Genomic DNA, 57671 nt, shown 5'->3' on the forward strand with positions numbered 1-57671 from the left:
TGCATGTATTAGGCATGCCGCCAGCGTTCGTCCTGAGCCAGGATCAAACTCTCCAATAAAGTATTGAAAAGAGCGATTAGCTCATTTTGAATCTGACGAGATTATAAATCTCATTGTTGATCTTGCAAGCAAGATCAGTACTCACTCGTTGTTCAGTTTTCAAAGATCAAACTTTTTTTTCATCACCGTCGCTCATTCGCTTCAGCAACTCTTATATCTTATCATGTCCGAGCCAACTTTGCAAGCTCTTTTTTTCAAGCTTCTTTCGAAGCATTTTTCAAGTTGCTTGCCGCACCGTGTAAACTGTGTTTTCTTGGCCGGAATTAGAATATACCACGAATCACTTCTACTTGTAAACTCTTTTTTTTCATTATGAAATTATCTGATTTGCTCTTAACTGTTTCCCCTATTAAAAGGCTTAACTCCTGGCTGCTGATTTAGCAGGAGTTAAGCTCAGAATGATTCCAAACGCCGTATAAAGAGACTAACGTATTTATAAACTCCAGCTTCAGGATCATAGCAGAAGCTCACTTCATTATAAGAACTTCATTTATCGTTCTGCTATCATAATGGCTTTAATATTTTCATCGTCATCATCATAATTTGCAGTAAAACCCAATAAATAACTACCATATTCATAGATGATCATCTGGCCTTTATCAGAATCAGGGTGTTTGTATCGCTTTACTTTTCCCAGAACCTGTTCAACATCCTTAAACGTTCTCATCGTGAAGGCTTAAATCCTTGTACAACCTTGAGTGCCCATCATCCACATATGATTCACCAGCTATTTTCTTCATGGCTTCTGCTGTGGCTGGAACATCTTTACTCAGATTGAACATCGTTGCGTAGGTATCCACATTATTTTTATCAAATGCACCTTCACCTCAATGAAGCCGACAGCATAAGGCCCCACTTCATACGGATCAAACACTACCCTAATTCCATTGTTCGTAATATAGAAGCTTGTTTTAGTAGTTAGTGAAAACTGATATCTCGATTCCTCATACGCATCTTTATTTAATTTCAGCCCTGCTCCGATTCCATCATACAAGTTGTACTTTTGCTGAGATGTTTAGATCTGAACATATTGCTGACCAAAGCAAAACCACCCGCAGAACGAGTGGTCCCTATATAGTCTGAAAAACATTTCTATGCAATTTAACAATTCAGTTTCTATTAAACGAGCCCTTACTTACGTTCTACCTTATATCCCTTATCCTCAAGCAGTTTTACGATCCCGTGATCACCCAAATAGTGCGCTGCTCCAACCACGATAAAGTATTCTTCACCTTTACCATTTTTCAGATAACCATCAATTTTGTCAGCCATGCCGATATTACGGTCAATCAACATCGCTTTATTGTACTCCTCGTCATCCGAGAAGCTGTTTGTCAGCTCCAGTAATTGCTCATCATTACCTGTTTTCCACATCTCAGCCATCTGATTCACCGTGTTATCGAGTACATCGAAGTTGTCGATTGTAGAGCGCAGTGTTTTTTCCTGCAGCTCTTTCGAAAATTTATCAAACATCCCCAGTTGAGATTGGTAAGACTCGAGTTCAATAACCGGGATTTTTCGCTCTATCGCTTTTTGAATAAAATACAAATCCACACCGGACGATGCTTCCAGTCCAGCTGTTGATGTTTTCAGACTTGCCAGTGTGCTTTCCACTACCCAAGGCTTGAATGCATCGAACGCGTCAGGCTCTAACCCCTTTTTCTTCAAAATATCCCCGAGCTTGCTGTACGTCTCACTCGAAACATGATCCTTCAAGGTCGTACCATCCTGATATGATCCCAGACTTAACACCAGCTTCTGCTGCTCCTCGTCCGCTGCTTTGCTGATGTCTACCTCAACACCGAGATAGTCAGCCTCCGCAAAGGCTTCTTCAAATTCTGGGCGCAGCGGGTAAAAGCTCTTGTCTGCCACATGCATCGAACCTACCAGATAAACGGTGTTGCCGTTATGCTGCACTTCCCACATAAAGCCGCGCCCACCATTTTGAGCGGTTTCGACCGAGCCATCGCTTTTGGATACCAGCAGCACCGTGCGTGCAGCTTTATCCCAACGAACCTCATATCCTGCAGCATCCCCAACGATGCGAATAGGCGCATAAGTAACGCCGTTGATGCGTACAAGTTTGCTTTTCAGGGTAATCGTCTTGCCATTGACAATTGCCGTAATGCTATCATTGCTCGTTCCCGCCAATTTCACGTCCATAGCATCCAGCGTTGTACGCAGCGGAACCAGAGTTGTTCCTTTCTGCACAATTGGTGCTCCAGTCGTATATTCAACCGCCTGATTATTTACTTTGACAGCCGTTTCCTGCGGAGCAGCCATTGCCGGTACTGCTGATGCAAGCAAGCCTGCCGAGATGGTAAGGGATAAGAGCACACGTTTCCATTGCTTCATATAATATGTATTCTCCTTTGTCGTATAAAAAATTAAGCACTAGACTTGTATCAAACCAGTATATGCTCTTCTAGTATACGGTCAAAGGTGGGTATCGTTCCATATTTTATAAACTGAAACAATAAAAGAGCCCTGGCTCGCGCCGGGTCTTCTATATCAATTAGACTATGTGATCGGTCATTGGTCACGATTGTTTTTTGGTCTGATATGCATGCATGGCCGTCTGAAATTGATTCAGCGCTTCCTGATATTCGAGTCGATCCTTATCGTTAGAGGCAAGCTGCTTACGCATCTTCAGATCATCCTGCAATCGCTGTACCAGATCTTTAATCTGATCATTCGGATTCGAATTAGCCGGCTTGGGCAAAGCTTCCGTTCCAGTCTGCACGGTCAGTTCTCCTTTACTATCCACTTGACCAATCGATACCTGATTCAATGTGACGTTAAGCTTGCGCAGTTCTTTTTTTACCCAATCCTCACTTAATCCAGCACCCTGAAGAGATTCGGGCAAAATATTTCCATCCATAATAATCGTTCGCGGCTCCTTTTCAGACGAAAGACGATAACCCAGCAAATCAGCGGTAAGCGGCTGATATTCCTTTTTTAACATGACACTGATATCCCCGCTCTGCTCCATTATTGCAAATTCCACATCGGCAACCCGGAACACATCTTTTTTGCGAAGCTGCTCCAGAAATTCATCAATGGTCAGCCTTTCCTTCTTTAGATTCTCTTGAATAACGGCTCCATTTTCAATAAGAATCGTTGATCTTCCGTCCACAATATCCCGGATTTTTTTACTTTTCATCGTCAAATATTCCGCTCCTGCAGAGACAGAAACCCATACGAACACGGCAAGAAAGCCCAGGTACCAGCTTGTGTCTGTATCCAGTGATATGTATCCAACCAGGTTCCCCAAAGTGATGCCCGTAATATATTCAAACAAAGATAGTTCTGATATCTGCCGTTTGCCTAAAATTTTGGTGATGAGAAACAAGATCGTTACGGCAGAAAGTGTTCGTAAAATAACCTCTAACCATTCTGGCATGTCGCACATTCCTTTCCCGTGAAGTCATGTGTTCGGATGATCAACTTCACCATTGAAGGTTATACTAACCTTGCCCGGCGAATTGTATGCATAAATGATTAGAAGCATCGTCCTTTTTTTAGAAGCTGCGTTCCATCTCTCTTCTCCACAATGTCATGCCAAAACAGAATTCGATTCATTTGATTTTACCTTATAAAGGGTATAGTCTATTTTAGGAGATACTTGCCGTCAGTGATACTGCTCATGTAACTATTATGTATAGCGGTACGTCTCTGTTCAGTCTTTTTTATCTTACAAATGATACGGGGTGACTAACCATGAACAAGCAAGAACAGGTCATGCTGAATTTCAGAGATTTATTTAACAAGTTGGTCTGGATTAATAAATCGAAAATGGAAAGCAGTCTTCAAGGGTATAAGCCCTCTGAAGTCCATTGCATTGAATTTATAGAGAAGAATGTGGATTCCAATGTAACCAAGCTGGCAGAATCCCTCTATATGACCAAGGGCGCTATAAGTAAATTAACGAAGAAACTCATTGAAAAAGGTCTGATCGAAGATTATCAGAAAGCGAACAATAAGAAAGAAGTCTTTTTTAAACTCACCAAGCAAGGCAGAGTCATATTTGACATTCATGAGAAACTTCATAAAGAGTTTCAGGCGAGAGATGAGTCTGTATTCAATCATGTAACGGAAGAGCAATTCGATCGCATGCTGAACTTCATTGAACTGTACAGTAAACATTTGGACACTGAAATAAAGAAACAAGGTTTGGATATAAGTAAATAACGAAGTAAATAACAAATAATTTAATAATAAAACCAAGAGCAACCTTCTCTGAAGAGAAATGGATGCTTTTTTTACACCCTTTTTATTGTTGACAAGGAAACTAAATGCGGATAGAATTTTGGTTGACAAGGAAACTAAAACGAATAAAGGAGTCTAAATATGACCGCAGATAAAGTAAAAGAACAACGAATACCGAAACATATTCTTATAACCGCTTGGGCCATTGCTCTTGGCGCAATAGCTCCTATGCTGGATTCTACAATGGTGAACATTGCCGTAAATCAACTCACTACAGATTTTCATACCACATTGGGCACTATTCAATGGGCCATTACAGGATATATTTTAGCCCTTGCGATAACGGTTCCTGTATCTGGCTGGCTTATGAATCAATTTAATGGGAAGAAGGTATTCATTGGAGCTGTCATTGCTTTTGGTGTAATCTCTGTGCTAACAGGTGTTAGCTGGGATATATCCAGTTTTATCTTCTTCCGTTTGCTTCAGGGATGTAGTGCCGGAGTCATTACCACACTTATGTTTACCCTCTTGGTTAAAACAACGGGGCAAGACTATTTAGGCAGAGTCATGGCGATCGTAAGTACTCCTATGATCTTTGGCCCCATCTTGGGACCCATTATCGGAGGATTTATCGTTCAGATTGCATCTTGGCAATGGATCTTTTTCATTAACGTACTCATTGTATTGATCTCTGCACCATTAATGATGAGAAAGATTCCAGACTTTGAGCCCTTTAACAAAGAAAGCAAGCTCGATCTATTTGGAATTATGGTTTTATCTATGATGAGCGCGACTTTCATTTATGGAATAACCAAAGCAGCAGATCATGCCACTTTCAACAATGACGAAACTATCTTGTGGATGGGAATTGGCCTTGTTTTGGCCCTCATCTACTTCGCTTATAATCGTATTCAAAGGAATGAAACCGTTCTGCCCATGAATTTGTTTGCACACAGAAACTTTGCCGCATCAAGCGCGGGGCTATTTTTGGCAAATATCGCTATTATGGGTCCAATGTTAATACTCCCCTTGTTCTTTCAAACCTTTCTAGACTTCACATTAATTCAAACAGCAATTGCACTAATCCCTCAAGGCGTTGGTATGCTGATCACTCGGCCTTTCATTGGAAAAATGATCGACAGAGTTGGCGCAAAATATGTGCTGATCGTCAGTCTTTTTCTTTCCCTTATCGGATCTATTCCATTTATCTTCATTACAGATCGTACCAGTATGATTTGGATTTCGATAATCTTATTCATTCGTGGCGCCAGTGTTGGGGGCATTAGTCTTCCTTTAATGAGCGAAGCATACACTGGACTCGACAGCAAGCAGCTTCCAGAGGCGGGTGTTGGGATAAACATCATTGAAAACCTGGGTTCAAGCTTTGGTTCAGCGATTATTGCAACGACTGTCGCAACGGTCATACAAGGCTTGCATCCAACCATTGCAAATCAATTGCAGGGGTACCATATCGGTTTTCTTGTAGCCACGATGATTCTGGCACTGATCTTGATCCCTGGCCTGGGTCTTACCAATAAAAACAAGGCAAAAGATATACTTACGCTTGAATGAAATCAAAGACTTGTAGATCTAAGCATAGTGATATGCTTGAAGTGATGGGCTACACCACTTGGGGATGTATCGACCTCGTCAGCGCATCGACAGCACAGCTGAAAAAACGCTACGGATTCATCTACGTAGACCGTCATGATGATGGCTCCGGTACGCTCGAGCGTTACAAGAAAAAATCGTTCGACTGGTACAAAGAAGTCATCGCTACGAACGGCAAAAGCCTGAAAGGTTAACTCCGTAACTAACACTACAAATAAAAAGCGCAAGCAGAGAAGATTTTATCTCCTCCTGCCTGCGCTTTTTCATCGTTGCAACGGCAACAGCTTAAACTCCATCTTTTCTGTGTTAGAAACGAATTAATGCGATAATTTCAATCCTAAATACCTTATGCCAGAATTCGAAATATTCTCTTTATTATTGATTTTTTACATTTATGATAATTAACTCAATTCTGAAATAACCGGATATATTGCGCCTCTTAAGTGGAAATCATAGTTCTGATCTACAATTCCTACGACTACGTCTTCATGTTCATAGAGATCCACCATGAATCCAGCCATTTCTTTAGCCGTGTGATATTTAGTCATATTTGCTTTGTAATCAAATCCTTCAGCATCGATTGATTTTTGAACAAATTCTGTTTCCGTAATTGCTGGTGCCAAAATCTTCGCTTTAAGTTTTGCCCCCTTCAGTTCCAGTTCTTTGGCAAGACCTTCTGTAAAGGCACTAACATAGTATTTCGATGCGGAATAAGCCACGCTGCCCACTGCAATTGCATATCCGAGTGCGGAAGAGACGTTAATCAATTGAGTGCCTTCAACATCTGCATAATCTCGAACATACAATGTAGATAAAATGGTCAAAGATTCGATATTAACACGCAGCATGGTTTCTACTTTGTCCAAATTCTGTTCAGCTATGACGGAGCCTTCTCCAAGCCCAGCATTATTGATCCACGTTTCAATTTCATATTGTTTCAAATTGTTATACAGCGCATAAGCTTCAGAGGATACGGACAGGTCACTTTGTTGAACAATAACATTTACTTTAGTATCAATGCCTTGGATTGTAGCTTTAAGTTCTTCCAGCTTATCCAATCTTCTGGCCACCAAAATTAAATTTTTCCCCCGTGCTGCAAATGCTAATGCTGTTTCATATCCAATGCCTGAACTTGCTCCTGTAATTACGGTGTATTTCATGTTATTCTCTCCCTCTTATAGTACAGAATTAGTATAGATAACCACCTTTTATTAGAACGTTCATTCTAATAAAGATAAAAAAATAATTTCTTAATCGGAGTATAACATTTTGAGAACGATCAGTAAAGAATTTTCGCTTGATTCTTTCGTTAACTTAGATTTTCTTTGGACTTGAACAGATGGGCATTCAATACCAGTTCATAGTGCGGTGAATGTGACCTACGAAGGAATTAGCCCACCCCAAACAACATTATATATATCTAATAGTAAATTAATCTAAAATTGAAAGTGACATGTCTATAATACTCATTAATTTCCGCTGATCTGACGTCGTCTTAACGAGTGTGCGTAGTCCTAGCCAAGTGTTCATTAGAAAGTGAGCAGTAGCTACCGGGTTCAAGTCTCTCTTAATTTCACCTGTTTGTTGTCCTGTTTGTATAAGTGTTGACAAAAATTCCTCTGTTCGAGTATAACTCTCATTTACTAAAGAAGAGACTTCAGGATCTAAAGCACCCAGTTCCACACCTGAATTTACCATGAAACAACCTATGGGTTCGCCTTCTTTTCTTATCGTAGATTCAAACATCTCGCGTAGCACCAGTTTAATCGATTTTTGATTTTGGGTCAGAAACTTTATTTTGCTGGTCTGTTTCGCTTCATATCGCTCTAGAGCTTTCAAATATAAGGCATGCTTATCCCCAAACGTATCATATATGCTTCTTCGATGAATGCCCATATAATCCACTAAGTCTTGCATGGAGGTTTTCTCATACCCTTGGGTCCAAAAAAGGTGCATTGCTCTATCTAATACTTCATTTATTTCAAATTCTTTGGATCTTGCCATCATTATCACCTCGAATAATCATTATACATTCAATTGATTATTCAGCAAATGGGTTTATAAAGTTCCTTGAACCAAATCAAAAGATGCCTAATTGCGAAATAATAAGAGTGATTCAAGATTCACAATAGCAAAAGACCGCTCTCTACACTTGAGAAGCGGTCTTTTACTGTTATGATTCAATCTCCGCCCGCAAGTAAGCCATCTCTTCTTCCATACTGGAAAACTTGATTCTAGGGTGTACCCTTTTGGATGTAGCAGGTTCTAGACTCCCCTGATAGTGGTGCTGTTTGTTCGTTGTTGTTGTTGCACTTCCCAATTAAATCTTGTACGCCTTCATCGCTTTGAACAGCTCTTTGAAGGTTGGACGTTTACCGTACATTAGTACGCCCGTACGATAGATCTTGGCTGCCAGCCAGCCGAAGACCAGGATGGATACGGCCAGAATGGCAAGGGAGATCAGAATCTCCCAGGTTGGCGCAACTCCTGCCCCGATCCGTACCAGAATCGCCGTTGGCGAGGTGAACGGAATGAAGCTTGCGATTTTCAACAATAAAATATTGGGTGTAGAGATGCTGAAAATCGCAATATAGAAGGACACCAGCGAGAGCATCGTGATTGGCAGCACAGCCTGACCAAGCTCTTCCGTGCGGCTTACCATCGAACCAATAGCTGCAAACATAACGGCATACAGGAAGTAACCCAGAATGTAGAAAATAAGCCCGTATACGATCACCGCTATATTAATGTCGTTAACACTCATATTAAGATCACCAAGCACTGCTCGGTTATGCGGCAGCATGATGTTACCGGCCACTACAGCTCCGAAGATACCGATCTGCAGCAGGCCTACCATGAAGATACCGATAATTTTGCCGAACATCTGACTGAGCGGAGATACACTTGTAATCAGAATTTCCATGATGCGCGAGCTTTTCTCGGCTGTAATCTCGGAAGCAATCATATTACCTGTCATCATTGTGGATGTGAACAGCAGGATGATCAAGAGATAGACTACGATGTAGTTAATCGGACTCATCGATTTTTCCGAACCCGCACCCGCTTCTCCTTCATCTGTGCTTAAACTCTGAGCAGTCAGCTTTACAGGTGTGGTGATCAGCGCCTTTTGTTCGGCGGTCAGCACATCCTTAACGACGACATCCAGCTTCACACTCTGCAAGGCCGCTTCAAGCGACGTAATAATCTGCGGTGAAATATCGTCTGAGGAATAGAGCACAGGCTGCGGGAACTCCTGTCCTTGTACCGTTTCAAGCTTCAAATAACCGTCGATTACACCTTTATTTACGTCTTCTTTCAGCGCCGCTTCATCCTTATCTCCACCCATAATCAGACGATAAGCCTGATTACCCTGTGCAGAAGAGAATTTCTCCAGCTTCTGTGCCACGTCCTGCTGCTCTGTTGTCAGAACTCCAATGTTTACGGGATTACTGCTCGAAGCTCCGCCACCAATGGAGCCGCCATTAAATAAGGTAATGAAATATGGAACATTGAGTCCAATCGTAATTAAAAGTGCAAGTACAATCGTCGTGACCATAAACGACTTCGTTTTTACTTTGTTTTTGAACGTAAAACCTGTAATTGTGCCCATTTTATTCATTCGACTCACCTACCTCACGAATAAAGATTTGGTTAAGCGTTGGTTCCTTGATCTCAAAATGCTCTACGGTCGTCTGACTCATCGCCGTTTTCAGAATCTCCTGAGCCGCCTCAGCTTGGCTGACATGGATCAGATATCCGCGTTCGTTGTGCTCCACGTGTTTTACACCTGCCAGCTGCTCCAAACCATCCACCTGTCCAATCGTGCTGAGATACACCTGTTCACGCGGATAACGGCTTTTAATTTCCTTGATCTCACCCTGCACCACTGTGTTAGAGCGATGCAATATCGTGATCTGACGACACAATTCCTCAACATGCTCCATACGATGCGTGGAGAACAGGATCGCCGTACCTTCATCACGCAGTTCCTTAACCGTAGATTTAAGCAGCTCCACGTTAACCGGATCAAGTCCGCTAAACGCCTCATCCAGAATCAGAATCTGAGGTCTGTGCACCACTGCTGCAATAAAACCCATCTTCTGCTGATTCCCTTTGGATAACTCTTCAATCTTTTTATCGTAATATTCCGGCACTTCAAACCGCTTTAACCAGTATTTCAAGCTCTCATCAGCATCTTTGGCTTTCATGCCACGCAGGCGTGCCAGATAATTGATCTGTTCACTTACCTTTACTTTCGGATACAACCCGCGTTCTTCGGGCAAGTAGCCCATAATCTGCTGCAGCTCCGTGTTATAAGGCTTGCCGTTGTATAAAATGTTACCGCCATCCGGGTGAATCAGCCCCAGCACCATGCGCATTGTAGTTGTTTTACCTGCGCCGTTGGCTCCGAGCAGCCCATAAATCTCACCCTCTTTGACATTCAGTGTTACTCCATTAACGGCTGTCTTGTCTGCGTATTGTTTGACGACTTGCTTCAATTCCAATCGGTTCATTCAGAATCGTCTCCCTTCGGTTATCTCCACTGTACGGGTGCATACCCGGCGATCCAATATTCCAGCACTTCTCCCAGCTCCAGATTGCGAATCTGAAGCACCCGGTGATTGGACAACTCCAGCCTTTCCTGAGCCTCGCTCACCCGGGTTGTAATGACACGGATCAATCCATTCTCTTCCCGAAAAGATTCCACCGCCCCGGGAATACTCTCAGGCCGCAAATCCCCTTCATACCAGATTTCCTTCCATTGCCCGAGCACAAGGTCCTTCTCTGCCATACCCAGAACCTGACCGCGATGCATCAATACGATATAGTCCGCAAGCCGTTTCACTTCATCTGCAATATGAGTGGCAATGAGAATGGTCGTATCTCCACCTTTCATATAATCACGGAACTGTTCAACCATGACCTTCCATGCAAAAGGATCAAGACCGGATGAAGGTTCATCCAGCAGCAGAAGCTTCGGACGAGCCGCAAGCGCTGCGGCAATCTCGAATTTCCGCCGTTCTCCCTTGGACATCTTGTTGAGCTTCACATCACTTGGCACATCCATGTCTTCTATCAGCTGTTGAAACAGCTTTATATCCCACCTCGGGTACCAATGTGACCGAAAATCAGCAGCCTCCTGCGGTGTCATCCGGTTCTCTTCCAGACCACTGTTATCGGCCACAAAGCCGATCTGCTGCCTCAGCTCAATCGGAAGCGATCCCGAATGCTCCTGTCCAAACCATATGATCTCTCCGCTGTCCGGCAGTACAATTTGCTGCAGCATATTCAGAAGTGTGCTTTTGCCAGAGCCGTTATGCCCCAGAATAGCCACCACATAGCCCTCCGGGATGGTCAGATCAATCGGTCCGATAACCCTGCGCTTACGCATTTTAGATACCCCGTTTAACTGAATAGCTATCGGTTCTGCCATATGACTACCTCCCCCCTTTTATTTGGAATAGATTGCTCTCAGCGCTTCCCGAAACAAACTTTCCATCTCTTCTTCGGTACAACCAACAGCCTTGCCTGACTGTACCGCAGCCTGCATCGCTTCCTCCGCAGCCTTCAGCCTGTAAATTTCCCGATCTCCTGCCTCAACCTGGGCCACAAATGTACCTGTCCCCTGCTTCGTACGAAGCAGACCTTCATTCTCCAGATCCTGATAGACCCGTCTAACCGTAATCACACTGCAATTCAGTGCCCCGGCAAACTCACGAATGGACGGCAAATGTGTCCCCTCCCCCAATTGACCCGTTATAATTAACGACCTTAACTGATTCTCAATCTGGTGATACAAAGGTTCAGCGCTATTTTCATTGATTTGAATGGGTATTTTCACAACTTGCACCTCGCCTCCGGTACACTTCATTCACTTGCCTGAACGTGCCGGCTTCATCCATATTCTTCTCGTAATCAATTCATCCCAACTGTCTCTAATTCAAATCCCTTACGGCCAGCTTCCTCAGTGTTAATCGACTGAATCCCCACAACACTGCTAATCCAGCAACCATTGCAATCCACATCATCGGAGATAACAAGCCCCAGGCTTTACTATAGTGAATGACATACCAGAATCCATAGTTGCCCGACATACGAATCACCAAGGATATAACAATCGTCATTGGCAGAAACAAAAAGCTGAGAAGCAAATATTTTTTCCCGCTAAACAAAAACTCCCCGTAAATATACAAACCCGTAATCAACAGCCCATATCCTGTGCAGCTCAGCGCAAAGGCCAAATACTGATCCCATGTGAAGTTCTCCGTATGCAGTCTGACAGCATATAGTGATCCGTAGAAAAAGAATCCATTGTACGCAAACGCAATCAGAGATTGCTGCAGTCTTGACCACATCACCGTCTCATTCGGGATCGGAAGTCTGCGATAATAGGCCAGCATCTGTGTGTAAGAGTCCTCCTGTATGTATCGGAAGGAACGTCTGCTAAAGAGAAATCCTTGGAACGGCAGCATAATCAAAAAAAACGCATCCACCACCGGATTAACAAGATTGCTTTCCTGTTGCCCAATCAACAGCACACCGCTCATACTGCCCGTATAGATCATAAATATGGCGGTCCATAACCACTGCAGCTTATCCTTCTTGAACTCATTGCGGGTCAGCCACCACGCTTGCTTCCATGCATCCATATTCATGCCTGCCTTTCAACTGTCTTACATTATGTTCATTGCTCTACTGTGCTTTTGATTGTTTCACTGTGTCTACTGTATATATCAATATACACAGTATACAGACCCATCTCTAATTCCGTCAACTCCTTTTTTCCTGAATCAGGAAAGCAGGATAGGAAAAACATGCATTCTGCGATAAAATAAACAAAGCTTAGAAGAGAGGAATGATCCCCTATGGGGTGGCTAATTGAGCCCATACTTGTTTTCATTTTTATTTTGGCGATGATCTGGCTTATCATTCGAAGTGATTCTGATCGGCATCATACGGCGAAACACAACACCAAACAGGACGCCAGACAAAACAGACGCGAGTCCGATTCCGCTGCATCCTCTTCTTCGATGATGACCTCTGACTTTTCCACGGATGCTCATCCCAGGCATTCTCATGATCATCGACATCATCATCACCATGATCACCACTATCACGATACGAATTCTTCATCGGGGTCTCATCACCATTCCAGCAGTGATCATGGAAGCAGCGACAGCGGCGGGGACAGCGGTGGCGGAGGAGATAGTGGCGGAGGTGGCGGGGATTGACGTACCTGCTGCAATGCAACCAAAAAAAGAGCCATACCCGGTACTGTGAATGAATCACAGCGGGTACGGCTCTTTTAAATCCGGTCATCTTATCGCAGAAGAGGCATGAGCTTTATACAAGAGTGTAGCCTGCGGGCAGGCTGCGGTTTCGACGAATGGCCCGAATCTCGGCCAGCGTAAGACGCTCGTTGGTGGAGATCAACGATTCGACATCATTACCGCGGATCAAGTCATCCAAATCTCTCAGGTTGGTGTTTCCACGGAAGACCCGGAAGCCTCCCTGAAAGTTCGGCCGTGTAAACAGCACAAGCGTAGCGTTGGCACTTGTTGAAAAGAAGCGCAGACTCTCAACCCCGTCCAAAATGTTATCCAGGTTGCGAAGACCTGTATTACCGCGATAAATGCGGCTTCTTCCTCTGTAGTTTTCTTCCGAATACACGGTAAGACGAGGATACGTTTGGCTGATGCTCACTGCTTTTTTCATTGTTGTTTCCCTCCTCTCAAACTCATTCTATGAATGAATAAGAGAGAAGGTATGGACCAATAATCTGCAAGAATCGTCTATTTCATATATTTACAGAAAGAAGAGCGTTATAACAGCCCTGTCCCCCTTACACCCCGAGAATCGCTTCCCATACCGGACGTGTATGTCCACCTGGATATAGAATATATAACAACACATATACAACAACCCCTGTCAGAGCTGAACCGAACCAGATCAAGGAAGTAAATCGTCCCCAGCGACGATGTGTTTTGAATTTCTTTTTGAAGCCGAGCACCAGAGTTGAGATACCAAATACAGCAGCCACTGTAGCCAGAATAATATGAAAGATCAGAAAAATCCGGTAAAAAATCTCCATATCGGGATCTCCACCCCAGGCTGTATTGCCTACAAATATCGTGCGGGACATGTATATTACAAAAAAGATCAGAGCCGCAATCGCTCCCGCTACCATAGCAGACTGGTGTGCCTCACGTTTGCCCCGTATGATTAAAGCCCAGCCAATTGCCACAAGTACCGCACTAATCACAATGAAAGAAGTACTGATCGTAGGCAGCCAGAAATACATATCCATCGTGTGTTCCCCCTTTTGTCATCACATTGTGCTCACGATATATTCACGATTTGGCAGCCGGATTGAGCGAGCCCCGCTCTTCACCGCCAGAAGGTGTAAGATCATCGTCCTCTTCCTGTCTCTCCTTCCGGTACCACTGTGCAAATACATAGGCCAGCATGGAGACAAATATCCCCTCCTGGATAAACTTCATCAGAATACCGCCCACCTGCTGATCCTCCTTCGCGGAAGACAGAAAGTTAAAGAATGCCGGCCCACCGAACGAACGAAGAAGCGCCGAGGAGTCGCCAGATACGCAGTACCTCATCGCTTCGGCCCATGCAGCCGGATTGCTATATGTCTGATACAACGGTTCGGAAGCAAAAATAATCAAACCGCATGCAGGTGTCAGGAGCACCATATTCAAAAAGATAAATCCAACCTTCGACAAGCCCGATGCTTGTCTGCCTTCCGGCAAAGGATTCAGCAGCGTCCACCACATCAGCATGGATGTAATAAACAGCACGATATAGTACAGCCGGTGAACGGTAAAATTCAACATAACATAATCATGTACAATCGGCAGATGGTACAGGGAAAACAATCCGTTGAACAGCACCGCCGCTACAATCGGATGTGCCAGAAAAGAAAGTCCACGCTTCGGCAGCCAGCGCACGATGCTGCGCCACACCCAGACAGGCAATCCCTTCATCATCAGCGGTGGAGCAATCAGATAAGACAAGGCCATACTGATCATATGAAAGCTGAACATGACATGCCCCAGCAGATTGAAGGGCCCGGCCTGTGCCAGATACAGGACAGTCAGACCTGTGAGAAACAGCACCTTCTGCCCGACTGTTGCTGGCGCTGCACCCTGTACTCTCTCACTGAACGGTCCGACCAGCACCAGATAAGCTGCCGCGATGATCAGAAACAGAGCAAGAACAAGCGGACTCCATAAATCATCAAAACTGAAATATTGCAACCCGAGCATACGGGAAACCTCCCCGTGAACCTGTTTTGGTGAATATTAATAACCATCACTGCGCTGTGTTCGTATAAAAGGGGAAAAGACGGCGGCAATTCGCCGCCGCCATCTCTCTTACCACCAAACCCAGAACAGGGCCATAATAATACATGTAAAAGCTACGAAAAATCCAAAGGCCATAAACAGAATCGGCATCAAGTGACCTTTGTCTTTCAGGTGCATCCAGTAGCCCAGCTGCACAAATACCTGCAAGATCGCCATCACAACCATAAGAATGATCGTAAAGGTTGTGTTAACCCCTCCGGCTGCTGCCGCTGCAAAGGCAATCAACGTGAGTATAATCGAGAAAATAAACACGACGACATGCTTCTGCGGCCCTTCCGCCCGGTGGCGGTGCTTCACCGGCTGTTGATCTGTTTGATCCTGAGCGGACATGTGTTATCCCACCTTTCCGAGCAGGTACACGACCGTAAAGATGAACACCCACACAACGTCGATGAAATGCCAATACATAGCAGATACATAGACCTTTGGTGCGGTTACGACCGTTAATCCTTTTTTGAACAGCTGCCCGATAATGATTCCGATCCACACAATACCGAATGCAACGTGAGCTCCGTGGAACCCGACCAGCGTATAGAATGCTGAACTGAAGGCACTCGTGGTCATGCCAAACTCTTTATGTTTCACATACTCGTAGAACTCGTAAATTTCCAGTCCAAGGAATCCAAGGCCCAGAACAACGGTAATGCCCAGCCACAAAGCAAGAGCGTTGCGTTTCCCTTTGTGCATCGCCTGAATGGCAAATACACTCGTCAAACTGCTGACCAAGAGAATAAAGGTCGCTGCCGCTACAAGCGGCAAATGGAACAACTCATTGGCTGTTGGTCCTTCGTTGGTCTGTCCGCGGAGAGCCAGGAAGGTGGCGAATAGTGTACCGAACAGTACCGTCTCGCCGCCAAGGAACAGCCAGAAGCCGATCAGCTTGTTGCGTCCCTCCAGCGTTGCCTTCTCCGGTTCATGCGGCAGCTTGCCGTTTACCGGCTCGGCGTGTGAGGTTGTCATGTTCTCGCCCCCTTCTCGTCCTGATCCTCCGGTTCAATGTGCCAGCCATGATCGTCATATAAGGAGCGCAGAGCCATCGCACCAAATGTAATCAGAAGACCGATAATCACGACAATATAATTGTTAAAGATTATATTCATGAATTCCAACTGAAACTTATCCTTGCTGAACATCAGTCCAAGACCAGCGATGAAAATACCTACGGACATCACAAATGGCAACGGTGTTGCAGATGGCATATGGATAGAGCCTACCGGTTCAGCCGGAGTCATCTCCTTGTTGCCTGCCATCTTCTCTTTCCAATATGCATCAATACCGCGTACAAGCGGTGTTTGTTTGAAGTTGTACTCTGGCGGCGGTGATGGAATGGTCCATTCCAACGTACGCCCGTCTTCCCAAGGATCGTTCGGTGCATCCACCGGTTTTCTCGTTGTAATCACGATGTTTACCAGGAAAATAATAACCCCGACACCCATCAGGAATGCACCGATGGAGCTGACCAGATTGAGCAGGTCAAAATCCTGATTCGGCAAATATGTAACGATCCGGCGCTGCATCCCCATCAGACCGAGGAAATGCTGTACAAAGAAGGTTAACTGGAACCCGATCATAAATGTCCAGAACGTCCACTTCCCAAGGGATTCACTCAGAATGCGACCAAACATTTTTGGCCACCAGTAATGAAGTCCGGCGAATAATCCAAGCACCAGTCCACCTACGATTACATAGTGGAAGTGAGCAACGACAAAGTATGTGTCATGGAACTGAAAGTCTGCAGGAGCAGATGCGAGCATGACACCGGTAACCCCACCCATAACGAAGGTTGGAACAAATCCGACAGCAAAAAGGTTTGCCGCCGTGAAGCGAATCTGTCCGCCCCACATCGTGAAGAGCCAGTTGAAGATTTTGATACCTGTCGGTACCGCAATCAGCATGGTCGAAATGGAGAACAGCGCGTTTGCGACAGTACCGAGACCTGTAGTGAACATATGGTGCGCCCATACCATGAAGCCCAGGAAGGCAATCAGTATCGTAGCAAATACCATCGAGCTGTATCCAAACAGCCGCTTGCGTGCGAAGGTTGGAATAACCTCCGAGATAATACCAAAGGCCGGCAGGATCAGAATGTACACTTCAGGGTGTCCGAAAATCCAGAAGATATGCTGCCATAACACGGGGTTACCGCCATTCGCAACATCAAAGAAATTCGCTCCCAGAACCCGGTCAAACGTAAGAAGCACAAGGCCTACCGTAATGGCCGGAAAAGCAAACAGGATAATGGCTGAAGTAATAAATGTTGTCCAGGTAAACATCGGCATCCGCATATAAGACATGCCTGGCGCACGCATCGTAATAATGGTCGCCAGGAAGTTAATACCGCCGATGAGTGTACCCAAACCGGCAATCTGAAGACCTATCGTATAGAAGTCGACACCATGCGTTCCGCTATACTGCGTACTGGAAAGCGGTGTATACGCGGTCCACCCTGCATCCGGCGCACCACCCATAACCCAGCTCAGATTGAGCAGCAGGCCGCCGAACAAAAAGGTCCAGAAGCCCAAAGCATTAACAAAAGGGAACGCTACGTCACGTGCCCCGATCTGCAAAGGAACAACCGCATTCATAATAGCAAAAATAATCGGCATGACACCAAGGAAAATCATCGTGGTTCCGTGCATCGTAATCAATTCGTTGAACACTTGCGCCGACACAAAATCATTCATCGGCTTCATCAGTTGAATCCGGATCAAAATGGCTTCAATCCCGCCGATGCCGAAGAAAAGTCCGCCCGCAATTAAGTAAAGAACGGCAATTTTTTTGTGATCGACGGTGGTAATCCAGTCCATCAAGCCCCTGTACCGCTTGACGCTATGCGCATGAGCCAAGGTTGTGTACCCCCTTCTTCATCCTTGCTGTGCTATTCGTAATCCAATTTGTAGTTCGCCAGATACTCGGCAATACCGTCGATCTCTTCATCCGTCAGTCCCAGACTCTTCGGACTTGGCATCGTATTGCCCGGCTTCACGGCTTGTGGATCATGAAGCCATTCTTTCATGTTATCCAGTACAGGCTTGCCTTCTTCCTGACCTTCACGCTGATTCAGCAAAATGCCTGCAACGGATTCCTTGCCGCCGATGCCTGTAAGGTTCGGAGCAACAGGTCCGCCTTGATCGCCTACTGCGTGGCAAGAAAGGCAATTGGTTTTGAACTTCTCGGCAAGCTGTGCGTCCTCGGGAAGGACAGCAGGAGCCTTCATCTCGTTAACCCAGCGGTCAAAGGACTCCTGGCTAACGGCCTTAACCTTGAACTCCATGAACGCGTGTGATCTGCCGCATAACTCGGCACATTTACCACGGTAAACGCCTTCATTCGGTGCAGAGAAGCTGAACTTGTTTAATGTTCCATCCGGGTTTGTGTCCATTTTGCCCGCAAGTGACGGCACCCAGAAGGAATGAAGCACGTCAGCGGTTTTCAATTCGAATGCAATTTTTTTTCCGGTCGGGATGATGAGGTCTTGAGCGGTGGTAATGTCGTACTGAGGATAAGTAAATTCCCACCAATACTGATGTGAGGTAACTTGGACCTTAACTGCGTTCTTGTCGTTAGACAGATCTTCACCGTGGGCAAAAATCGTCTGTACCGTTGGCACAGCCAAAATAATTACGAGTAAAAGCGGAATGGCTGTCCATATTACTTCCAGCTTGAAGTTTCCTTCAACCTGCTCAGGCACTTCGTTCTGCCCGGCTCGTCTGCGAAACCTGATCAGGACATAGGCAGCAATAGCAAATACAATGATGAGCACCACGATCATAATCGCAATAGATAGCTTCATCAGATCTAATTGGTCTTGTGCCACAGGACCCTGAGGTTTCATTACCGACAAGTCTTCCCGCCCGCATGCGGATAGCAGCAAAGAGAACACCGCCAGCAAGGGGAGGATTCGCTTTGCAACCTGCCACTGTTTCATCATTGATCTACCCCACTTTTTTACGTTTTCGTAGATTACGGTTGTCGTTCGGTACAATGATAGCGCGTGTACGTTACAGTACGATAAACATAATCCTCTTCATCATACAGAATGCTTACAAAAATAACGCTTCCAGTACTCCCGTCATTTCCTGCCCAGGGCATGTCTGCGCATTCTTCCAATTCATTCTATATGCTTCAATCACTTATTAAATATAAGTTGAGGGTATGATTTTGTCAATCTTTGGACACATGTTCACAAATTGTTCACTTTATGTATAAAACCGCTCTGCAACTTGCTTTGCAAACGATTTCACTTAAAAGTATTACTCTCTTCTTCTGAAAAATTTTGCCAAATTTCGGTGATAAACTAAAGTTTCTTAGCGATTTTTATCACAATTAAAACATGCGGTATTATGCAAAAAGAAGCTGCCCCATGTGCAGGAAATCATTACCACGTTTGCTGGAAATGAACGAATCTGCCCCATGCCTGTTCACGCTCATTTTGGCATGGAGCAATATTACTGTTTTTCCTGATAAAAGACTCAAAAGATAAGCCCCCACTCCCCTTACGATCCATCTGTCAGAATTAATGGCCCCTCCCCCGTGATGGCTATCGTATGCTCATACTGCACACCCCAGCTTCCGTCCAGCGTTCGAACAGTCCAGCCGTCCTCATCCCATATGACAGCACCGGAGCTGCCTTTGGTAAAGATCGGCTCAATGGTGATGACCATGCCTTCTGTAAGCATCATTCCTGTTTTACGTTTTCCGTAAGGCAGCACATTCGGCGGCTCGTGGATATACTGACCGATTCCGTGACCGATGAGCGACTTCACAATCCCGTAGCGGTACAACCTTGCGGTTCGTTCAATTGCATTGCCGATGTCTCCAAGCGTATTGCCCGGAACGGCCTGAGCTATTGCTTTATACAGTGCTTTCTCCGTGCGTCTCATTAATTTGCGAATGGATCTGGCAGGTTCATCAATTGCATATGTCCAGGCCGAGTCAGCAAGCCAGCCGTCCTTGTTCACTACCATATCTATCGTCACAACATCCCCGCTGGCGAGCGAACGCTTTCCCGGAAAACCATGACAAACGACTTCATTCACTGAAGCACAGGTAGCATATGGATACCCTTTGTACCCTTTTTGCTCAGGTGCGGCGCCATGATCAGCCAGAAAGTCCTCTACCCGTTCATCAATCTCTGCTGTTGTTATGCCCGGGACCATCCACTGTTCGATGTGCTGATGACAGCTGTGTAATGTGCGTCCCGCTTCCCGCATGTAGCCAATCTCTTCTTTTGTTTTTAAAATAGGGTCCACATGCCTTCATCCTTCCTGCTGTAAGTGTACTTCCATATATATGCAAGAAGTTCAGAACAAAGCCCCTAAAGTGACAAGGAACAAAATAAGCCTGGTTAATGAATATTTGACCAAAGCCGGGAACGCAAAAAAAACCGTCTGCCGGAGCCATGAGGCCCGAGAGACGGTTCTATTCATATCGGAACAGTATAATCAGAGTTGGTGTTGTTTCAGGACACGGAAGAATCCATCTTGACAAGCTCATGCTCAACCACAGAAGTCAATTCTTCCTCATATCCACCCGTAATCCGGTATTTTCTCACATACTCCTTCACGAATTTTTTTGGATCTTTAGGACGGAAAATCCGAGTCATTTCCCTCAAACTTTCTTTGACCTCATTGTGACCTTTCGTTGCCATTGTAATTCCCTCCCAAAACGTTGAAAGTGAATGCTCCGTTTAGAGAACGCCGAATAAGTCTTAAATGCCATTCATGAAGTTGTGTGCGCGGCTTAAAGCAAGCTTTAGGTCGGGAACCTCGCCGAATAGCAAGTACCTGACACTATAAATACCCGATATGATTCTGTTTGAATCATAATCTTATTGTATCATATTCGGAACCTCGTTACGACTTGACGATTTTTCCTAATATATATAACGGTTTTACTGCCCAAAAAGTTTAATTCCGAATCATCTTTCTGAAAATGTTTATTCTATACGGATTAATCTATCCAGCATAACCCACGACTATTCGGGGGATATTATCTTGGATCACCAAATCAGTAAAAGATCTGGAAATTAAAGGAGGACCTGTTATGGAGCGCAAAGAACAGGATATGCTGCCCCTTTCGCATGAAATAGTCGAGGTTGACGGTGTTTATGTCAATGAAGCAGGACAGGAAGAGCACCTGCATCGGGGTCAGCATTTCCCTGCCGATCCGGTACTCGGCAAGACGGAATGGAAGCTGACCGAATATTCTTTTGATAACCATCACGAAGGAAAAACCGATGAGCGCCTTGTTCCCAAGGAAGATGACGAGGACAAAAAGGGGAAAATCACAAGTCCCCGGAGACAGATTCAAACGTAGCAATTCCGCTGGAAGCAATCCACGTTCGCCGGTTCAGTTCTGTCCACCTCCTACATAGCCTATATAAAAAGGACAAAGGAGGCTGGGCCGAATGTCACCCATGAAATCGTCCAGCGGTCTGGATGAAAATATAGCTGGCATGCTGTGTTATCTTTTCACCTTCGTAGGCGGCATCATCTTTCTCGCTGTGGAGAAGCGCAGCCGGTTTGTGTTATTCCATGCCCTGCAATCCGTAACGGTTTTTGGCCTGATTATGGTTGGGCATGTGCTCTCTGCCTTTCTTCCCCTGTTCGGTCCACTGGTCGCATCTCTGTTGTCTCTGCTTGGCGTCATTGTATGGCTCCTGACGGTTATTGCCAGCCTGCAGGGAAAATGGCTCAAGCTGCCTTGGGTCGGGGACTTTGCCGAGAAGCAGCTGCGGCATCTGTAGTCATTTCAAGTTACGCCCTAACCAAAAACACCGAAACAACAGGCTAATCAGAAGCCTGTGTTTCGGTGTTTTCTGTGTATATATATTATGTTAACCAGCCTCAAAAACCTGATTTAACCTCATTCATATTTTAGCGCATAAATTATAAAGGTAATGAATCATTCATGCCCTTGGTCAAAATAGGTTACGTCGTGAATCATTCACACTATACAGTTTACATAATGATTGCACTGACCAAACGTCACCCCGCAATCCCAAACAGCGATTGCACCTGGATTTCAGATAGCTTGCTGGCAGCCGTTTTTAAGGCTTAGATGTTAAGCCACAGCTCTCCCTTGCATTCTCATAAATCTCCGTTTTATGCTGACTTGCCTGAAGCCTCAACCATGCCATCTGTATGTGATTCAGCCAGTTCCGCAGCGGTGTCTTTGCTGCCAAGACCATTAAACAACAGATTCATAAAGATGGCTGTAAAGCTGCCTGCAATAATACCATTGCCCAGCATAATCTGAGCCCAGGCTGGTGCACCAGCGAACAGCTGAGGTACTACGGTGACACCTAGCCCCATACCAACTGAACAAGCAATAATGAACAGGTTCTCATGCCGGCTCAGGTCTACCTGAGTACCAATAATACGAATGCCTGAGGAAACAACCATACCGAACAGTGCAACCATCGCACCGCCGAGCACCGACCCCGGTACAAGCTGCGCAAGCGCGGCAATTTTCGGTACAAAGCCGATGACAATCAGCAATCCACCTGCAACAACGATGACATCACGTGTTTTTACACGGGTCATCTGCACAAGGCCTACATTTTGCGAATATGTCGTATACGGAAAGGAGTTAAAAATCCCGCCAAGCACAATAGCCAGTCCCTCTGCACGATATCCACGCGCCAAATCCTTGGAAGTCAGATCCTTGTCCATGATTTTGCCCAGCGCCATAAATACGCCCGTAGATTCGGCCACACTGACAATCGCGACCAGAATCATCGTCAGAATAGGAACGATCTCAAAGGTTGGTCTCCCGAAATAGAAGGGCTGAACCATATGGAACCAGCTTGCGTCACGTATGGGTGCAAAGTTAACCTCCCCCATAAAGCCGGCAGCCACTGTACCAGCGAACAGACCAATCAATACAGAGATGGAACGTACAAACCCTGTAGTGAAACGAGTCATCAGAATGATAAAGACCAGCACACCGAAACCAAGCAGCAGGTGCACACCGCTGCCAAAGTCCTCAGCACCTTGACCGCCACCTAAATCGTTAAATGCGACCGGAATCAGTGTCAGCCCGATAATGGTGACGACGGAACCTGTAACCACTGGCGGAAAGAGCCGAATTAATTTACCGAAAATTCCTGAGAAAATGAGTACGAACAGACCGGAGGCAATAATTGCACCGTAAATGGCAGATACTCCGCTGCTCTGTCCGATTATTATCATCGGGGATACCGCCTGAAAAGCACATCCGAGCATGACTGGCAGCCCTACGCCGAAATATTTATTGCCCCAAACCTGAAGCAGCGTCGCTACTCCGCAGGCAAGCAGGTCAATTGCAATCAAATAGGTAAGTTGCTCCTGTGTGAATCCAAGTGCGCTGCTGACGATTAGCGGTACAACCACAGCACCGGCATACATCGCAAGCACATGCTGAAGTCCAAGCGAGAAGGTTTTGACCGGATGCCGATGACGCTGAAAAATACGTTCCCGTGCCATATCAGTCCGTTCCCTCCTCATCCGCAAAAGTCACTTGTCCATTGGACAACGCCCCGATACGAACTAGGGATTCCACCCGGTAACCCGCTTCCTTCAAGAGGCGACCTCCAGGCTGAAATGCTTTTTCAATAACGATCCCGATGCCGACCACTTCCGCGCCAACCTGCTCCACAATACGTGCCAGACCAAATGCGGCTTCGCCGTTCGCCAGAAAATCATCAATAATCAGCACGCGATCCCCGGGGTTCATAAACTTTTTGGCAACCGTAATCTCATTCGTCTCCTGCTTGGTGAAAGAGTACACCTTCTCCACCAGAATATCTTCAGTCAATGTAAGAGACTTCTGCTTGCGGGCGAAGATCAGCGGAACGTTGAGTTCAAGTGCAGTCATAATGCCCGGTGCGATCCCGGATGATTCGATCGTCAGCACTCGTGTGATGCTCTCGCCCTCAAAGCGGCGAATAAACTCTTTCCCGACTTCCTTCATCAGCACCGGATCCATCTGGTGGTTCAGGAATGAGTCTACTTTCAGTACCTGCTCGGACAGAACAATGCCTTCCTGTCTTACTTTGTCTTTTAACAATTGCATTATTTTTTCCTCCCAAGTAGCCCTTTACCTGCAAGTACAGTCAGTTCATATCTCTCCCGCGTGGATAAAAAGGCAAAAAGCCCGCCTTTTCACACCTGCGGCGTTAACCGGAGACGGGAAAGACGGGCTTGTTCCTGATTGGACAAGCCGCGTGAACACTGCAAACACCTTGGGCGAGGCTCAACCAGCATACAGCGGTATACCTGACCTTCGTCCGCCCAGGGCGCAGAAGCATTCTTCCCGTAGTCCAATCATTCCGGTGATCGGGTAGAGACATGCAGGCCTATTCCTGCACATATACGAGTAACGGCATATTCTATTCATTTTAACTCCATGATTCGATCTCAATTGTATAATTGCGAACCTTGAATATAAAAAGTTAAATATCACGGACAATGTTAGAAGTATACCGAATCTGTCGCTTGAAATAAAGTAGTATTTTCATGGAATTTGCGGAAAATGTGTTTTATTTGCAAACAGGGGATGATTGATTTTCATTTTTTTTGTACAATATGAGAACAAAGCGCGTCCTTGAGGGAATCGATATAGGAGGCGGCAGCTTGAATCCAGAGGTTAAAGGAGTTTGTCACAATGAAAGGTATATTGAAAGAATTCAAGGAGTTTGCCGTTCGCGGCAACGTCATTGACCTGGCGGTCGGTGTAATTATCGGAGCGGCATTCGGTAAAATCGTGACGTCCCTCGTCAACGACATCATCATGCCTCCAGTGGGAAAACTGCTCGGCGGGATCGATTTCAGCCAGAAAATCATTAATCTTGATCCCGGCGTGAAAACAGCAAGCGGACAAGATATCACAACACTGGCTCAAGCGAACGAAGCGGGCGCAACGGTCATTGCGTATGGTCAATTTATTAACGTATTGATTGATTTCATCATCGTGGCATTCTGTATTTTCATGCTGGTTAAGGGCATTAACTATCTGAAGCGTAAAGAGCACACCAAGCCAGAACCCGAAAAGACAACCAAAGCATGCAAATACTGTCTGTCTGAAATTCCGGCTGCAGCTACTCGCTGCTCCCACTGTACTTCACAGCTGGAAGCAGAAGGCAGCAACGCTCCGGCATAGTTAAAAAGCAAGTTATCATGAGGTCAGGATATGTAATCAGACCTGCGGATATTCAGGTTCCACCTTACAGGTGGGGCCTTTTTTTCATTATACGGATTGTACCGTAATCATTATGTTTTTTATGGTTCGTCATTGCGACCAAAGGTTAATAGGCGTACAAAAAACTAGAAGCGCCGTGGCAACAGATGCTCCAAAATCGCTTTGAGGTCTTTGTCTTCCTTGTATACCTCTTCCCCGGTGTCCAGCTCGGTTACACGAATAAACTCGAAATTTGCGCTTGCATCGATTGGTTTGAACAACAATTGCGCCTCGTCCTCCAGACGAACATTAAATCCCATGTCTTTAAACATCGTTACAAGCTGGTTGTTCGCAGGCTCCTGACCCTGCCCTACAAATATAAGTCCCCGAAGGGTTTTACGCTCCTGAGGTTGCGGATAAATCACCTGAAAGTGTACAATGCATTCCATACAATCGTTCCCCTTTCGTTAAAAACAAGCTTTTTTAGAAACACTTCTGTTTCAGACCATTTCTTCTTTAAATATAAACTTTGTGAAATTTTGAACTTTAAATTCTGCTATATAAGGAGATACGTTTCATGACCCAAGAACGTTTCGACATTTATGACAATCAGCAGCAATGGATTGGTACAGCGCCGCGAAGCGAGGTGCATGCCCGCGGATATTGGCATCGTTCCTTCCACTGCTGGATCGTGCGCGATGAAGGTAACACACGCATGGTTCTGTTTCAGCGGCGGCGGGATATCAAGGATACGTTCCCCGGTTATTATGACATCACCGCTGCTGGTCATCTAGCTGCGGGCGAACAGCTCCAGGATGCAAGCCGCGAACTGGAGGAAGAGCTTGGTGCATGTACTCCCTTTGATGCGCTAACCTATCTGCTTACAGCCGAACAGCAGCTTCAGGGTGAGGTACGTGGAGTTCCATTTATAGATCGGGAGATCAGCTCCGTCTATGGCCTGTGCTTGAACCAGCCTCTGGAGTCTTATGTGCTGCAAGCAAGCGAGGTGGACAGCCTGTTCGAAGCACCGCTGGACGAGTTACTCGCCCTTTTCCGCCAAGAGACAGATGTGGTTCGAGCATCAGGTATACGCCCGAAAGTGTCTGCCTTGAAGCCGGAGGGTACAGCACCTTCAAACGCGGTACACTTCAATCGCAGCGGTCACAAGCCATTTGCCAATTCTGCACGGATCATTAGCGACGTACGAGCAACAGATTTTGTGCCGCACGGTACAAAATATTATATGGATGTGCTTGAAGCACTGAAACGTGTGCAGAGGACATAACTTCATTTTCTCAATAATCGTACCGCTTCATACCTGCATGACAGCACCACTTTAAAGCTGTTTGAGTATTACCTGTGCCTGCACCAACATTACTTATACCTGCACTACAGTAACATTTATATTTGCACAAAAGCGCCACTTATATCTACCACTCATACCTGTACAAAAGCATACTTGTTTCTGACGACAGCACTTCTTGTATCTGATGACTGCACTTCTTGTATCTGACGACAGCACCACTTACATCTGTACAACAGCCCTATTCATATCTCCATAACAGCTTCACATCATACCTCTACTATTCACTGGGAGGCCAACGGATGCTTTGATAAACGTCACAGCATCTGCTGTAACGCACACCGTCAACGATACATCGGGCACACAAAATTCCACGATGCCTGTAACCCGACAGGAGCACCTTGCATCTCTCCCCCCACGTTCACCCATGATCCATGATCATCACACAAATCAGCGCTCTACCAGCTCTTCAACCACATATTTTGACAGCTGTATTCTGTAATTGGGACTTGAAGGCCAGTTAGTTCACGAACCAGACAGTCCAACTCAACAGTGATCGGCTGGATGTATCCCGAAACCGAGAAACATTGGGCAATCAGACCCGGTAACATTGTAACGATCTCAGGAAACGCTATTTGCCTCATTTTGGAGTGATTTAAAACGTAACGATTCCCAGAGACGTTATTCGGCCGAAAATAGCCTGATTTGCGTTGAAAAGTCACTCCTTGCACTAAATAGCGTTCCTGGGAATCGTTAAAAAGTAAATAATGCGATTTTCTGCCAAATAAGGTTTGTAGGAATCGTTAGCGCTCAGGCTTGTGGTGATCACGGAGAGTACATAGTTTGGATGCATCAAACGTTGCATTGTTTGTGCTGCTGCCGCGGGAAGTGGGAAACGTGGACACGTTACATCGTGTGTGTGCTGCTACCGCGGGACGCAGGGAACGCAGGATACATTATGCTTCTACCGCACGACGCGGGAACGTAGGATACGTTACATCGTGTGTGTGCTGCTATTGCGGGACGCAGGGAACGCAGGAGCATAAAAGTACATTGGAAGCTGGCGTCGAGCAAGCCACGACTAGGCTCACAAGTTACACTAGCAACTAAAATAAAGAAGGACAAGGCAGCACGAATTTTGCGCAGGCCTTATCCTTTTTGTTCGAACTTTCCCTCTACCTTGTTCTCTTCCTAACTGCCTCTAATACTTTTCCTGATTTCCTCTGATTCTTTTCCTGTTTGCACCCGTTACTGTTCATTCTCTGATGGAAAGGAGGACCAGTATCGCGCAGCAATATCTGCATACCGCCCTCCGTATCGGCTTTCCAGTTCTCTGCCCATGTCCTGCTCCAGCTCATACAGCACCAGCTCCTGTGCAAAATGGCTCAGCAGCAGTCCGGTCATTACCGGATGCTCTGTGACCACCGCCTGGGTCGGACAGGACTCTCCGCGCATGCCAAGCATGCACCAGCGGCGATCCACGACCAGCGAGAACTTGCGGCCTGTGCCCGCCCCGCTTATGGGCAGCCCCGGCAAAGGCAGTGGCTGATCCAGCATGCCTTCCCCGCCTTCACAGGACCACAACAGGCGCACGCCCCGAGACTCGGCACGCTGCAGGTCTTCCCGAAGCAGCTCTGCCTCCTCCCGCCAGACGTCCACCACAATCTCATGCTGCGCTGCGGCAAGCTCACGACTCAGGTTCTCAAACACATTTTTGTCGCCTTCCACATTGTAAAACACAGGCTTCTCCGGCTCGCTCTGTGGCATGCTTCTCTCTACATACGCCAGAGAAGTGTGCATCTGATCCGAGATCATACGTGTCATCTCTTCGGGCTTTAGCATACTGTACTTCGCAGGCTCTCCGGGGCTGCACCTGAGAAATCCTCGCTGCTCCAGCCGCTGCAAGGTAGCATACACATTCGAACGTGAAACGCCCAGACGTTTGGCAACCTCATACCCCGAGGCTGATCCCTGACGGGCCAGCTCTACCATAATTTTAGATTCCATCTCAGTGAATCCGAGATGACGCAAATGATGCAGCAGTTGGTCCATATTTCTGTCCCCCCATGCTGTCAGCAACCAGCACTGCCATGTGGCAGCACTTCTACTGCATCAAATCTGCTCGGCTCCGCAGCGCGGGCACCACTTTGAGCCTTTGGGCAGTTCGGAAGCGCAAATCTGACATTTCACCATTTCACGCGGCACTTCGGTCTGCACATCTACTGTGCTTACGATTGGATTGTTCTCTTTCCAGTAACGAATGCGCTCATCCAGCTCCTGCTGGCGCTCCCGCTCACGCTGCATCTCCTCTTCTCTGCGGCGCTCCCATTCCGCATCGAACGCTTCCTTCTCTTCCAGCGTGAACTCGGTGCTGTTAAATCCCGGCTCGGTCTCCAGATCGGCAATGGACGGAATTACCGTGTGATACGGTTCGTTCTCTTCATGCTCATCTACAGCGGGTCCATTGAAAATGGACTGCTCCGCAGCCGAATTCTGAGCAACAGCGGCCTCATTTCTAGCCGTTTTCGCCGCTCCTGAAGCTCCTGCCGTTCCCGATGTAGCTGCACCTGGTTTGAATTCTCCCAGCTTGCGTCCACATTTCGGACAGAAGTTGGCATCCAGCGAGGCGACGTGTCCACACTCGCACAGCCGTTCATTTTTCAACTCGGCAATCTTGCCCCGCAGTGCGTCAATCTCGTCCTGCAGCTCGTCACACAGATGAGACAGGTCCACCATCTCTTTTTCGGCACGTGTCATATCCTGAGCACGATAACCTTCGTAGAAGATACGTCCCATATCGGTAAAATGGACTTCCTGTTCCTGCTGCAAGCCCACAATCTGATTGTTTATTTTGCCAATCTCAACCGCGTGCTGTGCACGCTCTGTTGCTTTGTTTGCTCCGTTTCTGATGCGTTGAAGCAGATTCATATTCATTCCTCCTCTGTCCCGTCAAAACAATATCATTTCATTTTTCATTCGTCGTTGATCAGCCATTCGCGGCATGCGAACGGCCCGGATATATTACTTATACGATATGAAGCCAAAAAGTTGCGAAAACTTGCGCAGTTCCCCTGGTAGATGCGGATTTTGGATAGAAACAGGGGCTTTCGTCAAGACCATACGTTCGGTATAATGGAACTTTGGCCCCATACGAATGGAGTTATACTAACTGAATGCATGCTTGATTGCCTGCCTGCTAACTCTATCATACCAATTTACAATGTGATTGTGAAAAGGGCAAATGGTTTACTTTTGAAACGGGATAGTCCTATCCCTGAATGCATATAGAGGTGGATGAAATATGTTAAGTCCGAACTCAACGTTTTACCCCCGTCCACTCGGGGTGACCCCTGCCGCATCTCTGCCCCAGTCTCCCTCTGCACCGCTGGAAACAAGCCGGCAGCTTGTGGGTGATGATCAGCAGGATGCCTATTATTTTCGCTCGCTTGAAGAAGCGGGCATCAAACTCAACGGTCCGCAAATCTCGGCCGTGCGTCACGGCAGAGGACCTATACTCACCCTTGCAGGTGCAGGCTGCGGCAAAACAACCGTGCTTGCAGCAAGAGCAGGCTACCTGATGGAGGTTAGCGGCGTGCACGCTGGCAGCATTCTGCTCGTCACCTTCACTAACAAAGCCGCGGCCGAGATGAAGGACCGTATAGCTGCCCTGCCTGGCATACGACCTGCTGCGGCCAGAGCCGTGCAGGCTCGCACCTTCCACTCGTTCGCGCTGACTCTGCTGCGCCATTATGGCGTGCAGGAGGATATTTTTGGCGAGCCGCGCGCCCAGCACACGGTGCTGAAAATGCTGCTGCGCCAGCATGGCATGAGTGAGGCATTCCAGCCGGAAAGCCTGCTGGCGATGCTGTCCGCGTGGAAGATGCAGGGCTCGGACACGGCGGACTTGCCTGAGCAATCCCAGGAGGAACGGGATGCGAAAAAGGTGCTGCTCGGCTACGAGACCTGGAAGCAGGAGCGCGGCAAGATGGATTTTGATGATATTCTGCTGCGCGCGGCTGCGCTGCTTCGAGATCCGGCGGTGTTAAAGCCGCTTCAGCGGCGTTTTCAATATATAATGGTTGATGAATTTCAGGATACCAATCGGCTGCAATACGAGATTGTACAGCTGCTCGCTGCGGCCCATCGCAATCTGATGGTGGTCGGTGACGACGACCAGACGATCTATACGTTTAACGGCGCACGGCAGGAATCGATTTTGGAATTCGATAAAGTATACCCCGGCGCACGCATCGTGACGCTGGATATCAATTACCGTAGTGATGCGCGTATTCTGGGTCTCGGCAGTGAGCTGGTTGCCCGCAACAAACGCAGACGAGATAAACGGCTGCGCGCGGCAGGACAGCGCGGGGATGCACCGCGCTTCGCTACTCCGGCCAACGCCGAGGAAGAGGCAGCCTGGGTAGTCAATCAGATCTGCCAGCAGGTCGAGGAAGGGCTGTATACTTATCGGGATATGGCGATTTTGCATCGGACAGCCAGCAGCAGCCGGGCGGTATTTGAGCAGCTGGTGCTGAAGGATGTGCCTTTCGTACAGCATGGGGCCTCACCCGTGTTCTATGATCAGTCCCTGATTAAACCGCTGATGGACCATATGCGACTGTCGTTGAACCCACGGGCCATGGATGCCCTCCCTAGTGCTCTTGGGCCGCTGTATGTGTCCCGGGATGCGGGGCTGGAGTGGATTCAGCGCTGTGAGCAGGAGCAGGCCAAGAAATATCCGCTGATTCATCTGAGCAAATGGGACAAGCTGAAGCCTTTTCAACAGGAGCAGGTCAAGGAGCGGATCAAGCTGATCAAATCCCTGCACAAGCTGAAACCGATCATCGCGGTTCAGGAGATGCGCCGCCAGTTCTATGACAAGTATATGGAGAGCGGTGATCCGACCATTTTCACGCATTATAAGGAAACGATGCTGGAAACGCTGGATGAATTCGAAGCAGCAGTCAAAAAGTTCGAAACGGTAGAGGAATTTGTGCAATTTGCAGACGAGCTGTCACGCAGACACCGCGAGATGGAATCACTGCGCCGCTCGCAGGACAGCGATGCCGTGCAGCTCATGACGATTCACCGGGCCAAGGGGCTGGAGTTCCCCTGCGTCTACTGGATCGGAGCCAGCGAAGGCATCGTGCCCCACAGCACGGCTCTGCGCCACGATATCCCTGAAGATCAGAAAGCGGCACTCTCTGTACAGCAGACAGATGCCGAGCTGGATATGGCTCTGGAGGAAGAGCGCAGGCTTGCTTATGTCGCCATCACTCGGGCCAAGCAGCATCTGTATGTGACCTCGCCAGCAAGTCATCATGGCAAACCTGCGGATGTCTCGCGTTTCCTGCTTGAAGCTTTTGGCATGGAGGTACCGGATAAACGCAAGGTACGGGAAGAAGGACAAGGCAATAATCAAGCATCCTATAGAGATCATGGAAGTCGCAGCTACAGCGGACGTGACAATTACAGCCGCACCGGGAACGGAAACAGATATGAAGGCACACGTGAACATAAGAAGAAAGCAGGGACACGATACACTGCCGATTCACAGCCAGCCAATGGGTTGATGCAGCGCCCACCCATTCAGGGTGGCACAGGTCAACGAGCCTCGCATGTACAGCATGATCGGCAGCGCAGTGCGATGAACCATAAGGATCAGCGGGAGATGGAAATGCTGGACGAGCGGGATGAGGATCGCCTGAGTGAGCAGCGCGGCAGCGGAATCATTCGAGATCATAAAGCTTTTAGTACACCCGGGCTTCATCCAAGGGCTACCCAAGCCACCTCAACCTCAAGCCCTTCCCGTTCCGACTCAAACGCTGCTGCGGCAGGTGTAAGCAGGGCCGAGCGGACCGAAACCGTGGCTGTCTGGAAATGCAGCTCTGCTTCGTGCAAAGCATGGTTAAGACAAAAGCCGGCGTTGCCTTCCGGTAAAGTAGCGAAGAAGACTACCTCGGGCCCGCCCGCCTGTCCATTATGTTCAGGAGCGATGATTGCTGGAACTCGGGAGGTTCCCGTTACTAATCGCTTTGGAAAGTAAAATAAAGTATTCGCTAGACAGTTTACCCGTGCTCTAAAAATGGGAACACAATCATCCGCCTCAGACTGGCTTCATCGATCGTTTCAGGGCGCTTTCTGCTGTTTATTAACAGTAGAAGCGTCTTTTTTCCAATTCAACAGTGAAACGTTTTTTTATTTTCAATTTAACAGCAAAAGGATCTTTTTTTAATGAACTGTGTTAACGGATTTTTCAATAATGAAATGGGGGGTTGAATTATGCAGGACAGTAAACAGCATCTGTATGTATCGGTAACTCATAACCTTATTGAGCAGACGAGGAATGAATCTACACCGTTTGAAGTTCTCGTGGATGACGGACAATTGGCTACGTTACAGGACTTGATGAAAGTGTTGGAAAAGGGGGACGACTATTCGCTGCAGCGGGCACCGGTGCCTTACAAATCGGCAGACCATGATGAGGGGAATGAGCGGTTTACGGACGGTGTGATGATGCTGTACACCTTCCTCTACGATCACGGCACTCCTGAGACCAGACAAGCTATAGATCGTATGAATGTGCTCCCCAAGCTGCAGAATACCGACTACGATGACCCGGGATACGAGAATTCACCCATGAATAAGTAATGAGTATGTAATGCGAATAAGACTTCCTCTTCAAAACAACCTGGCCATAAGCCGACTTTTTCGAAGCAAGGAAGTCTTTGAATATTACATTTATACGATGACTCTATCTGCTGCGGCATGCTCCATAAAAACCTCCTCATACCTTCCTCTCTGCACGATTTCTCCACGATCCATCACGATAATCTCGTCAAACTCCTTTAAACTTTCGTCATATTCATGAGTAATCATTAAACAAGTTACACCTTCCATCTGACCGAGAATCTCTTTCACACGGCTGCTTGTATCAGGGTCCAATGCAGAATCCGGCTCATCTAACAGCAATAACTCAGGCCTTCTATGCAATGCTCTGGCAATGCATATCTTCTGGCGTTCTCCACCTGATACATTCTCTCCGTGATCACCTACTACAAAATCCAGTTGTTCTGGATGCTTGTTAATGCAGTCAAGAAGCTGCAGTTTATCAATAATGGAGTGCAATTCACTCGGGTCCTTTAAATGATGCGTTTGTCCAATGATTATATTTTCCCGTATTGTTGTGTTAAATAAGTAGGCTTGCTGATCAATATAGCTTAATTTTTCATAACTTACTTGTCTAATATCCATGTTGTCTAATAAAATGCTTCCTGAATAATCAGTAATTAAACCTGCGATAATCTTGATTAAGGTAGACTTCCCGCTTCCATTTCCACCAATGATCGCATACTTCTTACCAGCCTTCAGCGTAATAGAAATCTGACGTACTGCCGCCTTCTCCTGATACGGGTATATATAACTTACGTCTTCCAGCTGAATTTTTTTAAATTGTTCCACGGAGATCCTATTAGTATGCCCCTCCTCTTCAGACCATTTCATCATATCATCGATCTGATCCCGAATCGGTTTGGTCGAACGAACCGTATTAAGGTCCTGAGTAATATGAATTGCCGGTTCAAAAATATACATGACCAATTGAGTGCATGCAATAAGGGAACCTACCGTCAGCGTACCCATACTTACAGCGTAACCACCAATTAAAAAAATCAAAAGCAGCAAAATCATCGAAGAACTTCCAAATGTAACATTAGCTAGAATGAGGATGTCTCCGAACTGTTTACTCTTCCGTTCCATCTTATTTATTTTCACTTTATGAGCGTTCAGTATATAGTCTATAAGTTTATAAACCTTTATGGTTTCATATCCATACAAAACTTCGGTTGTCGATTTTGTATATTCTTCCGTGTTATTGATTAATTCCTTTTTTAACTTGAGTATACGTTTAGTAAACAGAAGTGGGAATATGCCCAGCGCAGCAATAACTATAATTAAACTTAAAGTCAACAAAGGGTTCAATACAATTAGTGTAATTAGTGATACTACCAGCAGCAATGATTTTGAGATCAGATTAATTACGGTTTTGAAGTAGTCTTCTTCTAAAACCGGGATATTGGTCAGTAACAGGGATGTGTATTCATCATTTTTCTTGGATTTGAACTGCCCGTAATTTGATCTTAATAACGCCTTCATTACACCATTTCTAATCTCGATTGTTCTATTCATGACGTAAGTATTGTTCATTCTTCCTGTTATATAGGTCATGACCATTTGCACGACGATAATAACAAGCGCCAATAACAAATAAAACCTGAATGAACTTGTATCACTGGCAATCAGAAAATCGGTAACTTTCATTAATGTCAACGGAAATAGGATGGACACGATCGACAACAAAAGATTGATGCCAATCAACACAAAAAAAGGTGTATCTTTCTGAATATATTTCATAGCTTGCCCTCCGGTTTCTTTAAAGAACCGCTCAGAACATGTAACTATTGAATCTTGATTTTACGTTTGAGCACGGAACCCGAAATAACATAATGCAATACAAGAGTGAGCACTATGATAATGATGTATGCAAACCATGGTGAGCTACTCGTTGAGATATTTACGTAGTCGGATTTATATTTTTGACTTGCATTAAAAATTGTCTCTATATTCCTACTAATGATGTACGAGGCCACTGACGTGTATATCAAACTCGGTATGCTGAACACAATTCCAACATTGCCGGCTTTTCCTGTCTTCTCTTTGATCCAGAACATCTGTGCAGTAATTCCAATACCTAAACTTGCTGCAATGGGCAGGAAAACCAAAGCAAAAATTTGAAGCACATCGACTTGATTCTGAAATGTCAAAAGAATATATAACATAACGATATGAATAACACATGATAGGATGAAGAGCAGCTTTGTTTTCATATGCATCCTCCCTAAATATTCATGAGATTATATGTGAAATGAAAGAGTATCGTATAACGCAAATTGTTTGTTTTCACATAAATAATCCCCATTAAAATGGAACCAGGTAATCGATACAAAACATTATCCATTATTGGTTCGTTCATATGCGTAACAAATGCAAAGCATACACTGCTTAACAGCACAACAAACCATGTCTTGTTATATAATTTTCGAATGACAAAGCACATGGCCCCCCGAGCCCAAAACTCTTCTGTTACAGCGACAATAAACATCTGTACAGTACTTAGAATTAACACTTGTGAACTAATGCCTTTACCGTATAAATAAAGATAAAGAGCTGCTAATGTGATACCTATGATGACAAATTCTAATGGATGGAACACTGCAATCCCCAGTTCCTCACGCTGAACTTGATACAATTTTCTAAGATACAGATATGGAACCAATATAAAACCCGCACTCATGCTGATGCCGATAATTAACAAGAGTGAAGCCCACTCATTGTTCCCTGAAACGATAAAACTCATTATAATTCCACAAATAGATACGATAAGTGTAGGCAAAATTAATAAAATAATGAAATGCCCCATGATTTCCGCTTTGGCCTGTTTCTGAATGTTGTTACTAAAAACTCTCCATCAGAGATCCCTTCTTTCAAACTTCCGTATCCCGATTACACTGAAGATCAAGCTGTACAGAGCAACTAATGAGGCGTTTGCTATAAATAGCTTCACTGCCTCCGAGGTTCGGGTTAAATCCAGTTCTGCAAACTTTGAGATGTAATATGTGACGGACAGATACTGAATAACTGGAAATTTAGATAAAAACATTGACCCGATCAGGACAATACTAAAAATAATAACGGCTGTATTTGTTTTGAAAAACACACTTAACATTACACTGAATGTAATTGTGAAAATATAAATAAGTACGATACACAAAAAAAACAGGAACAAACCTGCAAGTTCTTCCACTTTAAATAATTGCTTTGTCACCAAATCCTCACGTTGAATAGCAAAGGTATAATACATCACCAGTGTTACGACTAAAAAAGCTATACATATCATGAAAAATGCTGTGATCAGTGAGTATATTTTGGCAAAGTACATTTTGGGGCGATTATTGATGCGCTGTGTATATAACAAAATGCTTTTGTTTTCAATTTCTCCTCCCAAAGAACGGACAGATACCAATGATAAAATAAAATAATAAATATATACTGCATTCACAAAGTTGAACATATTCACAATAAAACTCATACCATACTCTTTCTCTGTCCCGGTGAACACGATAACTGAGGAGTTGAAGAAAATGCCAACACTATAGAGAGCAGGAATGGCAAGCATCGTGAGCATAATCCACATATCCTTGCGATAGACCAGCTTCCGTAATTCAATGTTACATATGTTCCTGAAGCTCAGCATGTTCGACATCTCCTTCAAACAGTCTTATAAGTGAGCCTTCAATCACGTTCAGATCCTGTAATTTCACTTTATGACTTATAATTTCTTCCATAACCTGATTTAATATCTTCATATCTGTAATACGAATGATTTTCTCCCCCACGTTAACATGGTCTATTCCCTGCAATTTCTCTAATAAAGCAGACAAATTGGGAGATGTATCCTCCAGAATAATTTCATATTTACGCCCATCATCAAACACACCGTCGTATTTCTTGACGCCATCTTCAATGTAAATAATTCGATCACATACGTCCTTCACTTCGTTGAGATTATGATCGGAGAAAATAACCGCCTTGTTTTCCTGTTTTGCTTTTTTGACTATGATGTCCTTAACCAGTTCCCTGCCCATAACGTCCAACCCTACGAGAGGTTCATCCAGAATCAGAAAAGGTTTATCATTCAGTAAAGCCTGAGCGAGACCCAACCTTTGTTTCATACCGAATGAGAATTTTTTTACATATTCCTTCTTTCTTTTAGACAGACCTACGAGTTCAAGTACCTCATTTAATTGATTCTCCACTTCTTTCATATCCGAGACACCGTCAGCAAGCATAAGCAGTTTTAGATTATCGTATGCGTTCATGTAATCTAAAAAGCTGCTCTCGATTAATACTCCAAAGCGGGAGATGAGAGACGGGTTTTCGTGAACATCCTGCGAATCAATAACAACATTACCTGAAGTGAGTTGTATGTGCCTGACAATGCAGTTCATAAGTGTAGTTTTACCCGAGCCATTCTTGCCAATCAAACCTACAATTTCACCGGAACGGATGCTTGTTGAAAAATGATCAAGAGCCAGATGTTTTCCGTAAAATTTCGTCACATCTTTCAATTCAAGGATCATTGATTTTCTCCTATACTCTCGTGATAGAATCGGGAGACCCAGAAGTTTATCCCTGATCCGAGTCTCCTAAAATTATAAATCAGAAGAATTTACCACTTATTCCCGAAACTTACACAGACATATACCCCAACACTGACACAGTTTGATTTGGATAATGCTTTACGAGTCGAAAACAACATGAAGATCATCTCCTTTTATAATTATGAAAGTTCAGAATCAGGTATTCACCATTTATTACCATAACTTACACAAACAAATACGCCTACACTTACACAGTTAGGTTTAGATACAGACTTTCGCGTAGAAAATAACATGCCTCGTCCTCCTTTCTTTTAAAAGATAATTTATTATCAAAAATTTCAATTCAGGATTCAACGAAGCCAATAGACTCCTTTAATCTTTCAATCGAATCCTTATAGAAATTTTTAATAAACGGACAAAAGGCATCTCGGTTGTTCAAGGTGCGGTGATATAACCAGCTTCTCCCTCTGCATCCACCACCACATAGATATCGATACTTACATTCCTTGCATTCTTCGATATGATCAACGTCCAATTCTAAAAAGGGGTTATCTGGATGCGTTAATAATTTATCTAACCTTTCATCCAAAACGTTACCTAAACCTAGAGAGGCATCATGCAGCATATGACACGGATAAACGGTACCATCTGCCCCGATGCTGACCATCTCTTTGCCAACTTCGCAGTTTCCTCGACAGGTTAATTCAATCTCCCCTGCTGGCATGTCATAAATAGGGATATTTTGATCCAGTTTGGATATTTTCTTGGAAAACTTCACCAGGGAGGGGTTATCAAATATGTAAGGACGAAAATATTCGTCTTCTGGATCTACCGTGAAAATACTAAACGATAGTTTAACGCCCAGTTGTTTGGCGAAGTTCAGGTAATCATCAATATGATCAATATTTTGCGCGTGAATCGTTGCAATCAAAGTCACGGAAGCCTTTTGTCTTAAATATTTTATATTTTTAATAATCTTGGGCATAATGCCCTGATCTCTAATAAACCTTGTCTCTTCATTAAATCCATCAACCGAAATACTAAGCGCATCGATATAGTTGAATGCCTCTTCATGACGTTTATAATTCATCGTGCCATTACTGATAACATGTAGCGTTTTAATGCCCAGATTCTCTTTCGCGAACTTGCAAATCGCCACAATATCATTACGGATGAACGGTTCTCCTCCTGAGAAGACGATTTGTTCAACACCGCTCTCTTTCAATTCGGTTAATACATGACATATCTTCTCAAAAGGTAACGCATCCTTAAGATTCCGTTCTTCCACATAGGAGTAACAACCCACACAATGCAAATTGCATCGATCCGTAAGATGAACGTAAGCAGCTTTGAGCCCTTTCTTCTCTTCTTTGAAAAAGTGATTCTCTATCATGCAATCCAACAACAATTGTTCTTCTTCATCAGGATCTATGATCTCTGTTCCACCGATTATCCTTTCGATTAACCGTACACCTTTGGCATCCAGCCCAATAATAGAACCGTTTCCAACATTACCAATCATACGTATTCCGTCGATTTCAAACTGTCTGATGTCTTTGTGTAATTGGTACAGATCATCTGAGACAGAACTCACGATATCACCTCATACTTGGTTTTATTAAGTGTGGATTGAACCATATCCAGGAAACCGCTATCATTCGTTTTTCTAATCAGTTTGTATTTCTTATAAACGAGTATAATCCATATATTATGTAAATAAGAATGATATTTGTCACTAAATGTAATCAAAATTAAAAAAATGTATATTATTCCATCATAAAATAAAAAAGGCGCAGGATCGGTATTTATCGGATCACAGGCCTTTTAATATTAAGAAAACAACTTTTTTATATAGTTATTTTAAATAGACTAATCCAGCCTGATCTCCTGCCCTTTCTCGGCAGACTCGTAAATAGCACACAGCATGCGGGTGGAGGTCACACCATCTGCGATTGGACTGATGGGCGGCGTACCATTCAGGCAGCATTCAACAAAGTGGTCGATCTGATTCTGGAATGCACCGTGAATGTCCAGACCGGGATGGTCCGTCTGAGGTTCAATGTTCATGATCGTGTCATGTTTCTCGGTGACAATGAGTGTTCTGGGTTCCAGTTCGAAGCCGCCACGCTCACCGTACAGCTTAACGTAGGACTCATCCTCTCGGGCATGCAGGGTGAAGCTCACATCCACCGCCAGTGATGCCCCATTCTCAAAGCGGATCAGGGCATTTGCCATATCTTCCACGTTGTTGATGGCTGCGCTGTAATCCGCCGCTTTATAAAATGAAAGATGGTCAATATTCGCACGATTGCCGAGCTTTCGATACGTATTACCGCTGACCGAAACTGGCTTCGGTCTGCCCATCAGATACCAGCATTGGTCGATGATATGTACACCCAGATCAATCAACGGACCGCCGCCTGAACGGGCTTTATCTGCGAACCAGCCACCCGGATTACCCAGACGCCTCAGGATGGACGCTTTCGCATAATACAGCTCGCCAAACTCCCCGGCATCAATAAATCTGCGCAGCATCTGCATGTTGTTATCGTAACGGCGTACAAAACCGACAACGAACGTACGTCCGCTCTTCTTCACAGCTTCCTCAATTCGCAATGCGTCCTCTACATTCGTAGCGACCGGTTTCTCCAGCAGGACATGCTTGCCTGCCTCCAGTGCAGCAATAGCAAATTCTGCATGGGTGTTATTCCATGTACAGATACTGACGGCATCCACATGCGGGTCATTCAGCATCTCACGATAGTTGGTGTACACGGACTGAGCATTATATTTCTCTGCAGCGGCCTTAGCTCTCTCTTCATTCAGATCACAGATGGCATAGATGACCGCATCCTCATTTTTGGCATAATACCTCATATGAAGATCCGAGATGGAACCTGTACCGATCATACCGATGTGCAGCATTTGCCTGTTGCTCATCTTCGTCCTGCCTCCTTTTACCAAAACTCCATTAACGACTTCCTCTTTCAGTCTTTATTAACGTTTATTCTGCCCGCAGCATGCCTTCATAAATACCCGGTGTTGAATTTTCAATCTCCACCGCTCCCAGCGTTCGCTTGTAGAAGTCCACTGGCCCAGCCGATCCGATAATGGCGTAACCGTATCCATCTGCTCTCATGGCGTGCATGCAGGCCAATAGCAAAGCGGTGCCCACTCCCTTACCTCGGGCACTCGGACTCACTCCTGTCGGGCCGAAGAAATTGCGGCAGGTTGCTTCATAACAGGCAAAGCCGATCATTTTCCCATGTTCGAGCGCAATATAACAAGTTACGGGCTGACGTGCAAAAGCAATATCACATTCATCCACCCAGGGCTGGCTAAAATGGGACCTCACCCAGTCCAGCACCTGCTGCTTCTCCGGGGCAATTGCTCTGCGGATGACAATGGAATTCGCCTTCAGCTTCTCCAGTCCGCTATTCTGCTCCGGTAATCGATAGAGAGCAACCAACATATCACTCATCGTTTTATATCCTCCCTCACATCTGAAGTACGAATCTAATCCACAGTACGCAAATCCGTTTCACCATAAAATTAACCTGTTCCCGCTGCCGATAACCTGATTTTATCGCGTTACATCAAATGAAAACCGACATGCCTCGTTACATTTATTACTTTCAGCTGCAACTTCGAGACGAGGTATCCCGTCAGTAATTATGAGATACGGACCTCTGTATAAGAGTTTACCGTGACACAACGCAGATGAGAAGGGATGATCCTAATGAAAAACAACATGAAAAAAGTTAGCACCCTCATGGCCCTTTCCATGGCGCTGAGCGGGGGAGCCGCTTATGCTGCATCACTGGATAACACAGCACCGCCTGTGAAGCAAAGCATCGTTTCTACCAGCAGCAGCGTGGCTGGAACGGTTCAAGTGTCCATTAATGGCACGGCTGTCGCTGACGGGTACTGGAGCAAGGATAACCAGACAGCGATGATTCCCCTGCGCGCCCTGACCGAAGCACTCGGAATCGAGCTTCAATGGAACAAGGCGGACAAGTCAGCAGAGCTGACTCGTGATGCACTGTGGACTCAGGTTTTTACAGGCAAGGACCGTTATTCCGTGAATAAAATGCTGCTCACGCTTGGCACAGCTCCCGAGATCAAGGATGGAACACTTTATGTGCCTGCTGTTTTTGCAGAAAAGGTACTTCACGCACAATTGACTACAACCGGGAATCAGGTGAGTATCACGAGTGAGGAAGAGGTGAAGACCGTTACCGAGCGAGGTGTAATTACACGCATCTCCAACCAGGAGAAGTACCAGTCAATTCAGATTGGCGGTGCAAATCAGGATGGTATCGTGCTGAATCTGAGTAAGGACAGTCAATTGCTCTCTGCAGAGGGGAAAGAGCTTACGCTTGCCGATCTGTCCATCGGCATGGTTGTGGAGGCTGAGCATTCTCTGATGACTACTCGCAGTTTGCCGCCACAGACGCCAACGTATAAAGTGACGGTACTGGATACGGCTACTGAACTAACAGCACAGCCAAAAGAACTTTTTGGAACATCAGGCACAATTGAAAATGTAAATATAAAAGAGGGTACGGTGTCCCAGATTGAGATTACCGGTACACGCTTAACTGAAACTGCTCCTGACCATGTCGTTCTAAATATCGATAAAGACACCTCGCTGTTGGACCAAAATGGCGAAGCGGTCAAAGCCGGGCAGCTGACCAAAGGTGTCAAGGTCATCGGCTATTATAGTCCGATGCTGACTCGTAGTCTCCCACCAATCGGAACAGCCTGGAGAGTGGTTGTAGAGCTTCCAATGGTTCAGCCTAAAGCCGAGTAAGACAATACAACCCGTGCAAAGCGATTACTGTATGAAATAAAAAACCTTACTCTCCTGTCTTCAGACAAGGCGGGTAAGGTCTTTTGTTCGTTTTTAGGCTTTTAGATTATTATTCATATTCAAAGGCATGTCTCTATCATTCAGTATCAATAATGGCTTCAGCCTCAATCTCGACCATAAGCAAGGGATCAATGAGCGCGCTCACTTCGACCATGGTAGCCACGGGTTGAATTTGCCCGAAAAATTCTCCATGTGCCTTGCCCACTTCTTCCCACCGCGTAATATCTGTGACGAACATACGAGTTCTGACGACATCGTTCAAGCTGGCACCCAGCTCATTCAGCGCTTTTTCAATCGTCTGCAAAATAAACTTGGTCTGCACGTAAGGATCACCCGCTCCAACTACAACACCCTCCTGCATTGCTGTTGTTCCAGCAACCTCAACCCGGTTCCCAACACGGATTGCACGGCAATACCCCACCAGTGGTTCCCAAGGGGAGCCAGTAAATACCTGCTGTCTGCTCATTCTTCACGCCTCGCTTTGTTATGTGGTCTGGTTCTGAATAAATTGAACTAAAGAAACGACATTATGCCGCTTAACGATCCATGATCGTCAAAGATCGCTGTAATGGGGCAAGATACCAGCCTTGGCAGGCTGTTTAAGTCGAAGAGGGAATGCTAACGATCCCCATAGAGCTTATTTCCCCTGAATCGGGGACATTTGAATTCTAACGATCTCCAGGAAGCTTATTTCATTCGAAATCCTGAAAAATGAGCCTGATCAAGCTGGTTTCAGCACAATAGCGTCTCTGGGGATCGTTAGAATTTTCCAAAGCCCAAATATGCCGAAATAAGGCTTCTCCTGATCGTTAGCGCTCCCAGTAAAGGGTGGCAGACTTGCACTTGCCAGGAGCGATGGACGATATTTGACTAGGGCGTGTCTGAAAACGCTGAAGGAAGCAGATTTTGCTGAATTTTCGTTCCAAGCAAGGAAGTTTTCCGCAGGCGTGCCGGGGCACGTCAAGGGAAATTGACGCAGTAGGGGGCGAAAAGGCAGTAAAAAATGCACTTCAGTAGGTTTCAAGACACGCCCTAATGTGCCTGGATTGATGAGCATATTGGAGTGGATTGTGTACATTCTTTAGTTCAACTTATATGGATTAAAGATGAATTATATCAGGCTGTCTGCAGCGTTATCAACAAATTAAAATTTCCGTTAAATATGATTAAACATAAATATTCCCTGAACAGCTCACTTTTACCTTGAGTATAGTCGAGTGTTCAGGGGATGGAGTATTGAGACACGTCTATTACAGTTTAATATTAGCCTCGTCAAAGTAATCTTCCAGCGTCAATCCACTCTTCACGACATCTGGTGCAATATCTGTGCCGACATAGCGAATATGCCAAGGCTCATATACGTAACCCGTCTTGCTCTCCTGGCCTTTCGGATAACGGATAACAAAGCCATACTCGGCAGCATGCTCATCCAGCCATTTGCCTTCTTTGGACGAGCCAAACACCTCTTCCAGCACATTACCTACACTTGGACTGGACACATCTATCGCAAGTCCTGTCTGATGCTCACTTCGGCCGGGAACGGCACTGACGCGGGAAGCGTACTCTTCTCCCTTGGTTTTAACATTGTTGTTGTAGATGGCGACCTGACGTTTGTAGGACCGATAACCGGACACGGCACGAAGCTCAATCCCGTCAGCCTTGGCACCGGCAAACAGCTTCTCCAGCGCTTCAGCCGCTTCCTTGCGCATATGCCGCTTCTCATGTGGTCCCTCAAAGGAGAACGGTACGTCAGGCTCAACCAGATCACTCGGCTCATATCCCTCCGGCAGACTGCGCTGCTTGTTGACGATGACCGTCATTGCCTGTGCGTTAGTCACAACCGACTGGGAATCTACCGTGGTCTGCAGCGCACTGATGCTGCGCTTCTCCAGCAGCGGGTCTTCTGATGCCGCCTCCCCATTACCATTATTTGAGGAGCCCTGTTCCTCTCCAGCGGATGCTGAGTCCGAGCCTTGGTCTGTGCCTTCATCACTGCCCGGCTTGGACGTCTGGTCTCCTTCCGCTCCACCCTTGCCATCCGAGCCAGATTCGTCGGTTAAATGAACAGTAGTGCCATCGGCTCCCTGCTCTGTGCTGGAGGGTCCGTTTGCGTTTGCATTATCGTTTGAACCGGAGCCGTTCTGGCACGCAGCCAGCAAAGCCCCACATATCATAAGTGAGGACAGCAGAACCACAATCCGACGCTGTCTTCCTGTTCCTGATTTCATCGTAAAACTCCCATCAACGTAGTATTCGAGCGGATTATTGCTGTTTCATTTACACACAATCCGACAGTGTTCACTGCGACAGTATACCTTAATTGCGTACAAACCTCCACCAGCAAAGACAGCGATCTCCCAGGCTCTGCGCAAGTGTATACCCTGAATACAGCCTGTAGGCTTGTTTTCTTTAAATTTCAATAGATGAACACATCACTTCACCGTTTGGGAAAAGAAAATCCGGACAGCTTGCGTAACGCACACCTTACTTGACTGCACAGGTCTGTTCATGCGGTTAACCAAAACAAGCAGGGGCGATCTGCGATCACCCCCGCTGTATTGGCATACTGCATTATTTTGCGGCCGGGCTGTCCTTGTGCTTCTGGACAGCCTGCCACATCCGCGCCGCCACGCGCTCGCGGATCAGATCCAGACCCGCTGCTGCCGGCACCCCTGGCAGCAGCGCGGTCAGCTCGGGCAGCGCAGGCGGCTTGCCCGGCTGCGCGAGCCGCACCTGCACGGCGCCGAAGCCCGGCCCCGGCTGGTGCATGGCGCCGTCCGCGGCAGCCTCGGCGATCCACTCGCCGACGGCTGCGCCGCCTTCGCCAGCCCGCGCCTGCGGGCGGCCCGCCGTCTCCGCGGCTCGGCCCGCGCCGCTGGGATCGTGGGCAAGCTCCGCTGCCCACGATCCCAGCACGCCGGCGAGCAGCGCTTCGCGCGGCAGGCCGGCGTGCGCCAGCTGCAGCAGCGGCTCGGCGGCGAGGCGCGCGGCAACGGCGCGCTCCGCCGCCGCGGCATGCGCGCAGCTCGCGCGGCCGCAAGTGCACGCCGCGGGCGCAGCAGCGCCGGGCACGGCGGCGCCCTGTGCGCCAGCAGGCGCGGGCAGCAGCCCGGCGAGCTCCGCCGGTGCCGGGCCGCCGCGCAGCAGGGCGTACAGCGCCAGCGGGCGCTGGCGCAGCTGCGCCAGCACGGCCTCGCGCTGCGCCTCGCTGAGCTGCGGTAGCGCGCCGGTGACCGTGAACACGCCGGAGTCGGCGGTTCCGGTCTGGAAGGCATCGGCAGCTTCGGGGGCAGACGCTACCCGATCCACCGATGTGTCTACCTCTGCTGTCCACACCCCGGGGGACATAAGCAGCTCTATTTTCCATTTTTCGCTCATCATCATGCCCCTTTCTACGTTGCTCATCCGAGCTTTCCTTGGGTCACCGTACAATTTCCATACCTATACCTATACCTATACCTATACCTAAATCTGAACCTATACCTAAACCTAAACCTCGACCGTTCCTTGTACCTCTGTACACTTCTGCTTTACCAGCCGCTACAGCCACGTCTCCCCCTGCAGGGAGATCAGGCTGCGCAGCTCGTCATCCGACATCTCGGTCAGCCAGTTCTCTCCCGATCCGACAACCTGCTCGGAGAGAGCTTTCTTGCTCTCGATCAATTCATCAATCCGTTCCTCCAATGTCCCTTGGCAGATCAACTTGTGTACCTGTACGTTGCGATTCTGTCCGATACGGAATACACGGTCTGTTGCCTGATTCTCCACCGCCGGATTCCACCAGCGGTCATAGTGAATGACATGACTTGCCCGTGTCAGATTCAGGCCAACCCCGCCAGCACGCAGCGACAGAACAAACATCGACGGGCCTTCACCCTTCTGGAACGTCTCCACCATCTCGTCCCGCTGGGCTTTGGAAACACCGCCGTGCAGGAAATAAGGCTCCTCTTCATAACGTCGGGCCAATCTGGAAACGAGAAGCTCTCCCATGGACACATACTGAGTAAATACAAGCGCAGATTCTCCATTATCCCGAATTGCATCCAGCAATTCCAGCAGCCGCTCCATCTTGCCGGATGCCTCCGTCTTGCCATGGTCCTTCCGACTGCTGTCGGCCAGCACAGGATGGTCACAGATCTGCTTCAGCTTGGTGAGAGAGGATAACACGATGCCCTTGCGTGCGATGCCATTGCGGCCATCCAGCCCGCCCATCAGCTCATCCACCACACGCTGGTACAGGATCGCCTGCTCCGGCGTGAGCGAGCAATAAGATTTCAGCTCCAGCTTCTCCGGCAGATCCTTGCGGATATCCGGGTCACTCTTTAGCCTGCGCAGCATAAACGGGGACACCAGACGATGCAGTTCTCGCAGCGAAGCCGCACTTTCCTCTGAAGGGCCCAGGCCTGTATAACGCTGGCGAAATGATGATGATGTACCGAGATATCCGGGATTAAGGAATTGAAAAATCGACCAAAGCTCACTCAGCCGGTTCTCCACCGGCGTTCCTGTCATTGCAATACGATGTGAAGTAGACAGCCGCATTACACTCTGCGCCTGCTTTGTTCGATAATTTTTAATGTACTGCGCCTCATCGAGCACCACCGTTGACCAGTGCAGTGAAGCCAGATCGGGGCCGTCACGGCCAGCCAGATGGTACGTGGTGAGCACGATGTCATGCTTCCGGGCTTCTTCCTGGAACGCATCCCCGTGCAGCCGCTGTCCGCCGTGATGAATGTACAGGGACAGGTTTGGCGCGAAGCGTTTCAGCTCCCGCTGCCAGTTTCCAAGCAGCGACGTAGGGCAGACAATCAGTGCGGGCCATTGCTCCGCTGGAATAACATCAGATCTGTGTGATACAGTCGCCTTGAGGGCAGCATGGGAGTCGCCGGATTTGGACACTTTGTGCTGCCCAGACACTTTACCCTCCGATCTCTCAGCTATCCATCCTCGATCTGCAGCCTGATCTGCGAACGCCTCATTTAATCCTTGTGTCTCTTGCGCTTCAATCAGTGCAGCCTGCCGTTCCTCCTGCTTGCGATCCAGCAGGCAGGTAATAACCTGGATCGTCTTCCCAAGACCCATATCATCAGCGAGACACACGCCGAATCCAAGCTCACCCATAGCGGATAACCACTGAAATCCGCGTTCCTGATACGGGCGCAGTTCACCATGCAGCTCTGCTGGCACAGATCGCGGCTCAATGCTGCGAAGCACCTGCCCATCCAACAGAAAAGCAAGCATGCCTTCCGATTCCGCTCCGAAAACGGACATGCCTTTCCAGATGGAATCTTCTCCTTCATCCGCAGCCAGATGCAGCCACTCGGAAAGCGGCATATACTGCTCCTCTTCTTTTTTCATATAACGAAGCACTTGACGAATCTCTTTCGTGTCTACCTCGATCCATTCCCCGCGGAACATCACATAAGGAACGGTTGATTCAGCCAGTGCAGCCAGTTCCTCCGCCGTAATCGGCTTGCCATCCAGCATCGGCTCTGCTGTAAAAGCAACCAGCTGCTCCATGCCCAGCGCAGAACCAGCACCTGGCTGACGCTCCGGCGAACCATTCATCATCTGCAATCGCAGACCCGCACGGCGTTTCCCGGCACGGCTCCATCTTGAAGGCATCAGCACCGTTATGCCCGCCTTCTGCAGCTTGGGAACTGCATGGGTCAGAAACTCAAAAAAGCTCTGCTGCTCCAGCTGTATTGCCTCAGGACGCGCATGCAGTAATGCGGTCTCCAGTTCCGGGGCCAGCTCCGACGCTTGACCGATGGCCATTAGCAGCTGCTCGGCTGCGGACATATAGAGCACCTTGCCCCGGTCCAGGTCACGCTCCGGGTGTGCCCATATGCTTCGTGCAGGCAGTCTAAGTCCAGACTCCTGATCACTATCAACCCAGAAGCTGATACCCCAGATTGAATCCTGCTCTCCCAGCGGCGGTTCCAGACGCAGTACCAGCTTGAATTTGCCTTCCACGGGCGGAGTCTCTTCGATACCAAATGCAGGCATCCTCGTTCCCCCTGCTTCATGAAGTGTATCCACGAAGTCTGCCATTTCCTCGGTCGGTCCCTGCACGGTGACAGGACGAAACATCGAGATCAGGCTATTCCACCAAAGCTCTGAAACAGGTGATGAGCCACGTCGAAACGACGTCCGATAACGAGACAGCGCGCTATCCATGCCCTCCAGTTCACTTGTCACCACCGCATGAATGATTCCACTCATAAATGAAAATAAGACCGCCCCAGCCGCTTCCTCACGTGTCTCTGGCTCCGTGGAGGCATATGCTCCTGGAGCAGATAATGCGATTGGCGGCATGGACTCTGCAAGATTTCTAAAACGCTCCTGATCCTCTTCGAACTGCAGTCTCGGGCGCCATACACCTGTTAAAGTCTCCTGTCCGGTTCTGCGTCTTGCACCGGTCTTGGCCGCAAACGCAGCCGCTGGAGCGATCGCTCCGCGGAGCAGCAGTTCCTGAGTGAACTGTGCTGCCTTAACCCAATAACGCATCTCTTCTCCAGCTTGAATTCCGGCTGCATGCAGCATCTGATCGTCCCACTGCAGCAGCAGCCTGAAGGCATCCTTCGGGGAAACCGCGAGCCCTTCCAGAGTGCGACCAAGCAGCTGCCGCCGTTTCGTATTTTTGGCTTCTGCCGCATTCCGAAGCGGATTCGGCCAGCGCAGCTCTGCAAGACGCAGCGCGGCAGGCTGAAACAGACGACCCTCGTCGCCGAATTGCAGCCTTCTCACCACGTGGCTCCAAGCATCTACACGCGGTTCCGATGTCTCACCGGAAAAACAAAAAAATACGTCTCCAAGCCATACTCCATACAGCGATTGCATCATTACAGTCTCCCGTCATCCCTTCGCATTGTTACTCTCCATCATATACGAAAATGAACGGATTTAAAAACCTTTACACTTAAAAAATGCAGATATCACTCTTTTGCTGCATAAAAAAATGCCCCTGATCCAGAAAACGGATAAGGAACATTTCGTTATTAAGATGAAACGATTAAGCAGCCGAAGCTGCCGCTATATTTTTTTATTAATGATTAAGATCTGATCAGACTGCCCAGCAGCACATCCAGATTCAGAATACCCGCGCGGTGATCTGCACAGAAACCGATTTTATCAAAAACACCAATCATGAAACGGCGATGCTCCTCAGCAGGCTCCTCAAAACGATCATACGTCACTACTGAATCCACCATATCCACAATCAAAGGCACAAACCCGTTCTTGTAGGGAACAACGATAATCCGTGTAGATGGCGTATCCTCCTGCTCCGGCATGCCCAGCAGCACACGAAGGCTCACGACCGAAACCACCTTACCGTACAATGAAGCGAATCCTCTGATCTCGGGACTGCCAAAAGGAACCGTTGTAACCTCTACCATTCTGATAATTTCATGCACCTCATCAATACGAAGTGCAAAAATCTGTTCTCCGACCGAGAAATTAATATATTGCATTACTACATCTTCACTCATAATTGTCCCCATACCCTCTCATTCCGTAAAATCAGAATCTTCAACATACTTTTGGCTGTCGTCATGAGACGATTAGTCGTTACATGTTGTATCGGCACTTTTGGTGCAAATGTTTAGGCTTTCCACAACAAGAATCGCGCTTATGATCCGTTTTCGTTTCCGGGTTCAACGTATGCTGAAATATATTCTGATTTCTGTGGACAACTCATCAAATCCTGCTTTGATTTTGCTTTTTCCAGATGAAAAGAGTGAGTTATACCTGTTTTGTGGATAAGTTGTGCACATATTGCTCACAATCTGTGGATATGCACATCGTTTTATGTGGATATTCGCAATTTCAATGTGGACATGTTGTGTATTTGTTTGTAAATCTAACGTAAACTTTGTCTTTTTTCGTCTGCTTATCCTCTCCTGTGGACATATTGTGGAAAGCCTTTCACTTACAGTACTGGATTACATGCACTCTATCTATTGTTATTCACATGTGCGCCACCAGCCCAATTGACGAGGATTTCCGCTGTCTGTTCAAACTGAAACACTGGAAAATAGTGACCGTACGGCACATCAACCTTCTTATAACCGTTTTGTAATGCAGGTGGAAATTGATATTCCTGATCCCTGTCAGCCCAAACAACCAATGGATCCTGTTCATAGTCCATTCCCTGGAAACTTCCGTATTTCTCCCAGAAGCTGCCCGTCTTCCTGGTGTGCCCCAAGTGAATCCACCTCAGCAGATCCAGATGTGCGCCCGCTATGCGAGGTGAGCGAAGATAGGAATGTACCCTTTGGGCTGTTCCCGCGAATATGCTCTCATTATCAACAGATCTGCTGCTACCCTCACGAAACATTCGTGCCCAGCTTTGCTGAGATCTGGAGCGAAGCAACGCGCTACCTACACGACGCGGCAGGCGAAGCATCTGTTTTAAACGTGCATCTCCTCCGTTGTCCGCAGCAGGCTGGAGCAAGGCGAGACGAATATCGGTACGCCCGCTCCGTTTCAATGCTGCGGCTGCGACAGCGGCACCTACAGAATGACCAACAAGTTTGATGGGAATCGGCATTTCTGCCAAAGCATGCACAAGTGCATTCACCTGACCGTTAAATGCATCTTGTTCCTGGTGAACAGGTGAGCGACCAAACCCTGCGAGATCAACAATCCAGACGGGATTGCCCGTAAGTTCCCTCAGCCGTGATCCCAAGGGAAGCAAGTCATCGGCACTTTGGAGTAAACCATGCACAATCACCCACGGCTCCCCTTCACCTTCCCAGCCTAACATCGCCAAATTCCCTAATCGTGAACGAGTATAGTGGTCTGGATAAGCCTTCATTTCGTGCTTGGGTAGAAGACGGTAGTCCAGATCCGCAATAATGAACGGGAGCTGCTCCCGAATATCAGGCCAGCTTCTCCCCATTCGCTTCAACAGCACCTCTGTCTCTTGTACCGGAAATCTCCTATCTGTAATAAAAGCCAGTGACTGTGCGGGAATACCACTGATGCGGCTTCCCCCAAGCTTCATAAGACGTTGAATCCAAGATAGCGGTAGTACTCCTGCAGGTCTGGGCACATCCAGCTGCTTCGTGATCTGATTCAGCATTTCCTTCATGTTCGGACTATCCTCTTTACGTGCCAACAGCGGGTAAGTCCCCCCAAGAGGAGTCTCATCCTGCGTCAAAAACACCAGTGTCTCTGCCACCACATCATTCTCCACGAGCGGCAGCCAGTAAGATGAACCACCAGGTACAACCGGCATGAAACCTCTCTGCACAGCGCCAATCAGCAATCCAATGCCGCCTGTCTGCTCCGTCTCACCCGTCGGACGGGGGCCAACCACCGTACTGGGATTTACGACAGATAGAGGGTACCCATGTGTCTGCGCATGCGTTCGAATAAACCCATCCGCTTGAAATTTCATCTCTTCATACGCACTCTCTTGGCTGTCTGCATGTTTCACCTTTGTCTGTTCTTGCTGCTCGCCCTCCTGCCCGTAAGGACTCATATAACCAACGACATGAATAAAATGCCGCAATCCTCCGTTATCCTGGATATCCTTTGCTAACTGCGCTATTTCTCTCGCCCCATGCATAAAGATTTTGTTCGCTGTCTCTCGTCCCAGTGTAATGTCCATCGTGCCCCCTGCATGAAGTATGACATTCGCCTTCCTGATCCGTTCACGATCCGCTTGAACAAGCCCCAAACCTGTCAGAGATAAATCGCCTACAATAAACGTAATCCGTTCAAAGCTGCTCACACCGTAGCTCTCCAGTACAGTTCTGGCCCGCTCTTCAGAGCGAACCAAAAGCAGCATATGTATATCTGTTTTCTCCACAAGTTGTTTGACGGTTTCCCTTCCAATAAAACCGGTGCTGCCTGTCATCAGCAGAACGGTTTGTGCCATCGCTGTTTGATTCATCTATTAAACCTCCACACTATTTAGTCTTCTTTTAGTTTTAGTTCCGTCTTTATTTCGTCTTAGCCTCACATGATACTTTCTCAATTAGTACCATACAGTACTACAAATATTCAAAAAAAGAGCCTCGCTTAGCGAAGCATTTGACAAAACGTTCGTGCCGACTGTTCAATAATGCCCAGATTACGAGAAGTTCCGGCTAGTATCAGTGAACCTTCAAGTGCAGCAACGAACAGGGCCGCTGCCGCTGCAGGCTCAACTCCTTTGCGGAATTCTCCGCGTTCTACCCCTTGCTGGAGCAGCTTCTCCACCATAGGTATAAGCTCCCGGAAAAAGATCGAGATGCTTTCCTTCGCTAGAGAGGCACTATCGGGTGCCTGCATATAAAGGGTGACAAACGGACATGACCCTTCAAAGTTTCGACCTTCTATACCTGCCGAAAGCAGTGTCAGGAAGGAGTTAATTCGTTCCTCCACGCCCCGTTCACGCTGGCTGAGCAGCAGATATAGCTCTGATTCGTACTGGGCAATCCAGAAATGAACAACTGCCTGAAGCAATTCCTCCTTGTTTTTAAAATGATAATAGATGTTGGATTTGGATACACCACTGACTCGCACTACCTCATCCATACTGACGTAAGCATAACCTTGCCTTAGAAAAAGCTGCGCTGCCACTTCAACCGCTTTGGTGCGGTTCACTGGATTAGAACCTCTGGGTCTGGACGTTTTAGAATAATCTTGATTTGAACTATCGTTTTTGTTATTCATAACTAGAACTATATAGTACTATTTTAACAAATGCAAGCATATCTGTTGATAAAAACATATCGCCAACCTATTTCCTGAAAAGTTGTCCACATTTAGATGATATACACACAGGATATCCACATATAGTATCAAGCTGATGTAAAAGTTGTATTTTAAAATTGGGTAAAGCAGCACAGTTATCCACATTTTCAAGATACATCGGTACAATGTCAGGAAAGCAAAGAAGCCAGCTGCAAAAGATGCAACTGACTTCGAATACATAAGTTGTCGTTATTTTTTCAAACTATCCCAGTTCTGCTGCAAGCCGTCAAGCAATGCCTTTTTGTCAGACTTACCTGCTACATATGCCTGAATTGTGCTGCCGAACTCTTGTGGAACCCCTTCAGGGAAACGACTGAAGTTCCAGCTTAACGTTTTGTTGGCCTGACTGTATTTCATGATATCTGTCGCCAGATCACCCAGCTCATCCTCAGAAGCCTGAATCGAACTGAATGCCGGGATAAACTTGAATTCTTTCGTCAAATACTGCTTGCCAATATCGGATGTAACAAGCCAGTCCAGAAATGCTTTGGCTTCGGTTTTCACTTGGGAGTTTTTGTTCACAACCCAGTTGTTAGGTACGCCTACAAACAGCTTGTCGTTGGGTTCATTTGTGATCGGCATTGGCAGAATGCCCAGGTTCAAGTCCGGGTTGATGCCGTCAATCTGCACCTGTGTCCAGTTCCCCTGCTGCATCATCGCCGCTTCGCCGCTGGCAAACAGCGTTACCTGTGTGTTGTAGTCTGTTGTCAGCGGGTTTTTGTTGCTGTATTTCAGCGTCAGGTCCAGCAGATTCAGCCATTCATCAAACACAGGGTTGCCTGGAATCTTCTCTGTGCCTTCGTTCAGTCCTTGAATGAATTTTACCGGGTCTGCCTGATTCGCAAAGGCTACATTGACGTTGTGGTTTCCCAGCACCCACCACTCCTGGTAACCGTTAGAGAATGGTGTAATGCCTGCGTCCTGCAGCTTCTTCGCCGCTTGATCCAGCTGTTCCAGCGTTGTCGGGATTTCTGTAATACCCGCTTTGGCGAACAGATCCTTGTTATAAATAAAGCCGTACCCTTCCAGCGCGAGCGGCTGCCCATACAGCTTGCCATCCTTGGTCATTGGCTCTTTGGCAACTTCCAGTACATCTTTGACCCATGGCTCGCCGGACAGGTCTTCCAGATATTCAAGCCAGGTATCCAGTTCACGGTATCCACCTACGTTGAAAATGTCCGGCTGTTCGCCTGCCGCAAACTTGGCTTTGAGCGCTGCACCGTAGTCACTTCCGCCCCCTACTGTCTGAATATCCAGCTTGATGCCTGGATGGGAGGATTCATATTCGGCTTTGAGACGATTAAGTGCTTCGGCAATTTCAACTTTGTATTGGAAAATTTTTATCGTTTTGGTGCCAGCCGCAGCTTCACCGCCGCCATTCTGAGCATCTGTATTTACGGGACTGCCGCTCTTGTCACCATTCCCGCACCCTGCAAGCATCACCGAAAAAGCAATTAACATCAGCAGCGTTAACTTTGTCATTCTTTTCATAGATACACTCTCCCCTGTCGTAGTTTCAGTATAACCGCTTGCTCGTTCTTCCTCTCTTGCTTTGATCTGCTTTTACTTCGAATGACCCATGCCTTGCCCTCTTCTTCTCTTTATTACTATATAGATGAACCAACACATTCACACAACATGTGCATGCGCAGCTGATCTCGGATAAAGAAGTTCACATTGATACTCGGGGGCTTCCTTACCCCTCATACATTCAGGCCCCCGAGGAGCAACAGCGACCAGAAGCGCTCATAAAGCCGGAGCGACCAGCCATCGCACTCCCCCACACATAATGCCGCAGCGACCAACCATCGCACTCACCCTTTCACAGACCCCGCAGTAATGCCCTGGATAATATACTTCTGCATGAGCAGGAAGAAAATAATGATTGGCATGATGCCCAGCACCAGAGCCGGCAGTGCGAGATCCCACTGCTTCGTATATTGACCGAACAGCGCAAAGGTTGCGATCGGAATAGTGCGCAGATTGGAGCTTTGCAGGATCAGGGAAGGAAGCAGATAGTCATTCCAGATCCAAAGTGTATTCAAAATAATGACCGTTACATACATCGGCTTCATCAGCGGGAAAACAATCCGGAAGAATACCCCGTATACCGAGCTTCCATCCACCCGTGCGGCCTCTTCAATCTCCAAGGGAACCGATTTGACGAAGCCGTGAAACAGAAAGATCGACATCGGGGCCCCGAACCCGAGATAACAGATGATCAGTCCACCCAGACTGTCGATCAGCCCCAGATTGCTGGTTACCGTAACAAGTGGAATCATGATAGACTGAAACGGAATCACCATCGCGGCGATGAACAAGCCGAACAGAATCCGGTTAAACCGTGTATTGCTTCGTACCATGCGGTATGCGGCCATAGAGCTGATCAGCACGAGCAGCAGATTGCTGACAATCGTTACGATTAGCGAGTTCATGAGCGCTGACGGAAAGCTGATTTTCTCCCAGGCATTAGCATAATTGCCCCACTGGAATGCCTCCGGCCATGCAGCCGAGTTGGTGAGCAGATCACCAAACGTTTTGACCGAGTTCACAAACAGGAAGTAAAACGGAATCAGGAACAATAACCCGATAAGCACCATGACAATTTCAGTAATCACAGTACCGAAGCGGTAATTTTTCGTTGTCTCCATCAGGCTTCTACCTCCTTGCTCTTCGTCACACGTACCTGAACCATCGTGATGATTGCTACAATGATAAAGAATATAAATGCTTTAGCGGTTCCGATCCCGTATCGGTTGTTAACAAAGGCTTCGTTATAGATGTTCAGTGCAACCGACTCGGTTGATCCAAACGGACCACCCTTGGTGAGCGACAGGTTGAGATCGAACATTTTGAAGGACCAGGAGATCGCCAGGAACAAACAGATCGTTACACCAGGCATAATGAGTGGTAAAATAATGCTCCGTAACACCTGCCAGCGGCTGGCTCCATCAATTTCAGCGGCCTCCAGCAGATCAGGGGATACATTCGTCAATGATGAGATGTAGATAACCATCAGATATCCAGCGGTCTGCCATACAAATACGATGACAATTCCCCAGAAGGCTGTCGGTTCATCGCCCAGCCACGGGAGGTTGAAAAAGGACCAGCCGGTCACGTCGCCTACTGCTGAAAACCCTTTCACAAATATGAACTGCCAGATAAAGCCGAGCAACAGCCCGCCGATGACGTTAGGCATAAAAAAGATAGTACGCAGCACATTTCTCGTCTTGAGCGGTTTGGTCAGAAAATAAGCCAGAAAAAAACCGATCACATTGGTGAGAAGCACCCCCACCACAGTAAAGCGCACCGTAAACCAGAACGCGGTCTGAAACTTGGGATCGTTTGCAAAAATATGCACGAAGTTATCAAGGCCTACCCAGTTGACGCTGGCGGATACTCCATTCCAATCTGTAAAGGAATACACCATGCCAAGCAGGAAAGGGACCACGATGATGAGAATAAAAAATACAACGGAGGGACCCACGAACACAAGCTGCTGTAACAGCTGTGAAGACTTGCGATGCTTCATATCGTTCTCCCCTTCTATAGATGGATGATATTGGTCTCTTTTTTTATTAAACTCCAAAATCGTGAAGGGAAACACCGACACTCGTGAACAGTTGGGTGTAAAATATTGTCCTCTCTTGACGAGCAGCCAGAAGGGGTGTAACTGATGTCCAAATATTACAGTATCCGCACCAAGCTGATTGCCTTTATGCTGATTGCAACCACTATCCCGCTGCTGACGTCCATCAGCATGACGTTTATCCAAACCAAGACAGCCTTGCGGGAACAGGCCTTGGAAGAGAATAAACGTCTTATCTATCAGGCTTCGACCAATCTCAACAATTACGTTGATAATGTGGCACGAGCCTCGCTCGCCGTATACAATGATCCTAACTTCCTGCGCAATCTCGCCAAACTCCCGGGTGATTACCGGGCTGTTGCCGAGGTGTATACCACGTTGCAAACGATCAAGGCCGCTGTACCGGATGTGTTTCAGCTTTACCTGCATTCCTTTGCATCCAACCAGTCCACCTTGATTACAAGTCCTTTTCCGAAACGGGAGGAACGCAAGCAAGCCTATTCCGATTCACTGCATG

56 protein-coding genes, 1 rRNA gene and 1 riboswitch (1 of these 58 running past the window's edge) are annotated in these 57671 nt (G+C 46.9%); of the genes, 12 read left to right on the plus strand and 45 right to left on the minus strand.

Annotation, left to right across the window (positions count from 1 at the left end; translation table 11 throughout):
* The 5 genes from ACQSGY_RS26555 to ACQSGY_RS26575 form a co-directional block, all read right to left on the minus strand.
* A 16S ribosomal RNA gene (locus tag ACQSGY_RS26555) occupies positions 1-59 on the minus strand; the annotation flags it as partial.
* Positions 60-550: 491 nt separating this feature from the next.
* Positions 551-727 (minus strand): hypothetical protein, encoded by a 177-nt coding sequence (locus tag ACQSGY_RS26560; protein ID WP_248064740.1) that lies wholly within the window; start codon positions 725-727, stop codon positions 551-553.
* Positions 728-829: 102 nt separating this feature from the next.
* Positions 830-1054, minus strand: coding sequence for an RsiV family protein (locus ACQSGY_RS26565; RefSeq protein ID WP_427181614.1), 225 nt, complete (start codon positions 1052-1054; stop codon positions 830-832).
* A gap of 137 nt (positions 1055-1191) precedes the next feature.
* A complete protein-coding gene (locus tag ACQSGY_RS26570; protein ID WP_427181615.1) occupies positions 1192-2415 on the minus strand; it encodes a TraB/GumN family protein in 1224 nt (407 codons plus the stop codon).
* 184 nt (positions 2416-2599) lie between these two features.
* Positions 2600-3463: a DUF421 domain-containing protein gene (locus ACQSGY_RS26575; RefSeq protein ID WP_427181616.1), complete on the minus strand. Its 864-nt coding sequence runs from the start codon at positions 3461-3463 to the stop codon at positions 2600-2602.
* Between the two features lie 317 nt (positions 3464-3780).
* Between ACQSGY_RS26575 and ACQSGY_RS26580 the strand changes: the two genes are divergently transcribed.
* From ACQSGY_RS26580 to ACQSGY_RS26590, 3 genes are all read left to right on the plus strand, one after another.
* Positions 3781-4251, plus strand: a complete 471-nt coding sequence (locus tag ACQSGY_RS26580; protein WP_427181617.1) for a MarR family transcriptional regulator — start codon at positions 3781-3783, stop codon at positions 4249-4251.
* Positions 4252-4410: 159 nt separating this feature from the next.
* Complete coding sequence (locus ACQSGY_RS26585) at positions 4411-5841, plus strand: MDR family MFS transporter (protein ID WP_427181618.1); 1431 nt, start codon at positions 4411-4413, stop codon at positions 5839-5841.
* On the plus strand, positions 5838-6074 hold the full coding sequence (locus ACQSGY_RS26590; protein ID WP_427181619.1) for a family 1 glycosylhydrolase: 237 nt from the start codon (positions 5838-5840) through the stop codon (positions 6072-6074). Before ACQSGY_RS26585 ends, ACQSGY_RS26590 begins: the two co-directional genes overlap by 4 nt.
* A gap of 207 nt (positions 6075-6281) precedes the next feature.
* Here the strand turns inward: ACQSGY_RS26590 and ACQSGY_RS26595 are convergent, their stop codons facing one another.
* From ACQSGY_RS26595 to ACQSGY_RS26625, 7 genes are all read right to left on the minus strand, one after another.
* Positions 6282-7040, minus strand: coding sequence for an SDR family NAD(P)-dependent oxidoreductase (locus tag ACQSGY_RS26595; RefSeq protein ID WP_427181620.1), 759 nt, complete (start codon positions 7038-7040; stop codon positions 6282-6284).
* Positions 7041-7311: 271 nt separating this feature from the next.
* The gene (locus ACQSGY_RS26600) at positions 7312-7884 is read right to left on the minus strand and encodes a TetR/AcrR family transcriptional regulator (protein ID WP_427181657.1); all 573 of its coding nucleotides are present in this window, start codon (positions 7882-7884) and stop codon (positions 7312-7314) included.
* A gap of 316 nt (positions 7885-8200) precedes the next feature.
* Positions 8201-9499, minus strand: coding sequence for an ABC transporter permease (locus tag ACQSGY_RS26605; RefSeq protein WP_427181658.1), 1299 nt, complete (start codon positions 9497-9499; stop codon positions 8201-8203).
* Positions 9492-10394, minus strand: a complete 903-nt coding sequence (locus tag ACQSGY_RS26610; protein ID WP_427181621.1) for an ABC transporter ATP-binding protein — start codon at positions 10392-10394, stop codon at positions 9492-9494. The genes ACQSGY_RS26605 and ACQSGY_RS26610 overlap by 8 nt, the downstream gene beginning before the upstream one ends.
* Before the next feature lie 20 nt (positions 10395-10414).
* A complete protein-coding gene (locus tag ACQSGY_RS26615) occupies positions 10415-11314 on the minus strand; it encodes an ABC transporter ATP-binding protein (protein ID WP_427181622.1) in 900 nt (299 codons plus the stop codon).
* A gap of 18 nt (positions 11315-11332) precedes the next feature.
* Positions 11333-11722, minus strand: coding sequence for a GntR family transcriptional regulator (locus ACQSGY_RS26620; protein ID WP_427181659.1), 390 nt, complete (start codon positions 11720-11722; stop codon positions 11333-11335).
* A gap of 94 nt (positions 11723-11816) precedes the next feature.
* Positions 11817-12530, minus strand: coding sequence for a hypothetical protein (locus tag ACQSGY_RS26625; protein ID WP_216520121.1), 714 nt, complete (start codon positions 12528-12530; stop codon positions 11817-11819).
* A gap of 216 nt (positions 12531-12746) precedes the next feature.
* On the opposite strand from ACQSGY_RS26625, the gene ACQSGY_RS26630 reads away from it, so the two are divergent.
* On the plus strand, positions 12747-13112 hold the full coding sequence (locus ACQSGY_RS26630) for a hypothetical protein (protein ID WP_427181623.1): 366 nt from the start codon (positions 12747-12749) through the stop codon (positions 13110-13112).
* 112 nt (positions 13113-13224) lie between these two features.
* Here ACQSGY_RS26630 and ACQSGY_RS26635 read toward each other — a convergent pair whose 3' ends face one another.
* The 9 genes from ACQSGY_RS26635 to ACQSGY_RS26675 all read right to left on the minus strand — a co-directional run bounded on the left by ACQSGY_RS26635 (position 13225) and on the right by ACQSGY_RS26675 (position 20910).
* Complete coding sequence (locus ACQSGY_RS26635; RefSeq protein ID WP_427181624.1) at positions 13225-13596, minus strand: hypothetical protein; 372 nt, start codon at positions 13594-13596, stop codon at positions 13225-13227.
* 127 nt (positions 13597-13723) lie between these two features.
* Positions 13724-14188, minus strand: coding sequence for a DUF420 domain-containing protein (locus ACQSGY_RS26640; RefSeq protein WP_427181625.1), 465 nt, complete (start codon positions 14186-14188; stop codon positions 13724-13726).
* Between the two features lie 43 nt (positions 14189-14231).
* Positions 14232-15161 (minus strand): cytochrome c oxidase assembly factor CtaG, encoded by a 930-nt coding sequence (ctaG, locus tag ACQSGY_RS26645; protein WP_216520113.1) that lies wholly within the window; start codon positions 15159-15161, stop codon positions 14232-14234.
* 108 nt (positions 15162-15269) lie between these two features.
* Complete coding sequence (locus ACQSGY_RS26650; RefSeq protein ID WP_145405727.1) at positions 15270-15590, minus strand: cytochrome C oxidase subunit IV family protein; 321 nt, start codon at positions 15588-15590, stop codon at positions 15270-15272.
* A gap of 3 nt (positions 15591-15593) precedes the next feature.
* Positions 15594-16220 carry a cytochrome (ubi)quinol oxidase subunit III gene (locus tag ACQSGY_RS26655; RefSeq protein ID WP_111272194.1) on the minus strand — a complete coding sequence of 209 codons (627 nt, stop codon included), beginning with the start codon at positions 16218-16220 and terminating at the stop codon, positions 15594-15596.
* Entirely contained in the window at positions 16217-18067 is a 1851-nt protein-coding gene (gene ctaD / locus ACQSGY_RS26660; protein WP_427181660.1) for a cytochrome c oxidase subunit I, read from the minus strand. Before ctaD ends, ACQSGY_RS26655 begins: the two co-directional genes overlap by 4 nt.
* 71 nt (positions 18068-18138) lie before the next feature.
* Positions 18139-19191, minus strand: a complete 1053-nt coding sequence (gene coxB, locus ACQSGY_RS26665) for a cytochrome c oxidase subunit II (RefSeq protein WP_216520107.1) — start codon at positions 19189-19191, stop codon at positions 18139-18141.
* A 565-nt stretch (positions 19192-19756) separates the two neighbouring features.
* The gene (gene map / locus ACQSGY_RS26670; RefSeq protein ID WP_427181626.1) at positions 19757-20512 is read right to left on the minus strand and encodes a type I methionyl aminopeptidase; all 756 of its coding nucleotides are present in this window, start codon (positions 20510-20512) and stop codon (positions 19757-19759) included.
* A 209-nt stretch (positions 20513-20721) separates the two neighbouring features.
* The gene (locus ACQSGY_RS26675; RefSeq protein WP_017690840.1) at positions 20722-20910 is read right to left on the minus strand and encodes a hypothetical protein; all 189 of its coding nucleotides are present in this window, start codon (positions 20908-20910) and stop codon (positions 20722-20724) included.
* Positions 20911-21305: 395 nt separating this feature from the next.
* On the opposite strand from ACQSGY_RS26675, the gene ACQSGY_RS26680 reads away from it, so the two are divergent.
* Together ACQSGY_RS26680 and ACQSGY_RS26685 are read left to right on the plus strand one after the other, a co-directional pair.
* Positions 21306-21578 (plus strand): transposase, encoded by a 273-nt coding sequence (locus ACQSGY_RS26680; protein WP_111272198.1) that lies wholly within the window; start codon positions 21306-21308, stop codon positions 21576-21578.
* Between the two features lie 91 nt (positions 21579-21669).
* Positions 21670-22008, plus strand: a complete 339-nt coding sequence (locus ACQSGY_RS26685; protein WP_111272199.1) for a DUF4870 domain-containing protein — start codon at positions 21670-21672, stop codon at positions 22006-22008.
* Positions 22009-22366: 358 nt separating this feature from the next.
* Here the strand turns inward: ACQSGY_RS26685 and ACQSGY_RS26690 are convergent, their stop codons facing one another.
* The 3 genes from ACQSGY_RS26690 to ACQSGY_RS26700 form a co-directional block, all read right to left on the minus strand.
* Positions 22367-23728, minus strand: a complete 1362-nt coding sequence (locus ACQSGY_RS26690) for a nucleobase:cation symporter-2 family protein (protein WP_427181627.1) — start codon at positions 23726-23728, stop codon at positions 22367-22369.
* Position 23729: 1 nt separating this feature from the next.
* Entirely contained in the window at positions 23730-24317 is a 588-nt protein-coding gene (locus ACQSGY_RS26695; RefSeq protein ID WP_427181628.1) for a xanthine phosphoribosyltransferase, read from the minus strand.
* Between the two features lie 89 nt (positions 24318-24406).
* Entirely contained in the window at positions 24407-24568 is a 162-nt protein-coding gene (locus ACQSGY_RS26700) for a hypothetical protein (protein ID WP_427181629.1), read from the minus strand.
* A riboswitch (purine riboswitch) is annotated at positions 24541-24640 on the minus strand. Its footprint overlaps the gene before it by 28 nt.
* 268 nt (positions 24641-24908) lie before the next feature.
* Between ACQSGY_RS26700 and mscL the strand changes: the two genes are divergently transcribed.
* Positions 24909-25403, plus strand: coding sequence for a large conductance mechanosensitive channel protein MscL (gene mscL / locus ACQSGY_RS26705; protein ID WP_145405721.1), 495 nt, complete (start codon positions 24909-24911; stop codon positions 25401-25403).
* Positions 25404-25567: 164 nt separating this feature from the next.
* Here mscL and ACQSGY_RS26710 read toward each other — a convergent pair whose 3' ends face one another.
* On the minus strand, positions 25568-25870 hold the full coding sequence (locus tag ACQSGY_RS26710) for a hypothetical protein (RefSeq protein WP_216520102.1): 303 nt from the start codon (positions 25868-25870) through the stop codon (positions 25568-25570).
* Between the two features lie 128 nt (positions 25871-25998).
* Between ACQSGY_RS26710 and ACQSGY_RS26715 the strand changes: the two genes are divergently transcribed.
* The gene (locus tag ACQSGY_RS26715; RefSeq protein WP_427181630.1) at positions 25999-26706 is read left to right on the plus strand and encodes an NUDIX hydrolase; all 708 of its coding nucleotides are present in this window, start codon (positions 25999-26001) and stop codon (positions 26704-26706) included.
* A 1266-nt stretch (positions 26707-27972) separates the two neighbouring features.
* Here the strand turns inward: ACQSGY_RS26715 and ACQSGY_RS26720 are convergent.
* Positions 27973-28776 carry a TrmB family transcriptional regulator gene (locus tag ACQSGY_RS26720; RefSeq protein ID WP_427181631.1) on the minus strand — a complete coding sequence of 268 codons (804 nt, stop codon included), beginning with the start codon at positions 28774-28776 and terminating at the stop codon, positions 27973-27975.
* Between the two features lie 60 nt (positions 28777-28836).
* Positions 28837-29652: a zinc ribbon domain-containing protein gene (locus ACQSGY_RS26725; RefSeq protein WP_427181632.1), complete on the minus strand. Its 816-nt coding sequence runs from the start codon at positions 29650-29652 to the stop codon at positions 28837-28839.
* 373 nt (positions 29653-30025) lie between these two features.
* Between ACQSGY_RS26725 and ACQSGY_RS26730 the strand changes: the two genes are divergently transcribed.
* Both ACQSGY_RS26730 and ACQSGY_RS26735 read left to right on the plus strand, forming a co-directional pair.
* Positions 30026-32770, plus strand: coding sequence for a UvrD-helicase domain-containing protein (locus ACQSGY_RS26730; protein WP_427181633.1), 2745 nt, complete (start codon positions 30026-30028; stop codon positions 32768-32770).
* 236 nt (positions 32771-33006) lie between these two features.
* Positions 33007-33375, plus strand: coding sequence for a hypothetical protein (locus ACQSGY_RS26735; protein ID WP_427181634.1), 369 nt, complete (start codon positions 33007-33009; stop codon positions 33373-33375).
* 90 nt (positions 33376-33465) lie between these two features.
* Here the strand turns inward: ACQSGY_RS26735 and ACQSGY_RS26740 are convergent, their stop codons facing one another.
* The 8 genes from ACQSGY_RS26740 to ACQSGY_RS26775 all read right to left on the minus strand — a co-directional run bounded on the left by ACQSGY_RS26740 (position 33466) and on the right by ACQSGY_RS26775 (position 41424).
* Positions 33466-35136 carry an ABC transporter ATP-binding protein gene (locus tag ACQSGY_RS26740; protein ID WP_427181635.1) on the minus strand — a complete coding sequence of 557 codons (1671 nt, stop codon included), beginning with the start codon at positions 35134-35136 and terminating at the stop codon, positions 33466-33468.
* Positions 35137-35180: 44 nt separating this feature from the next.
* The gene (locus tag ACQSGY_RS26745; protein ID WP_427181636.1) at positions 35181-35609 is read right to left on the minus strand and encodes a hypothetical protein; all 429 of its coding nucleotides are present in this window, start codon (positions 35607-35609) and stop codon (positions 35181-35183) included.
* A gap of 11 nt (positions 35610-35620) precedes the next feature.
* Positions 35621-36139 carry a CPBP family intramembrane glutamic endopeptidase gene (locus ACQSGY_RS26750; protein WP_427181637.1) on the minus strand — a complete coding sequence of 173 codons (519 nt, stop codon included), beginning with the start codon at positions 36137-36139 and terminating at the stop codon, positions 35621-35623.
* Between the two features lie 111 nt (positions 36140-36250).
* A complete protein-coding gene (locus ACQSGY_RS26755) occupies positions 36251-37036 on the minus strand; it encodes a hypothetical protein (RefSeq protein ID WP_427181638.1) in 786 nt (261 codons plus the stop codon).
* A complete protein-coding gene (locus ACQSGY_RS26760; RefSeq protein WP_427181639.1) occupies positions 37011-37922 on the minus strand; it encodes an ABC transporter ATP-binding protein in 912 nt (303 codons plus the stop codon). The genes ACQSGY_RS26755 and ACQSGY_RS26760 overlap by 26 nt, the downstream gene beginning before the upstream one ends.
* A gap of 364 nt (positions 37923-38286) precedes the next feature.
* Positions 38287-39537: a radical SAM protein gene (locus tag ACQSGY_RS26765; protein WP_427181640.1), complete on the minus strand. Its 1251-nt coding sequence runs from the start codon at positions 39535-39537 to the stop codon at positions 38287-38289.
* A 275-nt stretch (positions 39538-39812) separates the two neighbouring features.
* Entirely contained in the window at positions 39813-40883 is a 1071-nt protein-coding gene (locus ACQSGY_RS26770) for a Gfo/Idh/MocA family protein (RefSeq protein WP_184189520.1), read from the minus strand.
* A gap of 64 nt (positions 40884-40947) precedes the next feature.
* Entirely contained in the window at positions 40948-41424 is a 477-nt protein-coding gene (locus ACQSGY_RS26775; RefSeq protein WP_427181641.1) for a GNAT family N-acetyltransferase, read from the minus strand.
* Between the two features lie 258 nt (positions 41425-41682).
* Here ACQSGY_RS26775 and ACQSGY_RS26780 point away from each other — a divergent pair, with 258 nt between their 5' ends.
* Positions 41683-42756 carry a copper amine oxidase N-terminal domain-containing protein gene (locus ACQSGY_RS26780; protein ID WP_427181642.1) on the plus strand — a complete coding sequence of 358 codons (1074 nt, stop codon included), beginning with the start codon at positions 41683-41685 and terminating at the stop codon, positions 42754-42756.
* A 136-nt stretch (positions 42757-42892) separates the two neighbouring features.
* Here ACQSGY_RS26780 and ACQSGY_RS26785 read toward each other — a convergent pair whose 3' ends face one another.
* The 10 genes from ACQSGY_RS26785 to ACQSGY_RS26830 form a co-directional block, all read right to left on the minus strand.
* Positions 42893-43282 (minus strand): RidA family protein, encoded by a 390-nt coding sequence (locus ACQSGY_RS26785; RefSeq protein ID WP_145405712.1) that lies wholly within the window; start codon positions 43280-43282, stop codon positions 42893-42895.
* 784 nt (positions 43283-44066) lie between these two features.
* Positions 44067-45044 (minus strand): M15 family metallopeptidase, encoded by a 978-nt coding sequence (locus tag ACQSGY_RS26790; RefSeq protein WP_248064779.1) that lies wholly within the window; start codon positions 45042-45044, stop codon positions 44067-44069.
* A gap of 343 nt (positions 45045-45387) precedes the next feature.
* Entirely contained in the window at positions 45388-46221 is an 834-nt protein-coding gene (locus tag ACQSGY_RS26795) for a hypothetical protein (protein ID WP_427181643.1), read from the minus strand.
* A gap of 135 nt (positions 46222-46356) precedes the next feature.
* The gene (locus ACQSGY_RS26800) at positions 46357-49659 is read right to left on the minus strand and encodes a DEAD/DEAH box helicase (RefSeq protein WP_427181661.1); all 3303 of its coding nucleotides are present in this window, start codon (positions 49657-49659) and stop codon (positions 46357-46359) included.
* Positions 49660-49871: 212 nt separating this feature from the next.
* Positions 49872-50309 (minus strand): chemotaxis protein CheW, encoded by a 438-nt coding sequence (locus ACQSGY_RS26805; protein ID WP_186323150.1) that lies wholly within the window; start codon positions 50307-50309, stop codon positions 49872-49874.
* A gap of 464 nt (positions 50310-50773) precedes the next feature.
* Positions 50774-52720 carry an alpha/beta fold hydrolase gene (locus ACQSGY_RS26810; RefSeq protein WP_427181644.1) on the minus strand — a complete coding sequence of 649 codons (1947 nt, stop codon included), beginning with the start codon at positions 52718-52720 and terminating at the stop codon, positions 50774-50776.
* Between the two features lie 128 nt (positions 52721-52848).
* Complete coding sequence (locus tag ACQSGY_RS26815) at positions 52849-53415, minus strand: TetR/AcrR family transcriptional regulator (RefSeq protein WP_427181662.1); 567 nt, start codon at positions 53413-53415, stop codon at positions 52849-52851.
* 339 nt (positions 53416-53754) lie between these two features.
* A complete protein-coding gene (locus ACQSGY_RS26820; RefSeq protein ID WP_427181645.1) occupies positions 53755-55056 on the minus strand; it encodes an ABC transporter substrate-binding protein in 1302 nt (433 codons plus the stop codon).
* A 323-nt stretch (positions 55057-55379) separates the two neighbouring features.
* Complete coding sequence (locus tag ACQSGY_RS26825; protein WP_145405705.1) at positions 55380-56216, minus strand: carbohydrate ABC transporter permease; 837 nt, start codon at positions 56214-56216, stop codon at positions 55380-55382.
* Positions 56216-57097: a carbohydrate ABC transporter permease gene (locus ACQSGY_RS26830; RefSeq protein ID WP_111269203.1), complete on the minus strand. Its 882-nt coding sequence runs from the start codon at positions 57095-57097 to the stop codon at positions 56216-56218. Before ACQSGY_RS26830 ends, ACQSGY_RS26825 begins: the two co-directional genes overlap by 1 nt.
* Positions 57098-57241: 144 nt before the next feature.
* Between ACQSGY_RS26830 and ACQSGY_RS26835 the strand changes: the two genes are divergently transcribed.
* Positions 57242-57671, plus strand: partial view of a cache domain-containing sensor histidine kinase gene (locus ACQSGY_RS26835; protein ID WP_427181646.1) — the 5' portion only. Its footprint extends 1406 nt past the window's final position; 430 of the gene's 1836 nt are visible here — the first part of the coding sequence; it begins with the start codon at positions 57242-57244; the stop codon falls past the right edge of the window.

This window comes from Paenibacillus sp. TC-CSREp1 (genome assembly GCF_050171015.1).
GTDB classification, from domain to species: Bacteria; Bacillota; Bacilli; order Paenibacillales; family Paenibacillaceae; genus Paenibacillus; species Paenibacillus silvae.

What these genes read in the sequence shown, in the direction of transcription:
- mscL (WP_145405721.1), top strand. Translation starts at nt 24,909, where the DNA reads ATGAAAGGTATATTGAAAGAATTCAAGGAGTTTGCCGTTCGCGGCAAC.
- ACQSGY_RS26570 (WP_427181615.1), bottom strand. Translation starts at nt 2,415, where the DNA reads ATGAAGCAATGGAAACGTGTGCTCTTATCCCTTACCATCTCGGCAGGC.
- ACQSGY_RS26675 (WP_017690840.1), bottom strand. Translation starts at nt 20,910, where the DNA reads ATGGCAACGAAAGGTCACAATGAGGTCAAAGAAAGTTTGAGGGAAATG.
- ACQSGY_RS26600 (WP_427181657.1), bottom strand. Translation starts at nt 7,884, where the DNA reads ATGGCAAGATCCAAAGAATTTGAAATAAATGAAGTATTAGATAGAGCA.
- ACQSGY_RS26775 (WP_427181641.1), bottom strand. Translation starts at nt 41,424, where the DNA reads ATGAGTGATATGTTGGTTGCTCTCTATCGATTACCGGAGCAGAATAGC.
- ACQSGY_RS26585 (WP_427181618.1), top strand. Translation starts at nt 4,411, where the DNA reads ATGACCGCAGATAAAGTAAAAGAACAACGAATACCGAAACATATTCTT.
- ACQSGY_RS26650 (WP_145405727.1), bottom strand. Translation starts at nt 15,590, where the DNA reads ATGTCCGCTCAGGATCAAACAGATCAACAGCCGGTGAAGCACCGCCAC.
- ACQSGY_RS26755 (WP_427181638.1), bottom strand. Translation starts at nt 37,036, where the DNA reads ATGCTGAGCTTCAGGAACATATGTAACATTGAATTACGGAAGCTGGTC.
- ACQSGY_RS26580 (WP_427181617.1), top strand. Translation starts at nt 3,781, where the DNA reads ATGAACAAGCAAGAACAGGTCATGCTGAATTTCAGAGATTTATTTAAC.
- ACQSGY_RS26805 (WP_186323150.1), bottom strand. Translation starts at nt 50,309, where the DNA reads ATGAGTGAAGATGTAGTAATGCAATATATTAATTTCTCGGTCGGAGAA.
- ACQSGY_RS26625 (WP_216520121.1), bottom strand. Translation starts at nt 12,530, where the DNA reads ATGGATGCATGGAAGCAAGCGTGGTGGCTGACCCGCAATGAGTTCAAG.
- ACQSGY_RS26575 (WP_427181616.1), bottom strand. Translation starts at nt 3,463, where the DNA reads ATGCCAGAATGGTTAGAGGTTATTTTACGAACACTTTCTGCCGTAACG.
- ACQSGY_RS26695 (WP_427181628.1), bottom strand. Translation starts at nt 24,317, where the DNA reads ATGCAATTGTTAAAAGACAAAGTAAGACAGGAAGGCATTGTTCTGTCC.
- ACQSGY_RS26770 (WP_184189520.1), bottom strand. Translation starts at nt 40,883, where the DNA reads ATGAGCAACAGGCAAATGCTGCACATCGGTATGATCGGTACAGGTTCC.
- ACQSGY_RS26750 (WP_427181637.1), bottom strand. Translation starts at nt 36,139, where the DNA reads ATGAGTTTTATCGTTTCAGGGAACAATGAGTGGGCTTCACTCTTGTTA.
- ACQSGY_RS26655 (WP_111272194.1), bottom strand. Translation starts at nt 16,220, where the DNA reads ATGACAACCTCACACGCCGAGCCGGTAAACGGCAAGCTGCCGCATGAA.
- ACQSGY_RS26825 (WP_145405705.1), bottom strand. Translation starts at nt 56,216, where the DNA reads ATGGAGACAACGAAAAATTACCGCTTCGGTACTGTGATTACTGAAATT.
- ACQSGY_RS26730 (WP_427181633.1), top strand. Translation starts at nt 30,026, where the DNA reads ATGTTAAGTCCGAACTCAACGTTTTACCCCCGTCCACTCGGGGTGACC.
- ACQSGY_RS26635 (WP_427181624.1), bottom strand. Translation starts at nt 13,596, where the DNA reads ATGAAAAAAGCAGTGAGCATCAGCCAAACGTATCCTCGTCTTACCGTG.
- ACQSGY_RS26630 (WP_427181623.1), top strand. Translation starts at nt 12,747, where the DNA reads ATGGGGTGGCTAATTGAGCCCATACTTGTTTTCATTTTTATTTTGGCG.
- ACQSGY_RS26590 (WP_427181619.1), top strand. Translation starts at nt 5,838, where the DNA reads ATGAAATCAAAGACTTGTAGATCTAAGCATAGTGATATGCTTGAAGTG.
- ACQSGY_RS26610 (WP_427181621.1), bottom strand. Translation starts at nt 10,394, where the DNA reads ATGAACCGATTGGAATTGAAGCAAGTCGTCAAACAATACGCAGACAAG.
- ACQSGY_RS26735 (WP_427181634.1), top strand. Translation starts at nt 33,007, where the DNA reads ATGCAGGACAGTAAACAGCATCTGTATGTATCGGTAACTCATAACCTT.
- ACQSGY_RS26830 (WP_111269203.1), bottom strand. Translation starts at nt 57,097, where the DNA reads ATGAAGCATCGCAAGTCTTCACAGCTGTTACAGCAGCTTGTGTTCGTG.
- ACQSGY_RS26810 (WP_427181644.1), bottom strand. Translation starts at nt 52,720, where the DNA reads ATGAATCAAACAGCGATGGCACAAACCGTTCTGCTGATGACAGGCAGC.
- ACQSGY_RS26710 (WP_216520102.1), bottom strand. Translation starts at nt 25,870, where the DNA reads ATGGAATGCATTGTACACTTTCAGGTGATTTATCCGCAACCTCAGGAG.
- coxB (WP_216520107.1), bottom strand. Translation starts at nt 19,191, where the DNA reads ATGATGAAACAGTGGCAGGTTGCAAAGCGAATCCTCCCCTTGCTGGCG.
- ACQSGY_RS26720 (WP_427181631.1), bottom strand. Translation starts at nt 28,776, where the DNA reads ATGGACCAACTGCTGCATCATTTGCGTCATCTCGGATTCACTGAGATG.
- ACQSGY_RS26745 (WP_427181636.1), bottom strand. Translation starts at nt 35,609, where the DNA reads ATGAAAACAAAGCTGCTCTTCATCCTATCATGTGTTATTCATATCGTT.
- ctaD (WP_427181660.1), bottom strand. Translation starts at nt 18,067, where the DNA reads ATGGACTGGATTACCACCGTCGATCACAAAAAAATTGCCGTTCTTTAC.
- ACQSGY_RS26800 (WP_427181661.1), bottom strand. Translation starts at nt 49,659, where the DNA reads ATGCAATCGCTGTATGGAGTATGGCTTGGAGACGTATTTTTTTGTTTT.
- ACQSGY_RS26680 (WP_111272198.1), top strand. Translation starts at nt 21,306, where the DNA reads ATGGAGCGCAAAGAACAGGATATGCTGCCCCTTTCGCATGAAATAGTC.
- ACQSGY_RS26820 (WP_427181645.1), bottom strand. Translation starts at nt 55,056, where the DNA reads ATGAAAAGAATGACAAAGTTAACGCTGCTGATGTTAATTGCTTTTTCG.
- ACQSGY_RS26725 (WP_427181632.1), bottom strand. Translation starts at nt 29,652, where the DNA reads ATGAATCTGCTTCAACGCATCAGAAACGGAGCAAACAAAGCAACAGAG.
- ACQSGY_RS26595 (WP_427181620.1), bottom strand. Translation starts at nt 7,040, where the DNA reads ATGAAATACACCGTAATTACAGGAGCAAGTTCAGGCATTGGATATGAA.
- ACQSGY_RS26790 (WP_248064779.1), bottom strand. Translation starts at nt 45,044, where the DNA reads ATGAAATCAGGAACAGGAAGACAGCGTCGGATTGTGGTTCTGCTGTCC.
- ACQSGY_RS26740 (WP_427181635.1), bottom strand. Translation starts at nt 35,136, where the DNA reads ATGAAATATATTCAGAAAGATACACCTTTTTTTGTGTTGATTGGCATC.
- ctaG (WP_216520113.1), bottom strand. Translation starts at nt 15,161, where the DNA reads ATGCTCGGGTTGCAATATTTCAGTTTTGATGATTTATGGAGTCCGCTT.
- ACQSGY_RS26685 (WP_111272199.1), top strand. Translation starts at nt 21,670, where the DNA reads ATGTCACCCATGAAATCGTCCAGCGGTCTGGATGAAAATATAGCTGGC.
- ACQSGY_RS26560 (WP_248064740.1), bottom strand. Translation starts at nt 727, where the DNA reads ATGAGAACGTTTAAGGATGTTGAACAGGTTCTGGGAAAAGTAAAGCGA.
- ACQSGY_RS26760 (WP_427181639.1), bottom strand. Translation starts at nt 37,922, where the DNA reads ATGATCCTTGAATTGAAAGATGTGACGAAATTTTACGGAAAACATCTG.
- ACQSGY_RS26640 (WP_427181625.1), bottom strand. Translation starts at nt 14,188, where the DNA reads ATGGATATGTATTTCTGGCTGCCTACGATCAGTACTTCTTTCATTGTG.
- ACQSGY_RS26715 (WP_427181630.1), top strand. Translation starts at nt 25,999, where the DNA reads ATGACCCAAGAACGTTTCGACATTTATGACAATCAGCAGCAATGGATT.
- ACQSGY_RS26785 (WP_145405712.1), bottom strand. Translation starts at nt 43,282, where the DNA reads ATGAGCAGACAGCAGGTATTTACTGGCTCCCCTTGGGAACCACTGGTG.
- ACQSGY_RS26605 (WP_427181658.1), bottom strand. Translation starts at nt 9,499, where the DNA reads ATGAATAAAATGGGCACAATTACAGGTTTTACGTTCAAAAACAAAGTA.
- ACQSGY_RS26690 (WP_427181627.1), bottom strand. Translation starts at nt 23,728, where the DNA reads ATGGCACGGGAACGTATTTTTCAGCGTCATCGGCATCCGGTCAAAACC.
- ACQSGY_RS26615 (WP_427181622.1), bottom strand. Translation starts at nt 11,314, where the DNA reads ATGGCAGAACCGATAGCTATTCAGTTAAACGGGGTATCTAAAATGCGT.
- ACQSGY_RS26795 (WP_427181643.1), bottom strand. Translation starts at nt 46,221, where the DNA reads ATGAGCAACGTAGAAAGGGGCATGATGATGAGCGAAAAATGGAAAATA.
- ACQSGY_RS26780 (WP_427181642.1), top strand. Translation starts at nt 41,683, where the DNA reads ATGAAAAACAACATGAAAAAAGTTAGCACCCTCATGGCCCTTTCCATG.